At 59.1% G+C, this 57,671-nt stretch carries 50 protein-coding genes (2 of these 50 only partly in view); 19 read left to right on the top strand and 31 right to left on the bottom strand.

Annotated elements, in window-relative coordinates:
- Positions 1–1,500, top strand: the 3' portion of a protein-coding gene (locus tag AB1E33_RS06615; RefSeq protein WP_372576461.1) for a hypothetical protein. The gene continues 732 nt to the left of window position 1, outside the view; the window shows 1,500 of its 2,232 coding nt (coding positions 733–2,232); its start codon lies off the left edge, out of view; the stop codon is at positions 1,498–1,500.
- Positions 1,501–1,538: 38 nt separating this feature from the next.
- A complete protein-coding gene (locus tag AB1E33_RS06610; RefSeq protein ID WP_372576460.1) occupies positions 1,539–5,024 on the top strand; it encodes a DUF6519 domain-containing protein in 3,486 nt (1,161 codons plus the stop codon).
- 563 nt (positions 5,025–5,587) lie between these two features.
- Here the strand turns inward: AB1E33_RS06610 and AB1E33_RS06605 are convergent.
- The 4 genes from AB1E33_RS06605 to AB1E33_RS06590 form a co-directional block, all read right to left on the bottom strand.
- Complete coding sequence (locus AB1E33_RS06605) at positions 5,588–5,755, bottom strand: hypothetical protein (RefSeq protein WP_372576459.1); 168 nt, start codon at positions 5,753–5,755, stop codon at positions 5,588–5,590.
- 235 nt (positions 5,756–5,990) lie between these two features.
- Positions 5,991–6,548, bottom strand: coding sequence for a TRAP transporter small permease (locus AB1E33_RS06600; RefSeq protein WP_372576458.1), 558 nt, complete (start codon positions 6,546–6,548; stop codon positions 5,991–5,993).
- 70 nt (positions 6,549–6,618) lie between these two features.
- Positions 6,619–7,908: a TRAP transporter large permease gene (locus AB1E33_RS06595; RefSeq protein ID WP_372576457.1), complete on the bottom strand. Its 1,290-nt coding sequence runs from the start codon at positions 7,906–7,908 to the stop codon at positions 6,619–6,621.
- A gap of 105 nt (positions 7,909–8,013) precedes the next feature.
- The gene (locus AB1E33_RS06590; RefSeq protein ID WP_372576456.1) at positions 8,014–9,054 is read right to left on the bottom strand and encodes a TRAP transporter substrate-binding protein; all 1,041 of its coding nucleotides are present in this window, start codon (positions 9,052–9,054) and stop codon (positions 8,014–8,016) included.
- Between the two features lie 177 nt (positions 9,055–9,231).
- Between AB1E33_RS06590 and pdxR the strand changes: the two genes are divergently transcribed.
- The 5 genes from pdxR to AB1E33_RS06565 all read left to right on the top strand — a co-directional run bounded on the left by pdxR (position 9,232) and on the right by AB1E33_RS06565 (position 16,125).
- Positions 9,232–10,695: a MocR-like pyridoxine biosynthesis transcription factor PdxR gene (gene pdxR, locus AB1E33_RS06585; RefSeq protein WP_372576455.1), complete on the top strand. Its 1,464-nt coding sequence runs from the start codon at positions 9,232–9,234 to the stop codon at positions 10,693–10,695.
- Positions 10,696–10,933: 238 nt separating this feature from the next.
- The gene (locus AB1E33_RS06580) at positions 10,934–12,106 is read left to right on the top strand and encodes an epoxide hydrolase family protein (protein WP_372576454.1); all 1,173 of its coding nucleotides are present in this window, start codon (positions 10,934–10,936) and stop codon (positions 12,104–12,106) included.
- Between the two features lie 15 nt (positions 12,107–12,121).
- Positions 12,122–13,606 (top strand): aldehyde dehydrogenase, encoded by a 1,485-nt coding sequence (locus AB1E33_RS06575; RefSeq protein WP_372576453.1) that lies wholly within the window; start codon positions 12,122–12,124, stop codon positions 13,604–13,606.
- Between the two features lie 297 nt (positions 13,607–13,903).
- On the top strand, positions 13,904–15,193 hold the full coding sequence (locus tag AB1E33_RS06570; protein WP_372576452.1) for an aspartate aminotransferase family protein: 1,290 nt from the start codon (positions 13,904–13,906) through the stop codon (positions 15,191–15,193).
- Positions 15,190–16,125 (top strand): phosphotransferase enzyme family protein, encoded by a 936-nt coding sequence (locus AB1E33_RS06565; protein ID WP_372576451.1) that lies wholly within the window; start codon positions 15,190–15,192, stop codon positions 16,123–16,125. The genes AB1E33_RS06570 and AB1E33_RS06565 overlap by 4 nt, the downstream gene beginning before the upstream one ends.
- Positions 16,126–16,383: 258 nt before the next feature.
- Here AB1E33_RS06565 and AB1E33_RS06560 read toward each other — a convergent pair whose 3' ends face one another.
- The 5 genes from AB1E33_RS06560 to AB1E33_RS06540 form a co-directional block, all read right to left on the bottom strand.
- Positions 16,384–17,427, bottom strand: coding sequence for an L-idonate 5-dehydrogenase (locus AB1E33_RS06560; RefSeq protein ID WP_372576450.1), 1,044 nt, complete (start codon positions 17,425–17,427; stop codon positions 16,384–16,386).
- A gap of 8 nt (positions 17,428–17,435) precedes the next feature.
- Positions 17,436–18,713 carry a TRAP transporter large permease gene (locus AB1E33_RS06555; RefSeq protein WP_372576449.1) on the bottom strand — a complete coding sequence of 426 codons (1,278 nt, stop codon included), beginning with the start codon at positions 18,711–18,713 and terminating at the stop codon, positions 17,436–17,438.
- Positions 18,714–18,716: 3 nt separating this feature from the next.
- Entirely contained in the window at positions 18,717–19,223 is a 507-nt protein-coding gene (locus AB1E33_RS06550) for a TRAP transporter small permease (RefSeq protein ID WP_372576448.1), read from the bottom strand.
- A gap of 70 nt (positions 19,224–19,293) precedes the next feature.
- Entirely contained in the window at positions 19,294–20,265 is a 972-nt protein-coding gene (locus AB1E33_RS06545) for a TRAP transporter substrate-binding protein (RefSeq protein ID WP_372576447.1), read from the bottom strand.
- Positions 20,255–21,007 carry a GntR family transcriptional regulator gene (locus tag AB1E33_RS06540; RefSeq protein ID WP_372576446.1) on the bottom strand — a complete coding sequence of 251 codons (753 nt, stop codon included), beginning with the start codon at positions 21,005–21,007 and terminating at the stop codon, positions 20,255–20,257. The genes AB1E33_RS06545 and AB1E33_RS06540 overlap by 11 nt, the downstream gene beginning before the upstream one ends.
- Before the next feature lie 98 nt (positions 21,008–21,105).
- Here AB1E33_RS06540 and uxuA point away from each other — a divergent pair, with 98 nt between their 5' ends.
- Genes uxuA through AB1E33_RS06525 form a run of 3 tightly spaced genes read left to right on the top strand, consistent with a single transcriptional unit; the run spans position 21,106 to position 24,244 of the window.
- A complete protein-coding gene (uxuA, locus tag AB1E33_RS06535) occupies positions 21,106–22,317 on the top strand; it encodes a mannonate dehydratase (protein ID WP_372576445.1) in 1,212 nt (403 codons plus the stop codon).
- On the top strand, positions 22,314–23,783 hold the full coding sequence (locus tag AB1E33_RS06530; protein WP_372576444.1) for a mannitol dehydrogenase family protein: 1,470 nt from the start codon (positions 22,314–22,316) through the stop codon (positions 23,781–23,783). The genes uxuA and AB1E33_RS06530 overlap by 4 nt, the downstream gene beginning before the upstream one ends.
- Positions 23,784–23,830: 47 nt before the next feature.
- On the top strand, positions 23,831–24,244 hold the full coding sequence (locus AB1E33_RS06525) for a PLP-dependent aminotransferase family protein (RefSeq protein WP_372576443.1): 414 nt from the start codon (positions 23,831–23,833) through the stop codon (positions 24,242–24,244).
- A 324-nt stretch (positions 24,245–24,568) separates the two neighbouring features.
- Here AB1E33_RS06525 and AB1E33_RS06520 read toward each other — a convergent pair whose 3' ends face one another.
- The 9 genes from AB1E33_RS06520 to AB1E33_RS06480 form a co-directional block, all read right to left on the bottom strand.
- Positions 24,569–25,585 carry a proline racemase family protein gene (locus AB1E33_RS06520; RefSeq protein ID WP_372576442.1) on the bottom strand — a complete coding sequence of 339 codons (1,017 nt, stop codon included), beginning with the start codon at positions 25,583–25,585 and terminating at the stop codon, positions 24,569–24,571.
- A 169-nt stretch (positions 25,586–25,754) separates the two neighbouring features.
- Positions 25,755–27,008: an NAD(P)/FAD-dependent oxidoreductase gene (locus AB1E33_RS06515; protein WP_372576441.1), complete on the bottom strand. Its 1,254-nt coding sequence runs from the start codon at positions 27,006–27,008 to the stop codon at positions 25,755–25,757.
- A 69-nt stretch (positions 27,009–27,077) separates the two neighbouring features.
- Positions 27,078–27,968 (bottom strand): 4-hydroxy-tetrahydrodipicolinate synthase, encoded by an 891-nt coding sequence (dapA, locus tag AB1E33_RS06510; protein WP_372576440.1) that lies wholly within the window; start codon positions 27,966–27,968, stop codon positions 27,078–27,080.
- Positions 27,965–29,509, bottom strand: a complete 1,545-nt coding sequence (gene betC, locus AB1E33_RS06505) for a choline-sulfatase (RefSeq protein WP_372576439.1) — start codon at positions 29,507–29,509, stop codon at positions 27,965–27,967. Before betC ends, dapA begins: the two co-directional genes overlap by 4 nt.
- A complete protein-coding gene (locus AB1E33_RS06500; RefSeq protein ID WP_372576631.1) occupies positions 29,506–30,459 on the bottom strand; it encodes an aminotransferase class IV in 954 nt (317 codons plus the stop codon). Before AB1E33_RS06500 ends, betC begins: the two co-directional genes overlap by 4 nt.
- Before the next feature lie 26 nt (positions 30,460–30,485).
- On the bottom strand, positions 30,486–31,232 hold the full coding sequence (locus AB1E33_RS06495; protein ID WP_372576438.1) for an amino acid ABC transporter ATP-binding protein: 747 nt from the start codon (positions 31,230–31,232) through the stop codon (positions 30,486–30,488).
- Between the two features lie 6 nt (positions 31,233–31,238).
- Entirely contained in the window at positions 31,239–32,312 is a 1,074-nt protein-coding gene (locus tag AB1E33_RS06490; protein WP_372576437.1) for an amino acid ABC transporter permease, read from the bottom strand.
- Positions 32,313–32,315: 3 nt separating this feature from the next.
- Entirely contained in the window at positions 32,316–33,482 is a 1,167-nt protein-coding gene (locus AB1E33_RS06485) for an amino acid ABC transporter permease (RefSeq protein WP_372576436.1), read from the bottom strand.
- A gap of 69 nt (positions 33,483–33,551) precedes the next feature.
- Positions 33,552–34,595 carry a transporter substrate-binding domain-containing protein gene (locus AB1E33_RS06480; protein ID WP_372576435.1) on the bottom strand — a complete coding sequence of 348 codons (1,044 nt, stop codon included), beginning with the start codon at positions 34,593–34,595 and terminating at the stop codon, positions 33,552–33,554.
- A gap of 57 nt (positions 34,596–34,652) precedes the next feature.
- Here AB1E33_RS06480 and AB1E33_RS06475 point away from each other — a divergent pair, with 57 nt between their 5' ends.
- On the top strand, positions 34,653–35,462 hold the full coding sequence (locus tag AB1E33_RS06475) for a GntR family transcriptional regulator (protein WP_372576434.1): 810 nt from the start codon (positions 34,653–34,655) through the stop codon (positions 35,460–35,462).
- A 209-nt stretch (positions 35,463–35,671) separates the two neighbouring features.
- On the opposite strand, the gene AB1E33_RS06470 is transcribed toward AB1E33_RS06475, so the two are convergent.
- The 5 genes from AB1E33_RS06470 to AB1E33_RS06450 form a co-directional block, all read right to left on the bottom strand.
- Complete coding sequence (locus AB1E33_RS06470) at positions 35,672–38,071, bottom strand: trimethylamine N-oxide demethylase (RefSeq protein ID WP_372576433.1); 2,400 nt, start codon at positions 38,069–38,071, stop codon at positions 35,672–35,674.
- Positions 38,068–38,439: a cupin domain-containing protein gene (locus tag AB1E33_RS06465; protein ID WP_372576432.1), complete on the bottom strand. Its 372-nt coding sequence runs from the start codon at positions 38,437–38,439 to the stop codon at positions 38,068–38,070. The genes AB1E33_RS06470 and AB1E33_RS06465 overlap by 4 nt, the downstream gene beginning before the upstream one ends.
- A 1-nt stretch (position 38,440) precedes the next feature.
- Complete coding sequence (locus AB1E33_RS06460) at positions 38,441–40,423, bottom strand: ABC transporter permease (RefSeq protein WP_372576431.1); 1,983 nt, start codon at positions 40,421–40,423, stop codon at positions 38,441–38,443.
- Positions 40,423–41,451 (bottom strand): quaternary amine ABC transporter ATP-binding protein, encoded by a 1,029-nt coding sequence (locus AB1E33_RS06455; RefSeq protein WP_372576430.1) that lies wholly within the window; start codon positions 41,449–41,451, stop codon positions 40,423–40,425. Before AB1E33_RS06455 ends, AB1E33_RS06460 begins: the two co-directional genes overlap by 1 nt.
- Positions 41,452–41,531: 80 nt before the next feature.
- Positions 41,532–42,485: an ABC transporter substrate-binding protein gene (locus tag AB1E33_RS06450; protein WP_372576429.1), complete on the bottom strand. Its 954-nt coding sequence runs from the start codon at positions 42,483–42,485 to the stop codon at positions 41,532–41,534.
- A gap of 239 nt (positions 42,486–42,724) precedes the next feature.
- Here AB1E33_RS06450 and AB1E33_RS06445 point away from each other — a divergent pair, with 239 nt between their 5' ends.
- The 6 genes from AB1E33_RS06445 (at position 42,725) to AB1E33_RS06420 (ending at position 48,205) form a co-directional block, all read left to right on the top strand.
- Positions 42,725–43,660: a LysR substrate-binding domain-containing protein gene (locus AB1E33_RS06445; RefSeq protein WP_372576428.1), complete on the top strand. Its 936-nt coding sequence runs from the start codon at positions 42,725–42,727 to the stop codon at positions 43,658–43,660.
- Positions 43,661–43,849: 189 nt separating this feature from the next.
- Positions 43,850–45,526 carry a formate--tetrahydrofolate ligase gene (locus tag AB1E33_RS06440; RefSeq protein ID WP_372576427.1) on the top strand — a complete coding sequence of 559 codons (1,677 nt, stop codon included), beginning with the start codon at positions 43,850–43,852 and terminating at the stop codon, positions 45,524–45,526.
- A 58-nt stretch (positions 45,527–45,584) separates the two neighbouring features.
- A complete protein-coding gene (locus AB1E33_RS06435; protein ID WP_372576426.1) occupies positions 45,585–45,890 on the top strand; it encodes a chorismate mutase in 306 nt (101 codons plus the stop codon).
- A gap of 24 nt (positions 45,891–45,914) precedes the next feature.
- Entirely contained in the window at positions 45,915–46,808 is an 894-nt protein-coding gene (locus tag AB1E33_RS06430) for a bifunctional 5,10-methylenetetrahydrofolate dehydrogenase/5,10-methenyltetrahydrofolate cyclohydrolase (RefSeq protein ID WP_372576425.1), read from the top strand.
- Between the two features lie 15 nt (positions 46,809–46,823).
- Complete coding sequence (gene folD / locus AB1E33_RS06425; RefSeq protein WP_372576424.1) at positions 46,824–47,726, top strand: bifunctional methylenetetrahydrofolate dehydrogenase/methenyltetrahydrofolate cyclohydrolase FolD; 903 nt, start codon at positions 46,824–46,826, stop codon at positions 47,724–47,726.
- On the top strand, positions 47,723–48,205 hold the full coding sequence (locus AB1E33_RS06420) for a hypothetical protein (RefSeq protein ID WP_372576423.1): 483 nt from the start codon (positions 47,723–47,725) through the stop codon (positions 48,203–48,205). Before folD ends, AB1E33_RS06420 begins: the two co-directional genes overlap by 4 nt.
- Here the strand turns inward: AB1E33_RS06420 and AB1E33_RS06415 are convergent.
- A complete protein-coding gene (locus tag AB1E33_RS06415; RefSeq protein ID WP_372576422.1) occupies positions 48,190–49,035 on the bottom strand; it encodes an EamA family transporter in 846 nt (281 codons plus the stop codon). The genes AB1E33_RS06420 and AB1E33_RS06415 overlap by 16 nt on opposite strands.
- A gap of 139 nt (positions 49,036–49,174) precedes the next feature.
- Between AB1E33_RS06415 and AB1E33_RS06410 the strand changes: the two genes are divergently transcribed.
- Positions 49,175–49,606 (top strand): group II truncated hemoglobin, encoded by a 432-nt coding sequence (locus AB1E33_RS06410; protein ID WP_372576421.1) that lies wholly within the window; start codon positions 49,175–49,177, stop codon positions 49,604–49,606.
- Here the strand turns inward: AB1E33_RS06410 and AB1E33_RS06405 are convergent.
- From AB1E33_RS06405 to AB1E33_RS06375, 7 genes are all read right to left on the bottom strand, one after another.
- Positions 49,582–50,292, bottom strand: coding sequence for a type 1 glutamine amidotransferase (locus AB1E33_RS06405; RefSeq protein WP_372576420.1), 711 nt, complete (start codon positions 50,290–50,292; stop codon positions 49,582–49,584). The genes AB1E33_RS06410 and AB1E33_RS06405 overlap by 25 nt on opposite strands.
- 81 nt (positions 50,293–50,373) lie before the next feature.
- Positions 50,374–51,702, bottom strand: a complete 1,329-nt coding sequence (gene glnT, locus AB1E33_RS06400; protein WP_372576419.1) for a type III glutamate--ammonia ligase — start codon at positions 51,700–51,702, stop codon at positions 50,374–50,376.
- A gap of 78 nt (positions 51,703–51,780) precedes the next feature.
- A complete protein-coding gene (locus AB1E33_RS06395; RefSeq protein ID WP_372576630.1) occupies positions 51,781–53,109 on the bottom strand; it encodes an FMN-binding glutamate synthase family protein in 1,329 nt (442 codons plus the stop codon).
- A gap of 20 nt (positions 53,110–53,129) precedes the next feature.
- On the bottom strand, positions 53,130–53,813 hold the full coding sequence (locus AB1E33_RS06390) for a GltB/FmdC/FwdC-like GXGXG domain-containing protein (protein WP_372576418.1): 684 nt from the start codon (positions 53,811–53,813) through the stop codon (positions 53,130–53,132).
- 1 nt (position 53,814) lies between these two features.
- Entirely contained in the window at positions 53,815–54,744 is a 930-nt protein-coding gene (locus AB1E33_RS06385) for a class II glutamine amidotransferase (RefSeq protein WP_372576417.1), read from the bottom strand.
- Positions 54,745–54,889: 145 nt separating this feature from the next.
- Positions 54,890–55,105: a hypothetical protein gene (locus AB1E33_RS06380; protein ID WP_372576416.1), complete on the bottom strand. Its 216-nt coding sequence runs from the start codon at positions 55,103–55,105 to the stop codon at positions 54,890–54,892.
- A 12-nt stretch (positions 55,106–55,117) separates the two neighbouring features.
- Positions 55,118–56,491, bottom strand: a complete 1,374-nt coding sequence (locus tag AB1E33_RS06375; protein WP_372576415.1) for an ammonium transporter — start codon at positions 56,489–56,491, stop codon at positions 55,118–55,120.
- Positions 56,492–56,833: 342 nt separating this feature from the next.
- On the opposite strand from AB1E33_RS06375, the gene AB1E33_RS06370 reads away from it, so the two are divergent.
- Positions 56,834–57,671 carry the 5' portion of an aminomethyl transferase family protein gene (locus AB1E33_RS06370; RefSeq protein ID WP_372576414.1) on the top strand. The gene runs 308 nt beyond the window's last position, so 838 of the gene's 1,146 nt are visible here — the first part of the coding sequence; it begins with the start codon at positions 56,834–56,836; the stop codon falls past the right edge of the window.

Genomic DNA, 57,671 nt, shown 5'->3' with positions numbered 1-57,671 from the left:
TTGCGACCACTGCAGCTGTTCCTCGAGCTTGAAGCACGGCGGCAGGCGATTGCGGATGCACATCCCATGCCCACGCCGCAATTCTTCACCAACGAGCCGCCCTTCGAGGTGTGGATTGCTGACAACCCGGGCGACCCGCTCACGCTTGTGCCACCGGAAGAGGTCATGATTTGCCATTTGGGGGATCTGCCGGGTGATCCGACCGAGTGGCAGCGGCCACCCGCACTGGAAAGCTATGCGCCAGCTTCGGGCGGGGCAGATGCCGACCTTCCCATTCGCGTCGGAATTGACCCGTTGCGCGGGCGCGCGGCCTTACCGACGGGTCAGGATGTGGACGACCTGCGCGTGACCCATGCAATGCTTGCAATGGGAGATATAGGCGGCGGGCCCTATGACCGCACCGACACCATAGTCGAGGCCTTGGGTGAGCGGGCCATCGACTGGCAGGCGCTGGTGACGCTGCGCGAAGCTGCCGATGGGCTGCAAACCTTTGGAAGACTGCAAGATGCGATTGCAACCTGGAATGGGTTAGCTTCGGGGCAGGTGGGTCTGATCTGCGTGGGCGACAATGTGCCATTCATCGAGGATTTGACCGGCCCCAACCGCATCGAGATCGCCGAGGGCAGCCTTCTGATAATAGCCGCCGCTGACTGGCCAGCCTTGCCCGTGCCCGAGGGTGGCCCGGGTGAAACCGCGCGCAATGTGGGGCTTTACGATGCTTCCGGTCTGCGCCCGGCCCTGGTTGGCGACCTTACCGTGATCGGCACGCCACCTGCCGGCAGCGATCTGCCGGGCGGGCTGGTGATTGACGGGTTGGTCGTCGATGGTGAGATCGACGTCGCAAACTCACCTGGTGAGGGCTTGGGCCTGTTGCGCCTGGCGCATTTGACGCAACCGCCCGCTCAAGAGATCCGCGTGGGCACGGATAACGAGGCTCTGTTGCTGGATCTTTGTCGCGTACGGACCGGGGGGATCGGTGCGTTGGGTGACATCCTGCATCTTTGCGTCACGGAGAGCGTGATCGAGGGTAATCCGGCCATCCTGCTGCAAGGCGGCGAGGTCCTGATGGAACGGGCCACTCTGTTGGGGCCTGTAACAATCGAGAGCATCCACGCCAGCAACACGCTTTTTACCGAAGCCACTGTGGCGCGCCGTCTGCAGACGGGTTGCGTGCGCTTTTCCTTTGTGGCGAACGGATCGGATTTGCCGCGCCGCTATCGCTGTCAGCCCGACCTGGCCCTCGACGGTGCCGCGCCTGCCGACGTCCCGGGGATTCTCGCGGCCATGGTGCCCAGCTTCCAGTCGTTGAACCCGGACAGCTATGCTTATGCCCTGCTGGATTCGCGCGCCCCGGTCGAGATCCGCGAAGAAGCGGATGACGGCGCAGCCATGGGGGCCATGGGATTCCTGATGCAACCACAGCGCCGCGCCAATACGCGCGTGGCGCTTGATGAATACCTCCGCTTCGGGCTCGAGGCGGGGCTGATCGAGGTGACGTGAGATGTCAGCACTTAGCCTCAATGTGAAGGAGAGCCGCCATGCACGGTGATTTCAGCAGATGGACCTTTGATGCGTCCTCGGGCGACCGGGGGGTCTTGACCTTCCAGGGCCGGCTCGTTCTGGACCAGGACCTGAACAAGCAATGGGCGATCACTGATTATCTGCGCCAGCGCCGAACCACCCACATCGTCGGTCCCTGTGGCGCGCCCGAGGACGAGGCGGGTTTTGCCATAGCGCCCCTTGGGGCGGGGCTGGGTGCCGGTGCGGGTGCCTATTACGTGCATGGAGTCCTTTGCGAAAACAGCGAGGTCGTGTCGCTTGAGGCGCAGCCGCATATGCCCACCGATGCGCCTATTGTGCGACTGGCCAATGGGACGGATGTCACGCTGAATGCAGCGCCCGATGGGCTTTATATTGCTGTGCTCGACCGCTGGACGCGCCTTGTGACGCCCCTGCAGGAGCCCGAAATTCTTGAGCCCGCCCTTGGCGGCGCCGACACGACCGGTGTGACGCGGACCATCTGGCAAGTGCGGCTTGTTCAGGCCGGACCGCTCGGCGACGCTGTGCATTGTGAAAGCGAACCACAAGCTTGGTTGGATCTGACCGCCGAGTCCACAGGCACCTTCCGTGCGCGGGCGCAACCATCGCTCAATGCGGGTGGGCCCTGCGTGGTCGAGGCGGGCGCAGGCTATCGCCGCGTCACGAACCAGACCTATCGGGTTGAAATTCATCAGCCAGGTCCGGTGGGCACAGCCACATTCAAGTGGTCGCGCGAAAATGGTTCGGTGGCGACACGTTGGCTGTCGAGCAGCGGGGCCAACCTGACAGTAGACAGTATCGGGCGGGATCGCGCGCGGGGCTTTGGACCCGGAGATTGGGTCGAGCTGATCGACGATGACCGCGTCTTGCAGGGCCTGCCGGGCACGCTGGTGCAACTGGCCAACGCGCAGGACAATCTCTTGATCATCAATATCGCAACTGCAGACGGGCCGGTGGACATTGCGAGTTTCGGAGCCAACCCGATCATTCGCCGCTGGGACAGTGACGGAGCCCAGACGGTGACAGTGCCGGGCGGGAACCAGGGCTATCTCGTGCTTGAAGACGGGGTCGAGATCGGGTTCGAGGCCGGTACGGAATATGGCTTGGGCGACTACGTGATGATCCCTGCGCGATACGAGACAAACGACATTGAATGGCCGCGTGACCCGAATACGAACCAACCCCTGCGCTTGCCGGCCCAGGGCATCCATCACGCCTATTGCAAGCTAGCCGTAGTGCAGAATGACGGGGTCTGGTCGCTGGTTTCCGATTGCCGCCCGCAGTTTCCGCCGCTAACCGGCCTTGTCAGCATGGACATGCTGGGAGGCGACGGGCAGGAGGCCGCGCCCGACCCGAGCGATGCGACCAACCTCGTGCCGCTCGATCAGCCTTTGCGGGTTGGAGTTTCGCGCGGCTCAACCCCTCTGCCTGGGCGCCGCGTGCGCTTCACGGTGGTCGAGGGTAACGGGCAACTTTCGGGCGGTGCGACATCGCTTGTGGCCCTTACCGACGCCGCTGGCGTGGCCAGCGTCGACTGGCGTCTCGACGGAGCCACCCGCGCGCAGCGGGTCGAAGTGGATCTGCTCGATCCCGGCGGAGACAGGCGGCATCTGCCAATAAGTTTCAGTGCCACGCTCAGCACGGCGGACGAGGTCTCTTTTGATCCGGCGAATTGTCCGCCGTTGGCCGGTACGCAGAACGTGCAAGCGGCCATCGAATTGCTCTGTCAGATTCAGCAGGGGGGCTGCGCAACCTATATCGTGACGCCTGACATGGACTGGGTGGCCCTTTTAGAAGGCCTGCAGGCGGGCGAGGATGCGCATATCTGCTTCCAGCGCGGGCGTTACACGGCGAACCGGACGGTGGAATTGCGAGGCAACGGGCATATAGAGATCTCGGGCTGCGGAGCTGGCACGCAGATCGTCGTGACGCGTGCGGAACGGGCCATCGAGGCGATCGATTGCGACAGTTTCAGCCTGCGCGAACTGAGCGTGTCGACACCGGATGGGGGCGATGCGGTGGGCCATGTGCGCCATCTGGGCGGGACGGTTACGGTCACTGGTTGCCCAGATGTTCTGGTTGCCGATACGGCTCTATTTTGCGGTGCGAGTGCCGAGCGGGAACGGACCTGCCTCACTATACGCCCGCGCGATTTCGACCAGAACCGGCGGCCAACGCCCCTGCGCTCGGTCCGGGTGACGGGGAATCGGCTGACGACAGGATATGGGCAAGTGGGCATGCTGATCACCGATGCGGCCCGGCTGCGCATCCGGGACAATGATCTGGTGGTGGGTGCCCGCCCACGTGGCCTGACACTCGACCGGTTGCTTGCCAATCCGGTGCGGCGGGCGTCTCTGGTTGCGGAGCTTGTGGCGCAGCCCAATTTGGAGAGTCAGTCGCCGACAGTGGGCACGCGGACTCTGCGTTCCGGAGCTTTTACGGCCTTTATCCCCTCATCCGTGCCGCAGGGGGAATGGCAGGCGCTGATGGATGCGAACCCGCCGACCGAGGCGCAATCCTCGAACCCGGATGCATTCCAAAGCTATGTGATGCGTCTTGTGGGTGAAGCCACGCAGGATTCTTCGCGCCTGCCGAGTTATGAAGCGCAGTTAACCAGTCTACGCGAAGGGATCGGCGACAGCGCATTCCGGCGGCTTGAAACGCAGGTCATCACGAATCTGCTGATCCGGGCGCCGGTTACGGTGCAACGCTTTGACGCGGGCGACGACCAACGCAATACTTCTTTGGTGCAGGATAACCGACGGGTGACCTTTGACAGCCCTATAAGCGATCGGGACTGGCAGGCCATGGCGCGCGCGGCGCCACCGGGTCCGTTACGTACGGATCGAGATCTTTTGCTATATGCGCGTGCAACGGCGGACCGGATCATCCGGGACGCAACCTTCCGCAATCGCTTTGCCTCGGCGGCGACTTGGTTCACGGCGCTGGCGCAAAACGTGCAGCCAACGGCCTATCAAGGGATAGTGATCGGTGGGCGAACGCTGGGTTCAGCCGATATCTCGGGCAACCGGATCGAGGGCTGCGGAATCGGACTGCAGGTGGGGCTGAGCCACTCCGACGCAACACGGCAGAGCTTTGATACGGCGGGTTCGATCACGGTGCGGGACAACGAGATCTTCCTTCGTCGGCCGGTAGAGCAATTCGCAGGCGCTTTTGGGGTCTTCGTGGGCAATGCTGCGCGGTTGCGGTTTGACGGGAACCAGATCCGCTGGGCGAGCGGACGGGACGGGCGGGCGCGTTATTATGAGGGCGTGCGCCTTTACGGGCGGTTCGGGGATTTCGTGATGTTCAAAGACAATCTTGTCGACTTGAACGGTTCGACCACCTGCCTGCGCATGACACATACGGGGCCAACGGAAATGTCTTCGCAGGTGCAATGGCTTGCGGCGGACAATTGGTCGTTGGGGAGCAATCCAGGTATTGTAGCCCCGAGCGCTATGGTGCTGCGCAATAACAAGCGGTGAGACCGATGGCGGGATTGGATCGCTGGCGCGATGGGCCTCAGGGAGCGTTGCGCCAGTCCGCCTGCCGCCTCCTTTCCCTCCAGGTTTTCTATAACACCCGAACAAAAAATTGAGGAACCTGAGTAGCACTGTTTGCGATTGAGCCTTTCTGGTGAAAGGCCTCAAAAGCGTTTCAGGTATTTGGAAATGTTCCATGGGCAAATGGAAGGGGCGTCTGTGAAACAATCGCTGCGATCAGACGCGTAAGCGGGCGAAATGATCAGTTGGCGGGCTTGGCGCGAATCGCCTCTCATGCTAGAATTTCGAAGACTTTGACACGGATGCACGGTGCTTTTCTGTTAGGCTTTATCGGCTCTGTCGTTTGGTTTGCAGTTGAAGGGGTTCGAGTCCCCGTTGGAGTTTTGAAGCGAGGCGGATCACGGCTCGCTTCTTCATTTTAGGGTCTGAGGTTTCCAACCAGGCAGGTATGTTGAAGCGCGAGGAACTTGCGCTTTCGATCTGGTTTGATCCTGAGATGGTCTGGACCCCGCAGTCGACCGACAAACGCGCCCGGCGGCGGTGTTTCATCGATCCAAACTTGCCTGACCTTGGCATTGAAATTGTGTGGCACCTACAGCATCATCATCGGAAATGACCGCATCCAAAATCAGTGGTTCGGTGATCCCCGCAAATTCGCCCGCCGTCGTTTTTGATGGTGCGTTTTGCAATCTGAGTTCCGAATTTTCTGACATCTGGGCGGATCATTTGGTAGCCCAAGATGGGTCTCGTTCGACGAGCAGGTCCTCAACATCGCGTAGACCGAGCGCAACGCGAAGGTAGGACAGCATAGAGTGCGCCGCAAATTACTTGTGGCCGCAGAGCGATCTCAAAAACTATCACGCGGGCCAAGAGATCTGCCGAGAGGGCAAGCACCAACACTCGAGCCGAGGCAATTAAGTGGGGTTGATCATGCTGTTTCGCCTCTGCCTAAACTTCTGCTTCCTGGGCGCGCTCGTAGGTGCCCGCCTTCAGCCGCAAACTGACTTCCAGAACTGATGCCAGGGCTCCGATGCAAACGAGGAACCCCGATATCGGGACAATCGCGATTGCGTATTTCTTGGGCATGTAATTCGGCTTGAAGACCAACGTGCCGTCTTCCCAGGCAAAATACCACATCTCCCAGTATTTGCCGCCCATGGTGGAGACTGCCTCTATCCCATAGATGATCATCACGACGCCAAGCCCAAAAATGACCAGAGACCAGAACTGCTCAAGCGCGAAGGCCAAGCCAAGCGGAAGCCAAGAGTAGATCAGATGCAGCGCAATGTGATCCTTGTCCCGGACCGTCAGGGCCAGGGCGAGGAAAACCAGCCAGATATTGCTGAGAACCGTCAGAAGGTCGCCCCATACCGGCGGGTTTTCAAACACATAGCGCATCACGACCGAATACACTGTAAAAGCAACCATCAGCAGCAAAAGGACAGCACAGAATGCAGTCAGGATTTTGCTGACGGCAGTATCGATGAATTTGACAATTCCGATCATCTGAAAACTCTCCCATCTAGGACGGTTGCGCCGGCCAGAGCGTGTTGGCGGCGGTGAAACGAAGCCTTCGTCATTTCACGAACCCCAATACCTGGGGCAGGTACATCGTAAAGCCGGGTACGAGGATCAGCACGAATAGCAGGACAAACAGGGCGGCCAGATAGGGGACCATGGCCAGAGCGACTTTCTCCAGTCTGACATTTGCGATGGCGCCCGCGGTAAAGAAGGCAACGCCAACCGGTGGCGTGACAGAGCCGATCAGGAACCCGACAACCACAACCAATGCAGCCTGAACGTCCGCATAGCCCGCCTTCACCATGACATCGATCAGGACCGGACCGACAACAATGATGTTGGCCGCTGAATCCATTACCATTCCCAGCAGGAAGATGAAGAGCACCAGCACCAGTGCGAATAAAAGTGGATTGTAAGCGTAGCTCAGCAGCCATTGCTCAAGCTGGTTGATTGCCCCCATTGAGGTCAGAAGCCAGCCGAACGGACCCGCCGCTGCGATGATGATGAACACCATGGCCGAGTTCCGAAAGGCCCGGACGAAGGCGCCCTTGCAATTGTCCCAGTTGATGGTGCGATACACGAACAGCCCGACGAACAGCGCGATGGTGGCCGTCAATGCACCTGCTTCGACAACGCCGGCGATGCCAAACACGACCGAACCCACCAACACCGCCGGAATGAGCAGCGCGAAAGAAGATTTGTAGCCGACAATTGCAATGGCCTTCAGGCTGAAAGGTTCTTCGCTGCGCTCGAAATTGTTGCGCTTTGCGATGACGTGGTTGATCGCCATCAGCAGCCCACCGATCATGATGCCGGGTACGATGCCGCCGGCAAACAAGGCGCCGACCGAAATACCACCAGCATTTGCCAGCACGATCATCATGATCGATGGCGGGATAATCCCGCCGATGGTGGAACTGACTGCAGTGATCGCTGCGGCAAAGGCAGAAGGATAGCCCGCCCGCTTCATGGCGGGCACCAGCAACGACCCGACGGTTGCGGTGTCTGCAACGACCGATCCGTTCATTCCGGCAAAAAACATGCTGACCAGCACATTCGCCTGGGCCATGCTGCCGCGCATCCGGCCGATCAGGCGTTGGCTCAGTTCCACTAACCTGTCGGTGATGGTGGCGCTGGTCATAAGTTCTCCGGTCAGCATGAAAAACGGAATTGCCGTCAGTGGTACTGAGTCGATGGCGCTGAACATCTGGCTGGGGATCAGGATCATCGGGGCGGCATCGGTGATCAGGATGTAGACGACCGGAATCAGGATCAGTGTAAACCCAACCGGCGCACCCAGCATGATCAGCAGCACGAGGATGATCAGGAGAAGGATACTTTCCATGAGTGCTTTCCACTTACAGCTGGGAGAACGGGGTTCTTTAGGAGTATGTGGACGGCGCGGGATTGGAGTCCGCACCGCCCATCTTGTTCCGGTGCAATGCGTGGGTTACAGCGCACCGGCCTGTTTGAGCTGCTCGACGAAGTCGCTCATGCCCTGCTCTTCAAGCACGCGGGTTGCCGTTTCCGGATCGAAGGTACCTTTTGCGTTGATCCAGGCGTCGATTGCGCCAGCGCGCCATTGCGCCAGCTCTTCCTCGTTGGGTACGTACCATTCCTCGATCTCGGCCTTGATCGCTTCCTCACCATCCGCAACCCACTGACGATCAAGCTCTTGAACGCGCTGGCCAAAGGCATCGGCCGCCGCATGCAGCCATTCACGTTCCTGGTCGGTCAAAGCGTCATACTGGCGTTTGTCCATGGACAGCTGGTTGCCGGACCACGACCCACCGATCTGAGTGTAGTATTTTGCAACTTCGTGCAGCTTTGCGATCTCTTGCCAGGGGGTAGCAACATACTGTCCCGACACAACGCCTGTCTGCAGACCCTGATAAAGCTGGGTCCAGTCATAGGGAACCGGCACGGCACCCCAGTTTTTGATCAGGGTATATTCGATCGGGCTTTTGGTGACGCGCCACTTGATGCCTTCCATGTCCGAAGGAACATGGACCGGGCGAAGGGCGTTGCCGAGCTGGCGGAAACCACCGCTGGAATAAACTGTCAGGCAGACGTGGCCAGCCTCTTCGGCGGCAATTTCACATTGCTTTTTGCCCAGCCATTCCGAGGAGATGCGATCTGCATCCTCGATGCTCTTGAAGATATAAGGCAGGTCGAAAATCGACAGAGAGGTTCCGAAATTGCCAAAGTTCGCGGTGGAGCTGGTCCAGAGTTGCAACAGCCCCTGGTTGGCCTGTTCACCGCAGGTCTGCTCGCCACATAGCGAGCCACGATAGTGAGGCTCGATGCTCATCTCGCCACCGGACACTTCGGTGAGTGTCGGGATCAGCGCCTGGTCAATGGCATCGCCAATCGGCATGCCCAGACGGCCTACCGTGCCCAGTTTAAGAACCGTTTCAGCGTTTGCTGATTGCGCGAACAGCGCCGCGACAGACGCAATGCACAGCGCCTTCCCAATGGACGTGATCTTCATCGGATTGATCTCCCTTCGACATCATTTTGCTTGCCTCAATCATCGAAGCCGTCAGCATTCATGGAAAGTGACAGATCGGTTGAAAGGAGAGGACAGGCAGAAAACGGGCTGCGGAAAAAGGGCAAAACAGAGTAGCATTCACAGGTGGACAGAGATGCGAAAACGAAGGGGAACCAGTTGAGTACGGCCGCACCGCGTTTTGCCAAACTGCCCGAAAACTCCAATCTGAGCCTGCGCGATCAGATTTGTGAATCCGTCAGCGCGGCCATCACATCCCAATCTCTTGCGGTTGATCGTCCCTTGCCGTCCTGCCGTGAACTGGCCGAACAACTCGGGGTATCCCGCAATACCGTTTTCGCGGCGTATAACCGTCTTGTCGATCTGGAGCTTCTGGTTTCGCGTGATCGGTCAGGCTATTTCGTTAATCCGGAAATGGCCGCCCTGCAGCAAGCCGTCGAAAGCGAGGCCGTGACCGCAGCCAGCTCAGTCACTTGCCCCGTCAGTTTTCGGGAAAACGAGCTCATGCCAGTGGTCAATCCGCTGGATTGGCACACCTATCCCTATCCGTTCATCTACAACCAGATAGACCCCGATCTTTTCCCGGTCGATGGCTGGCGCGAATGCACACGTCAGGCGCTGGGGCGCAAGCATATGCCGGTCTGGGCTAGCGATTCCGTCGAAAGCGACAGCCGACAACTGGTGCAGCAACTGCGCCAGAGATTGCTGAACACCCGCGGCATATATGCGGAAGAAGACGAGATACTGATCACACTTGGCTCTCAGAATGCGCTGTTCATATTGGGCACGATATTCTCTCAGAACCGCAAACCCATCGCGTTAGAGGATCCCGGATTCTTTGGGGCGCGAAACGCGTTTCGTCTATCCGGCAACGAGCTTGTCGGAGTGCCGATCGACGATGACGGGCTGATACCGTCTGCCATTCCGACAGGCTGCAAGCTGGTGTTCACGACACCCAGCCACCAGTTTCCGACCATGGTGACAATGAGCCAGTTCAGACGCGAAGAGCTGATCGAGGTCGCCGAGGAAAAAGACTTTCTGATCATCGAAGACGACTACGAAGCGGAAATGAATTATGTCGCGAAATCCTCGCCGTCGCTGCATTCCATAGATGACAGAGCGCGGGTCATCTATGTCGGCAGTCTTTCAAAAACTGTCTCTCCCGGCATTCGCATCGGGTTTATCGTGGCGCATCGGGACATCATCCGCGAGGCGCGGGTTGCCCGTGGCGTGATGATGCGCCACCCGCCGACAATCGTACAGGAGATCGTCGCGCTGTTTTTTCAGTTGGGCCACTACGACGCCCACCTCCGCAACATCGAACGGCGCTACAAGAAACGCTGGCACGCGATGAATTCCGCATTGACCAGACATCTGGGGATGCTGCAGCACACTCAATCCGAAGGCGGCACCTCGTTCTGGCTGTCGGGGCCAGTAGGTTTCGACGCCACCGAGCTTGCCGGTCGCTTGCGCAGCAGGGGTGTTTTGGTGGATCGGGGGCAGGACTATTATTTGAACTACAACGACAGGCGAAGTTTCAGGCTTGGATTTGCGTATGTCCCGGTCGCCAACATGGATGCCGGGCTGCAAGTGATTGCCGAAGAAGTCCGGGCGATGATGTAACGTCCTTTCCAATTTGTCTGCCTATACCAGCCCGACGCGACAGGGGCCGGTCACTTGTGCAATTTCTGCCGCGCCTACAAGGGCAGACACGAGGTTTTGCGCGGACAAACAAAACAACTGTCCTTTCGAAAGCGCCAGCCTGTCTCTCGTCCAACGAAACCCAATCCAGTTATCAGTAGTACAAGATGCCCGGCTGTCTGCCTTGTCGCATCGCTATTCAGAACAAGGATTTGGCAAATTGACAGATCTCTCATTCCGCAGCCCGCTCGTGTCGCCCTACAGCTATCACGTCCCTGACGACATTCTCGAGAACATACGGGAACGGGTCGCAAATTACCCCTGGCACTATATGCCTGACGACGGCGGGTGGGACTATGGCGCCAACATCGATTACCTCAAAGAGCTTTGCACTTATTGGGTCGATGAATTCGACTGGCGCGCCCAGGAGGCGCGGATCAACAGTTTCACCAACTACAAGGCTCCGGTTGACGGTATCGACCTGCATTTCATCCATGAGCAGGGCAGTGGTGACAACCCGATGCCCCTGATGATCAGCCACGGCTGGCCAGGGTCCGTGGTGGAATTCCTTGACCTGATCGAGCCGCTGGCCCATCCCGAACGCTTTGGCGGAGATGTCAGAGACGCCTTTACCGTCGTGGCGCCATCGCTGCCGGGCTTCGGCTTCTCCGGCCGCCCTCCACGGCCATATGGTCCGCGGAGAATGGCCCGTGTCGTCAATACGCTGATGACCGACACGCTAGGGATCGACAGCTATCTTGCGCAGGGCGGGGACTGGGGCGGAGCGGTTTGCTCCTGGCTTGGTTTCGATCATGCGCCGGCTTGCTCGGCCATCCATATCAACGTGTTGACCATGCGCCACCCCGATGGTCCGCAGACCCCCGAAGAGGTCAATTGGGAAGCGCAGTTCGACAGTGACCAGATCATGCAGAACGGCTATCGCACCCAGCAGGCCACCCGCCCGCAGACGCTCAGCTATGCGATGATGGACAGTCCGGTCGGGATCGCCGCCTGGCTGGTCGAAAAGTTCCACGACTGGTCGGATGTCGAAACCGGAGACATCGAAAGTTCGCATTCCAAGGACGAGTTGCTGACCAACATCATGATCTATGTCACGACCCGAACCTTCAACTCGGCGTCGTGGATCTACTATGGCCGCCGTGAAGAAGGCGGGCGCGTTCTGTCGCCCGACGGTCACCGCGTAGAAGTGCCCACCGGCTGCGCCGTCTTCCCGGCGGAAATGCTGAACTGGCCACCAAGAACCTATGCCGACCGTATCTACAATATTCAGCATTGGACCGAGATGCCACGCGGTGGCCATTTCGCCGCGATGGAAGAGCCGGAATTGCTGCTCAACGACATTCGCAAGTTCGCACGTACCCTGCGTCGCTAGGACACGGAGACCCCGATGACATTTTCGCATGCAGAATTTCAGACCCTTGCCCATGGTCTGACCCCCACCGGGCAGGCCTTCATCGACGGCGCCTATCGAGACGCCCTGGATGATGAAACATTCGAAACCACCAACCCGGCAACGGGCGAGATTCTGGTGAATGTTGCACATTGCAAACTCGCCGATGTTGACCGCGCGGTTGCCGCTGCGCGCCGTGCCTTCAACGAAGGTTCCTGGTCGCGGGCGGAACCGGAACATCGCAAGGATGTCCTGCTGAAAGTCGCCGCGCTGGTGCGTGAGCATACCCATGAATTGGCGCTTCTCGAGAGTCTTGACACGGGTAAGACCATCACCGATTGCCTGCATGAAATCGGTACCGAAGTTCCGAATTTCTTCCAGTGGTATGCGGAACTGATCGACAAGACCTTCGGCAAGGTAGCAGCAACCGGACCCAGCGCACTTGGGCTGGTGGTGCAGGAACCTATTGGGGTTGCGGGGGCCATTCTACCGTGGAATTTTCCACTGCTGATGGCGGCCTTCAAGATCGCCCCGGCGCTGGCATCGGGGTGCTCGGCCGTCGTCAAACCGGCTGAACAGACCCCACTGTCTACCCTGCGCCTGGCCGAACTGATCCATCAGGCCGGGGTGCCCGATGGCGTGCTCAACGTGGTTCCCGGCTTTGGTCACACGGCAGGCCAGGCAATCGGTTTGCATGGCGACATCGATACGGTATCCTTCACCGGTTCTACCGAAGTGGGGCGGATGTTTCTGCGCTACGCCGGTGACAGCAATCTCAAGGCGGTTGGGTTGGAACTTGGCGGCAAGAGCCCCTTCATCGTATTGGACGATGCGGCGATCAATGACGAACTGATCGATCACGCAGCCATGGCAGCCTTCTGGAACGGAGGCCAGAACTGTTCGGCCAACATGCGGCAGTTGATTGCGGCGCCGCTGGTCGAAGAGTTCACCGGGCGGATCGTAGAGCGGGTGAAATCATTCAAGCTGGGTGACCCGCTGGACCCGGCCACCGAAATCGGATCGATGATTACCAAGGACCACAAAACGATGGTCATGGACTACATCCAGAGTGGGTTGGATGACGGGGCAAAGATGGTCATTGGCGGTAACAGTGACCTGCCCGGGTTTTTCATTGAGCCGACGGTCTTTCAGAACGTGACGCCCAACATGAAAATCGCCCGCGAAGAGATCTTTGGCCCTGTTCTGGGCATCATGCCCGTTCAATCCAGCGAAGAGGCGCTGGCCGTCGCCTGTGACACAGAATACGGCCTGCACGCCTCCGTCTTTACTCGCGACATTGATCGCGCGATCCACATGGCCCGTGCCTTGCCCTGCGGTACGGTATCGGTCAACGGCTACTCGGAAGGGGACATCAAGACACCGTTCGGCGGCTACAAGCAGTCCGGTTCCCTGGCCCGCGACATGGGCATCGAGGCGCTGTCGCAATATATGCAGACCAAGACGATCTGGATCTGTAGCTGAGCCTCGAAAGAACCGGCAGCACAGCAAACACGCCTTGATGTCTTCGGGTCAGAGTGATCTCAGGTGCCTTCGAAAAGCATGATCAATGCTGCCAGCCTAGTACCCTTCTTCTATTTTGCAGGCGATTTCCGAGAATTAACTTATGCGCGCGCCGACCTGCCGAACTGGACACATCTCTGCGATTGGCACCGCCCCCAACTGGCGCTAAAATGAAAAGCTCCGATCAGCAGATTGGGCCTGGATCGGAGCACGGTCTTGAGGGTCCAAATCTAGCCGACTCCGGATCAAGGAAAACAGATGAACCGAAACATCGCTCAGCTTGTGTCTGATCGCTCCCGCCTTCTGGGGCCAAATGTTTCCACCTTCTATGACGATCCCGTTCACGTCGTGAAAGGTGACGGTGTCTGGCTTTGGGACGCAGATGGGCGCAAATATCTGGATTGCTACAACAACGTTCCGCATGTGGGACATTGCAACGAGCGCGTGGTCGAGGCGATTTGCCGCCAGACCAAGACGCTCAATACGCACACCAGGTACCTGCATGACGGCATACTCGATTATGTGGAACGCCTGACCGGAACGATGGGTGTGTCACTGGACACTGCGATCATGACCTGTACCGGGTCCGAGGCCAACGACGTCGCGCTGCGCATGGCCGAAGCCGTTACCGGCAAGCGCGGTATCGTCGCTACCGACGCAACTTATCATGGAAACACCGCTCTGGTCAGCCAGTTGAGCCGGTCAAACATTCCTTCTGTCGGTTTCGGTCTCGACCGGTTCTTCCGCTTTGCCGAAGCACCGGATAGCTACCGCAAACCGGATCCCGACGGCACGAAATTCGCCGATGCGGTTGCCGAGCAGATCGAAGAGCACGAAAAGTCCGGAACCGGTTTCGCGGCTCTGGTAATCTGCCCGTTCTTACTGAACGAAGGGTTCCCGATCATGACCGACGACTGGCTGAAACCGGTCGCCGAGGTCGTTCGCAAAGCTGGCGGGTTGCTGATTTGCGATGAGGTGCAGTCGGGCTTTGGCCGGACCGGTACACATTTCTGGGCGCACCAGAAAATGGGCGTCGTCCCTGATATCGTGACTTTGGGCAAACCCATGGCCAACGGCCACCCTGTCGGAGGGCTTGTCACGAATGCAGACACAATGAAGGCGTTCCGGTCGGGGTTCAGCTATTTCAACACATTTGGTGGCAACCCGGTCTCTGCAGCGGCCGCCATGGCAGTTCTGGAAGAGATGGAAGACAAGAAACTGATGGCCAATGCCAAGGCCGTTGGTGATCACGCACGGGCACGTCTTGCGAAGATGAAAGACGATTATGACTTCATTGGCGACGTGCGCGGATCGGGCATGGTGTTCGGCGCCGAGTTGGTGCTGGACCGCGAATCCAAAGAGCCGGCAAGTGAATTCACCGATCGCGTAATCAACGCCATGCGCAAGCGGGGGATCCTCCATTCAAAGCTCGGTCGACACAAGAACACGTTGAAAATACGCCCGCCCATGCCGTTCACCATTGAAAACGCTGACCTGCTTTTCGATACGCTCGACGACGTTCTGGCGCAAACCCCGCTGGCACAATGAGCCGTTCCGTCGAAAAGGCCCTGGTTCTGTGGGGCATGGAAAACGCAGAGCATCATCTGATTGCAGCCCGCGAAAACCATGTCTTCCGCGTGGACCATGGTGGAAATGCCTTTGCCTTGCGCCTGCACCGACAAGGGTACCGTACCGACCGTGAAATCTGGTCCGAATTACAATGGATGAATGCCGCGGCCAATGGCGGATTGCATGTCCCAGCCCCGGTGAAGTCCAAGTCGCGTGCCTTTCTTCATGTCGTCGACGACATTCAGATCGACGTTTTGACCTGGCTGGCAGGCAATCCGGTTGGCCGAACCGGCGAACCCTTGGAAACCGGCGACCGTCGGGGGCTGTTCCACGCGATTGGCCGCGAGATGGCCAAGCTCCACAATATCTCTAGCGCCTGGGTCATTCCCAATGGTTTTGAACGCTGTAAGTGGGATCGCGAAGGGTTGCTTGGCGAAGCGCCAGTCTGGGGTCGCTTCTGGGACAATCCAACCCTGACAACCGAAGACCGGACGCTGTTCCTTGAGGTTCGCGCACAGGCCAATGAAATGTTGAAGCAGTTGGAAACCGAATTGGACTACGGATTGATCCACGCTGATCTTGTGCGGGAGAACGTCTTGGTGGATGGCGACAAGCTACAGCTGATCGATTTCGATGATTCAGGCTTCGGCTTCCGTCTCTTCGATCTTGCGACGACGCTCCTGAAGAACCAGCGGGAACCCGACTATCCCGATCTTCGAGCAGCCTTGCTCGAAGGGTATGCGAGTCAGCGTCCGCTTGGCTCCGACGCTCTGGACCTGTTCCTTATGCTGCGTTCGCTGACCTATGTGGGCTGGATCATCACCCGTTTGCATGAAGAGGGTTCCGACATCCGCAACGCGCGCTTTGTATCGAGTGCACGATCCTTGGCCGAGGGTTTTCTCAAGACCTGAACCGAAGAGGCCTCGCGTGCAATACGTGATCTTACAAAGAAACCGCCGGAGTCAAAATGCCGACTGGTTTCGCGATGCCTTGAAAGACAATGGCATACGCCCCTGCATCACTCAAATGTAGACGCCTAGATGGTGTCATATTCCCTCAAAGGCCTTTGTGCGGTGGCGTCGTCGCGTTCCGGTTCTCTTGTTCCTGAACGCTCGACAAACGATGCAAATCCAATCGTCAAGCTGCGTTCAGCGCATCCATAAAGCCGATCAGAGATCGAACTGCAGGTGCACCTTGACAGATCGTGACCGGTCGGACGCCGCTTCAAAGGCAGCCGCTGCGTCCTCCAGCGGGTAGCGGCCGGTGATGATCGGGCGGGGGTCGATCCGACCCGAGGTGATCGCCTCGACAGCCTGTGCGAATTCTTCGTGGAAGCGGTGCGTGCCCTGCACGCAGATCTCTTTGGCGACGAGGGCATTGAGCGGCATCGCAGTTTCGCCGGTAACGCCCACCTGCACCAGAACGCCCCGGGGTCGAAGCGCGGCAATGGCGGATTTTATCGCGGGAGCAGCGGCAGAGCACTCGAAAGCGAGATGAAAATATCCCTTCTCCTCGGCGTAGCGATCCATTTCGGCGCCGTCCGTTGAGACGTTGATCGTGCGGGTCGCGCCCATCCTGCGTGCCACCTCTAACACCGCGTCCTGCAAGTCGGTCACGACGACCTCTGCGGCGCCCGCCTCTGCCGCAGCTGCGGCGCAGAGGATACCGATGGGACCCGCACCGGTGACCAGCACGCGCTTGCCGGCGATCTCTCCAGCCATCTTCGCGGCATGCAGGCAGACCGCCAGCGGCTCGGCGCAGGCCACTGCACCCAGATCCGCGTTTTCGGGAAGTTTGACGCATTGCGCCTGCTGCACCACGATCCGGTCACGGAACAGGCCCTGTTCATGGGGCAGACGCATGGCGGAACCGTTGAAGCGCATGTTGAGGCAATGCATCACCAGACCCTCGGCGCAATACCGGCATTCCCCGCAGGGACGGCTGGGATTGATCGCCACCGCATCCCCCGTGGCCAGATCGGTCACGCCCTGGCCAACCGCCATGACCCAGCCAGAGGCTTCGTGACCGAGAATGATTGGTTCGCGCACCCGGATCGTGCCGATGCCGCCATCCGTTAGGTAGTGCATATCCGACCCGCAGATACCACCCGAGGCAATGGCCAGCAGAACCTCGCCCGCACCAGGGGAAGGCAGCTCGTCAGTTTCGATGCGAAGGTCGTTTTGACCATACAGGCGACAGACTCGGGTTTTCATGCGGGACCTCACTTGGTCAGAAGGGACGGCAGCCAGGTCGCCAGCGCAGGGATATAGGACACCAGAAGCAGCACCACGATATTGGTCAGCAGGAAAGGCAGGATAGCAACCACCACGGGCGCCAGAGGAAGACGGGCGATCCCAGCGCAGACAAACAGGCAGACGCCGACCGGAGGAGTGGTGAGCCCGATCATCAGGTTGAGCACCGCAAAGGTGGCGAAATGCAGCGGCTCGATCCCGACCGCCTGCGCCAATGACAGGAGCGGCACAAAAAGGATGATCAGCGCGGCGATCGTCTCCATGAACATGCCGACAAAGAGCAGCAGCAGGTTGATCAGCAGGATCACCAGAATGCGGTTGTCGGTCAGGGACAGCACGCCATCGGCAATCGCCTGCGGAATCCGCTCGGAGACGAGAATCCAGCCGAAAACGTTGGCGAAACCCACCAGCGCAAGAATGCCTGCAGCCGAGGTCGCGCTCTCCACGAGAATGCCGGGCAGCTTGGCAATGGGGAGTTCGCGATAGATGAAGGCACCGACGAGAAACGCGTAGACCGAGGCGACGACAGCGGTTTCGGTGGGCGTGGCAAGGCCGGACAGCAGGCCGTAGATGATCAAAAAGGTCATTGCCAGTGCCCAGAACGCGCCGCCGAAAGACCGGGCAACCTCACCAAAACCCTGCCATTCCTGACGGGGGAAGTTCCTTCGGGTTGAGATCAGGTAGGCCGTGACCATCATCGCCACCCCCATCAGGATGCCGGGAATGGCCCCGGCCAGGAACATCTGCCCGACGGAAATACCCGAAAGCGCGCCTACGATGATCATTGGCACCGAGGGTGGAATGATAGGCCCGACAGTAGAGGAAGCCGCAGTGATGGCGGCAGAGAAATCGGCCGGATAACCCGCCTTTTTCATTCCCGGGATCATCACACCGCCGATGGATGCCGCGTCGGCCACCGCCGTGCCGGTGATCCCACCAAAGAGCATGGAGGCGGCAATGTTGGTCAGGCCCAGCCCGCCCTTGATCCAGCCCACCAGCGAATTGGCGAAGCGGATGATGCGATTGGTGATGCCACCGCGGTTCATCAGGTTTCCGGCAAGTATGAAGCCGGGAATGGACAGCAGGACAAAGACATCCATGCCAGCATACATCTTTTGCGGCATGACCACCGGCGGCAATCCTGCGAGCAAAAGATAAGACAGCGAAGACAGGCCCAGCGTGACGGCAACCGGAATGCCAAGGACAAGCCCGCCGACGAAGACAAGAAAGAGGACGGTGACTTCCATGGCTCAGATATCCTCATCCGTTTTGACCGGCTTGCCGTCCTCGGCGCCGGTCACCATGCCAAGCACACGCAAGGCGGCGAAGATCGCCATAAAGACCAGCATCAGCCAGACCGTCGCGTGGATGAAATCCATGCGGACACCCAGCGCAGGGGAGGTCTGCATCTTGCCAATGGATACATACCGCCAAGCATGGGGCAGCAGATAGAGCGCCAGCCCCGCGCTGGCGATGGCTGAGATCAATCGCAGGACCCATGGCGCCCGGCCCGGCAGGGATTCGCAGACCACATCGACATTCACCAGATCGCCGGACCGAAAGGCCAACCCTGCGCCGAAGGCCACCGTGAACAGCAGCGCATAGCGGGTCAGTTCCTCGGTCCAGACGGGTGCCAGGCCGGTCAGACGGCCTGCCACCTGTAGCAGCACCGCCGCGATCAGCAGGGCAAAGGAAAGCCCGGTGCCCCATTGGGCCAGACGGGTGATCAGGTGGATGATCCTGTCTGCGTGTTTCACTTGGGACCTCGGCGGTGAAGAAGGTCCGGCCCCGCAAGGAGGCGGAGCCGGAATATGCATGTGTCCCGGATTATTCCGAGAACAGGCCTTCGACGATCGGCTTGATCTCGTCATTGACGTTCATCAGCACCGCGTCCTTGGCTGCAGCTTGAAATGCAGCACCGTCGACCTCGACGAAGGTCATGCCCTTTTCTTCCAGAAAGGCACGGTCGGCTGCGATGGACTCGTCAAAGAGTTCACGCTCATAAGCCTGAGCAAGCGCAGCGGCCTCCAGAACAGCGGCCTGATCCTCTTCGCTGAGCTTATTCCAGGTGGATTCCGCGATCGTCAGATAGATCCAGGACCGTACATGTTCGGTCATGTTCACGTGGCTTTGCACTTCAAAGAAGCTGGCCGAACGGATCAGGGCAAGTGGGTTTTCCTGGCTTTCGATGGTGCCGTTCTGAAGTGAGGTGAAAACCTCGGAAAACGCCATCGGACCGGGATTCGCACCGAGTGCCTGCCAGGTGTCTACGAAGAGGGGAACATTGGGCACCCGCATTTTCAGACCGTCTAAGTCATCAGGGCTGGCGATTGCACGGTTCGAGGTCAGGTTGCGCGGGCCACGCGCAAAGTGGGCAATCGGCCGGATCTGGGCCTTTTCGATGATCTGGGCCTTGATCTGGTCGCCAACCTCGCCCGATGCAACCTCATCCATGTGGTCGATGGACTTATAGGCATAAGGCACAGCCAGAAGCGCGGCCATCGGGGCCCAGTTTTGCAGGCTTTCGCCAGTGATGGTCATGTCGACCGTCCCCAGTTGCATGCCATTGATCAGGTCGATTTCCTTTCCGAGCGACTCGTTGGGAAAAACCTCGACGACGATGCGGCCATCGGTCAGTGCCGCAAGCTCTTCTCCGAACTTGACCGAGGCAAGGTGCCACGGATTGTCCTCGTTCGCGAGGTGGCCCAGCTTCAGGGTCATCTCCTGCGCCAGTGCCGGTGCGGCGGTCATCGCTGCAACGGTTGCGGCGGCAACTGTGTTTTTCCAGTTAAACGTCATTTTCCACTCCTCCTTGGAAAGGTGCATTGACCGGTTCCGGGATGTCCCCGTCCGGTATGTCGAAAAAGTCTGGATTGGCCCCGAGGATCTGCGGCAGGTCGCTCAGGATCTCGCGCAGATGACCTCGGATGGCCGCGTTGGCCCCATGCGGGTCACCAATCTCAACGCGATCTACGACCGCGCTATGTTGTTTGATGAGTTTCTTGACCGGAAATTGGGTCAGCGACAGAAAGCGCACCCGGTCCATCTGCGACTTCAGCCCCTCTATAAGGCGCCATGCACCGCGCTTGCCGGCAGCATCGGCCAGGGTCCGGTGAAACCGCTCGTCCAGTTCAATGAATTTACGAGGTTCGGTTCGGGTCACGGCAGCCTGGGCTTTGATCTGATCGCGCAATTCGCGGATCACGGCCGTATCGGGATATGCGGCAAGGATGCTGACTATATCAGCTTCGATCGCCTCGCGCAGGAAACGCGCATCCAGAACGGCGGTATAGTTGATCTTGGATATTATGGTGCCGCGCTGGGGCAGGATGGCAAGCAGACCTTCACCGGCAAGCTTGATAAAGGCCTCGCGAACCGGTTGGCGGCTGACGTTGCAGGCGCGGGCAATCTCGCTTTCGGAAATCCGGTCGCCAGGGGCAAAACGGTTGCGGATGATGGCATCGCGCAGGCGCGTGTATATCTGCGGAGAGATCGCCGCGGACGGGTCGAGATCGCTGGAAAATACGTCGTGCGCTGTCATGATTCGGTTTCCTCGCTACATTCATCTACCATACTTCCATACTAGTCAGCAAAATCTTTTAATGGTAAAAGGAACCAAGCGACTCGGGAGGATACCGGATGAGGCAGACTTGGCGATGGTTCGGACCCAGAGATATGGTGTCTATCGACGACACGTTGCAGGCCGGTGTCGAGGGGATCGTCTCGGCATTGCACCATCTGCCCACCGGTGCAGTCTGGACGGCTGAGGAGATCGAAAAGCGTCAACGCGAGATTGGCAGTTTGAGGGATGGCAGCCCGTCGGGACTGGCCTGGGACGTGGCGGAGAGTCTGCCGGTCTCGGAAGACATCAAGAAGCAGCAGGGGAACTGGCGCGCACATATCGAGGCATACAAGGAGAGCTTGCGCAATCTCGCTGGCGCCGGGATCGAAGTGGTCTGTTACAACTTCATGCCGGTGCTGGACTGGACGCGCACCGATCTTTCTTGGCGGCGCCCCTCGGGCGCGACCTGCATGCGCTTTGACCTGACGGATTTTGCTGCTTTTGACCTGCACATCCTCGCGCGCCCCGGCGCAGAGGACGATTTCGACGAGGCCCTGCGTGACGCCGCCACCGAGCGATTTTCGGGGATGAGCGATGCCCGGCGCGCGCAACTGGCCAAGAACGTGGTTTTTGGCCTGCCCGGCGCGGCCGAGAATTTCAGTCTTGAGGATGTCATGCAGCACATTGCCGAATACGCCCAGATCAGTGAGGACCGGCTGCGCGCCCATCTGGTTGACTTCCTGTCAGAAGTGGTCCCGGTCGCCGAAGTGCTTGGCCTGCGGTTGTGTTGTCACCCGGATGATCCGCCCGTGCCTCTTCTGGGGTTGCCCCGGATCATGTCGACCGAGGCACACTATACCAGCGTCATGCAGGCCGTCGACCGAACGGCCAATGGCATCACCCTGTGTTCCGGTTCGCTTGGCGCGCGACCCGACAACGATTTGCCCGGCATGATGGGTCGGCTGGGTGACCGGGTGCATTTCCTGCACCTGCGCAACGTAACCCGCGAAACATCCGATATTCGGGGTTCTTTCTTTGAGGACGAACATCTCGGCGGTGATACCGACATGGTGGCGCTGATTGCCGCGTGCCTGCGCGAAGAGAACCGCCGCCGTTCCAATGGCAGGTCCGATTGCTCGATCCCCTTCCGCCCCGACCACGGGCAGGACATTCTCGATGACCTAGGTCGTAAGGCGCAGCCCGGCTACCCGTCGATCGGACGCCTCAAGGGCCTGGCAGAGTTGCGCGGTGTCATCGCCGGGTTGCAGCACGGCGCCACCGCGCAATGACCAGCAGACTGACCACGTTTGAAGGGTTGCAGGACAGCGTACAGCGCCCTGCCTATGGGCGCGACGCCCAAGGCCCGGGCATTGTCCATATCGGCCTTGGCGCGTTTCATAAAGCGCACCAAGCGGTGTATACCGATGATGCGTTAGCGGCACAGGGGGGTGACTGGCGCATCGTCGGTGTCAGTCTCCGCAGCGAAGCGCCCGCCGCGGAACTGGTCCCGCAGGACGGGCTCTACACCGTTATCGAGCGCAGTACCACAGGCAGCCGGGCCCGCGTGATCGGCGCACTTGCCGGGGTGCATTGTCTCAAAACCGACCGTGACACGGTGCTGAATGCGCTAACCGCCCCCGAGACCCGGATCGTCTCGATCACCGTCACCGAAAAAGGTTATGGGATCAACCGGGCGACTGGTGGCATTGATCACACGCATCCGGCGATAACCGCAGACTTGGCGGACCCGGACGCGCCGCAGGGCCTTGTCGGTCTGCTGGTCTGGGCCCTGGGCAAACGGCGCGCGGCTGGCATTGCACCTTTCACGGTGCTCTCCTGCGACAACCTGCCGGAAAACGGCCCGTTGTTGCGCGGTCTGTTGGTGGACTACGCGCGACATACCGCGTCGGATCTGACCGACCATATCGCCCGCGATGTGGCGTTTCCCGCCACCATGGTCGACAGGATCACCCCAGCGCGCACCAAAGAAACGTTGACGCTGGCCGAAGAATTGATCGGTCGGTGCGACGAAGCAGCGATCGAGACCGAAGCCTTTCGCCAATGGGTCATCGAGGATCACTTTCCAACCGGGCGCCCGAACTGGGAAGCAGGCGGCGCGATCTTTGTGCCAGATGTGCGACCTTACGAGGACATGAAGCTTCGCATGTTGAACGGAACCCATTCGATGCTGGCCTATGCCGGTTTCCTCGCTGGACACCGGTATGTCCGCGACGTGATGGCGGATGCGGATCTTGCAACGCTCGTACGCGAGCATTTGCTGGCCGCCTCTGCCACGCTCGATCCCTTACCCGGCGTAGATTTCACCAGCTACGCCGCCGAGTTGGAGGACCGTTTTCGCAACCCGCACCTAGCGCACGAAACCTATCTGATTGCCATGGACGGGTCCGAGAAGATGCCGCAGCGCATCTTCGCACCTGCCGCCGACGCCCTGGAGAAAGGTCAACCGATAGACGCCTTCGCTTTCGCGACGGCGGCCTGGATCCGCTACACGTTTGGGGCCACCGACGGCGGCGAAACCTATGACCTCCGTGATCCCAGAGCGGCTGAACTACCGCGGCCTGCAATTGGCGATGATCCGTCGATCGTCGTACAAAGCCGATTGGTTCTGCCTGGACTTTTTCCTGCCGCGCTCAGCAACAGCCCGGCCTGGCAACACGCGGTCGCGGCCCATCTGTCTAACCTCATGCAAGTCGGTGTCAAAGGCACGATCCACAAGATGACCGCAGGGAATTAATTGGTGTTCTGTTTCCTCTCTGAACGGATCGCGAAATTGGAGTGCCATTGATCGCAAAACTCATGCTGACTGGCTCCAATGCGAAGTGTTCAGAAGTTCGAAAGAATGTACGCTACCATATATCTTTCAGCTCCAGCACAGTCGGAGAGGCGATTGCCATCCAGGTTCTGGAACGTCAGGAAGAGTTTATCGAGCGGGCGAGAACCATCACCGAAACGAACCGTGCAATTGCGAAAAACTGGGCTCACAACGACTCTCACGTCGAATGGGTTCCTCCTTCCGCGGGTATCAATGCCTTTCCTCGTATTAAGAAAGACAACGGCGTTGATCTCGCGGCCATTTTCCGGCGTCTGGTTAAGCAATATAAAACCTTTGTGGTTGATGCGAGCATGATGGAACATGACCCATTCCATTTCCGGCTTGGTTTTGATCCGACCAGAAGGAGCTTTCCGCGGGGCTGAATATGATAGACCGCGCTATTGAAGGTGTTCGTTAATAGGGTTCTGACCCTGGGAAAATTGGCACCGAAAGGGCTTTGTTTCTCTAGTCGGTTGAGCCATATCCTGATAAATCCATCAAGATGGCCGGAGTTCATGAAAAGTTGGGCCGCTGTCAGGGACAAGACCGCGAACCGATCCGCTTGCAATGAGGCATTGAAGTGGCGCAGGTCGCTGAAATATCGATGCGAAATCGATAGAGTAGGTCAATTGCTTCCAATCAATAGACAAGACCGGAAACCAAGACACACTAACGCCCCAACCACCCGAAATTCTTTCTCAGATCTTTCATCCGCCCCATGTGTCAGACAGAGAAAACCCACGCGGAAACGGGTCAGTCGGGTCAAGACCGGTTTGACTGATGCCGTAAATCCAGCATTGCCCCGAAATTCTGTTCTGGGTGGCCACATGGCGACCAATCATGGTTTCCGACACAAACTCGGTTACGAACTCACCGCCGATAATTGATCTGGAAGTAACCGGTTGGCCGGGTTTCGCGCGGCCGTCTGCGTGTCGCAGGGCCATATTGGCGTTGGAGCCCGTACCGCAGGGCGATCGGTCCACACGGCCCGGGCGCAATGTAGTACAGGTCCGGATCGCTCCATCGGGGTTTTCGCTGTGGAACATGACATAGGCCAGACCATCAAGCGCCGACGTGGTCGGGTGCTTCACCTCTATCTGTTGCGCAATCAGGTCGCGCAGGGCTACGCCACGTGTGGCGAGCGCTCGGGCGTATTCGGGGACGATGGCAAGACCTATTTCGCCGACTTCTACCAAAGCATAGAACACCCCGCCAAAGCAGATGTCATAGGTTACCCGGCCCCAATCCGGTGTGTTGATCTCAGCCGCTTTTGTCAGGACAAATGCGGGTGGCATTTCCAACCGAACCTGCGTGACCTTCCCTGCGTCGCAGGACGCCACTGCCCGCACCAGCCCCGCCGCTGTGTCTAGCACAATCTCGGTTGTAGGCTCGACCATTGGTTTCATCCCGGTTTCGAGGATCGCCGTGACGGCACACATGGCATTGGAGCCGGACATGGCATGAGCCTGGTCGGCTTGCAGAACAATAAAGCCGGTATCCGCCTCCGGTTTGGTTGCTGGCACCAATAGCACGACAGAGCCCGCCGGACCGGAGCGCGGTTCGAAACACAGCAGACGCCGCAGGCTGTCATCAACCTTGTTGATGTGATCCAGCTTGTCGGCCATGGTTGCGCCGGGAATATCCAGGAGGCCACCGGTTACCACGCGGCCAATCTCTCCGGCGCAATGTACGTCGACCAATTGCAGCGTTCGCGTCCAGCGCATGGGCTTCTCCTTTCATGCAAATTTCATGCAAAGACTTCGACGTCGGTGATCTCTAGCACGGATCGCCGGATGTGGCCCGCCACTGCCGAGGATTGGGACCAATGTCGAAGGCAACGCGCGTGCCTCTTCCGGCAACGGGGTTGAACCTTTGGACATATTTTCATCCGCGTCAAAACCGCGTGACGCTGTAAGCGTTCATGTCGATTGCTGACGTCGCACCGCATATGAGATCTGCCATCAGGTGCGCGTTGGTGGCGGCGTGGGTCAGGCCAAGATGGCCGTGGCCGGTGGAATAGAACACTCCGGATATCTTGGCCGAGGCTGACATGACCGGAATCGTGTCGGGAAAGGACGGGCGATGGCCCATCCATTCAGAGGTATTGGCCAGCCTCAGATTTGGCAATGCCTCGCGCGCCCGTTTAGCAGTGATTTCGGCGCGACGAAAATCCGGGGCGGCGTTCAGTCCCGCCATTTCGACGGTCCCGCCAACCCGAATCCCGCCTGCTGTCGGACTGACCATGAAAGCCTTCGCTGGCCAGATGAGCGAATGGTTGAGAGCAATCCCCGGCGCCATGATTTGTGTGTGATAGCCACGCTCGGTCTCGAGCGGCATAGGTTCACCCAGAATACTGGACAGGCGCGCGGAGAAGGCACCAGCACTGATTACGAGGCTTTTCGCCGTCACGCCGGAACCGTTGGCGAGCCGTACAGTCGGCTCTTCACCGCTGACGTCGAACCCGATGACCTCGTCCCGCATAATCTTCCCGCCCCGCGCGGTGATGATTTCGGCAAGCCGGGTCACGATATCCAACGGGTTCCTCACGGTGCGATTGTCGGGCAACAACACCGCCTTGCTGATCACGGGCGCGATTTCCGGCTCGAGGTCGCGCAGCCGGTTGCGGTCAATGACGTCGTAATCAAAGCCAAACCGGTCGAGCATCTCCAGCCTTTCGCGATCGGCTTCGAATTCCTGCGCGTTTGCGTAGAGCGAGAGGCATCCTGTCTCGCTGATATCGTCGGCCAGACCGATCTCGGCCATCAGCGCCTGCATATCCGCCAATGCGCGCTGACACAAAACGGCACCGTCGGCCTGCAATTGCCGCAACTTTGCTGGCCAACCCGCCCTGAAAAAGCGCAGAAACCACGGAATGAGCCGCGGAGCATAGTTCGGGGCGACGCGAATGGGCCCCTGCGGGTCCAAAAGCCAACGGGGGGTCTGAAACCAGACCGAGGGGCGCGATATCGGCATGAATTCGGTCACGGCAATGGACGCCATGTTGCCAAATGAGGCCCCATGGCCGGGCATATCCCGATCGATCAGCACAACCCGGTGGCCGCGTTTCTGAAGCTCATAGCCAAGCGCGGCGCCGATGATGCCGGCGCCAACGATGGCTGTATCAAACTGTTGGACGGTCTGGGGCATCGCCAGTCGCGGGTTCCATTGTCAGCCATGCGCGGCAAGCCATTCGGAGCACCGTGCGCAGGAAAGGGATTACCAGTTCAGGATCGGCTCCATCGCCTCTTGCATGGCGGCCTTTTCTTCGGCGGCCAGGGGCCCCAGGGGCGCGCGGCACACGCCCATCTGAAGGCCCTGCAACTCGCAGCCATATTTGATTTTTTGAACGAACTTGCCGGATTCCAAGATATTCATGGCACGGTAGAGCTTCTTCATCATCTCGCGAGCCTTTCCCAACTCGCCCGCCCTGTAGGTACGGTCAAGATCACAGCAGGCGCGAGCCATGCAATTCGACGGCCCGCAGATCCAGCTGTCCGCCCCCCAGAACATAAAGTCGAGCGCGATGTCGTCCGAGCCCGAAACCAGTTGAATCCTGCCTTCGTAGCGGCTGGAAATGTCGACCGCGCGTTGCAGCACGCCCGAGCTTTCCTTGATGCCGATAACGCGCGGGTTGTCCGCGAAATGGTCCATCAATTCAAAGCTGATATCGGCACCATCCTTGGCCGGGTAGCTGTAGAGCACCAGGTTGACATCGACCTCGGACAGAACCGTTTCATAGTGCCTGATCAACTCTTCCTGGGTCGGTCGGGTATAGAAGGGTGGTGCCAGCAGCACAGTGTCATAGCCGATTTCCTTGGCCATGGCGGTTTGTTCGATCACCTCGCGCGTTGCCGGGGCGTTGGTGCCTGCAATCAGGATTTCGTCTTCATTGGCAAAGTCCTTCACGAACTTAAGCACCGCGCGGCGTTCCTCGGTCGTCTGCGAGAAGTACTCCCCGGTCGAGCCGTTCGGCACCCAGCCCGTGACGCCCGCGTCGCGAAAATGCGTCAGCAGCTTCTCGAAGGCCCCGAAGTCGATCTTGTTGTCCGCATCAAACGGCGTGACCAGCGCGGGCATGATGCCGGACAGTTTCACATTGTAGCTCATTGGTCTGATCCTTGCGATGTCTTGTAATGGAGGTACCCGCGCCGCTCGACGGTCGGAAATGCGTCGCCTCGTCGGACGTAGTTCGTGTTCTGGGTGAGGGGACGGGGTGTGAAATCCCAGATTTCCTCGCGTCCGGTGGACAACGCGTTGTCAATCAGCTTGCGCGCGACCTGGCTCGCGACGACATCGTCCAACAAGCTGTCCAGAGGCCATGTTTCCTCGGCCAGTTGCGCCAGGCGGGCCTCGTCAGGGTCGCCCTGACCCGCAACGTTGTCCTGTTCAAGGGGATCTTTGTTCAGGTCATAGAATTGCGGCGGATAGGCGCGTGAAATCACCAGCTTCTTGTCCCCGTCCCGCACGCAAACACGCGGAGCAGAGGTTCCGCCATCAATATGCTCGGAAAAGACCGGCCCTTTCGCGGGCGCGCCCTTCATGGCGGGCAACAGGCTGCGACCATCCAGGGGCGTTCTGACCGCCTTAGGGTCGACGCCACCAATGTCGAGCAGCGTCGGAAAAATGTCCAACAGGGACGCTGGTACAGATACCCGACCGGGGGCATGTTCGGGATGGGCGATGATCAGGGGCACCTGAATGGCGGGGTCGAACAGGGTCTTCTTGAACCACATGCCGCGCTCTCCGATCATGTCACCGTGATCGGAGGCAAAAATGACGACTGTATCGTCGGCATACCCACTGTCCTTGAGCGCCTTCATGAGGCGCCCGAACAGGTCATCGACATAAGATATCATGCCATAATACCCGCGCCGTGCGCGCCGGTAGTCGGCGTCGCTCAGCGCGCACTTGTCCTGACCATAGTGATAATACAGCGACTGGCTGTGCGCGTCGCGCTGTTCGAGCGGAATATGCGGCACACGCGGCGCGTCGATCCCGGCATCCTCATACATGTCCCAATACTTGCGCGTGATCACGTAGGGGTCATGCGGATGTGTCAGCGAAACTGTCATCATGAAAGGGCGGTCGTCATCGCTGCGTGCCCGTGTGTAGAGCTCGCGCACCGCGTGATGGATGACGTCTTCGTCATAGTCGATCTGCATCGACCGGGCGACGGGGCCGGCATCGCGTACCGTGTCTATTGTGGAAACGCCGAACGTGTAGGCCCGCTCCTCGTCTTTGTTGTAGTCGCGGAAATCGGCGTCTGGGGTCCAGGACATGTCGGCCGGGTAGATCTCGGTGGTCAGACGCTCTTCGAACCCGTGGTATTGGTCGGGACCCACGAAATGCATCTTGCCAGAGATACAGGTGTAATACCCGTTCAGGCGCAGATAATGCGCGAATGTCGGCGTGGACGCCGCAAATTCGGCCCCATTGTCATACGCGCCGATCTGCGAGGGCAAACGCCCTGCCATCATGCCGAAGCGGGACGGCGCACAAAGCGGATAGGCACAATACGCGGTCTCGAATACGGTGCCCCGCGCGGCGAGAGCGTCGATATTGGGCGTTTTGCAAACCGATCCCCCATAGGCGTTCAACACGAAGGAGGTTAGCTGATCGACCATGAAAAGGATGATGTTGGGTTTCATGTTTTCTGCCCGCGCACGGATCTCTGGCGCGCGACGGTCTCAGTCACCAGTTCCTTGTAAAGCTCTCGAATACGGCGGGTCACGGGACCCGCGCCACCTTCGGCCCCGATGGTCTTGCCATCGATTGAGGCAACGGGGGTCTGCGCCCCGAACGTACCGGTCAGGAAGGCCTCATCTGCCCCATAGGCCTCATAAAGCGAGAAATTTCTCTCAAAGACCGGAATGCCGTTCTGGCGGCAAAGTTCAATCACCTTGGCCCGTGTAACGCCGTTCATGCAGTAGTCTCCGGTCGAGGTCCAAACCTCATCACGCCGCACGATGAAGAAATTACAGGCATTTGTCGTGTTCACGAAGCCATGCGGATCCAGCATCAATCCTTCATCCGCGCCGGCCTGTTCTGCCTGCAGGCAAGCGATCACGCAGTTGAGTTTTGAATGGCTGTTGAATTTCGGGTCCTGACTCGTGGGCAACCCCCGAACCTGCGGTACGGTTGCCAGTTGAATGCCACGCGACTGCAGGCCTTCGGCAGGCTTCGAATGCTCAACGATGGCGACAATGGTCGGGCCATACCTGCTGAGACCGGGATGCTGAAACGGCTTTGCCTTGCGACCGCGTGTAATCATCAGGCGGCAATGGGCATCAGACACCATGTCATTGGCTGCAGCCGTTTGGTCGAGAATGTTCCGAACATCTTCAGGCCCCATCCCGATATCGATCGAAATCGATTTCAGCGAATTGAACAAGCGGTCCATATGTTCGTCAAAAAACGCCCATTCGCCGTCATACAGACGCAGGCCCTCCCACATGCCGTCTCCCAGCATGAAGCCGCTGTCATAGACCGAGATCTTGGCCTCGGCTTTGGGCACAAGTTCGCCGTTCACGTAGATCAGCAACGACTCGTTACGGGCGTCCGCTTCCGCGTCGTGGGTTGAAATTTCGTGGGAATCCATTGCCATCTTTGTTTCTTGTTTCCTGATCAATGTCCCAGGACCTGGCCCAGGAATGTCTTTGTCCGCTCGCTACTGGGGTTGTCGAAAAACTCACCCGGTGGAGCCTGTTCGATGATCTCCCCGTCGGCCATGAAGATCACCCGATCTGCCACCTGCCGCGCAAAGCCCATTTCATGCGTCACGCAAACCATGGTCATGCCTTCTTCGGCAAGTCCAACCATCACGTCCAGCACCTCGGAAATCATTTCGGGATCCAGCGCCGATGTCGGTTCGTCGAACAGCATGATCTCGGGGGCCATGCACAACGCGCGCGCGATGGCCACGCGTTGTTGCTGACCGCCTGACAACTCGCCGGGGTATTTGTGGGCCTGCTCGGGGATCTTGACCCGCTCAAGGTAGGACATGGCGATCGCCTCAGCCTCTTCGCGGGTCTGTTTCCGCACGAGCCTTGGAGCCAATGTGCAGTTCTCAAGTATGGTCATGTGGGGGAACAGATTGAAATTCTGAAACACCATCCCGGCCTCGCGGCGGATTTCGTCGATATTGTCGACATTGTCGTCCAGCGGAATGCCGTTTACAGCGATAGTGCCGGCTTGGTGTTCCTCCAACCGGTTGATGCAACGGATCAGTGTCGATTTGCCGGACCCGGAGGGGCCGCAAATCACCACTTTCTCACCGTGGGCCACGTCAAGGTCGATGTCCTTGAGCGCATGGAATCCCCCATAATACTTGTTCATCGACCGGATTGAGATGGCTTGGTCAGACATGTGCATTTCTCCTTAACGGCTGCCAACGCTCATGCGGCGTTCCAGGTAGGCGCCGTAGCGGGACAGTGAGAAAACGAAGACAAAGAAGAGAAGCCCGACGAAAACGTACATTTCGATCGTCGCAAAGCTCCAGTCGGCAGTACCCGCCGCAGCACGGCCCGAGGCGAGGATGTCAAAGAAACCGATGATGGTGACCAACGAGGTTTCCTTGAACGTGATGACGAACTGGTTGATTGTCGGTGGCAAGGCATTTCGGAACGCTTGCGGCAGTACGATGTAGCCGATCCGGTGCCAATACCCCATGCCTAGGGCTTTGGCTGCCTCTTCCTGGCCGACCGGGATGGCCTGCATCCCGCCGCGAATGATCTCGGCCTGATAGCAGGCAAAGAAGATCGCGTAGCCGACGATCACACGGTAGAGCTTGTCACCGATTGCCCAGTCCGGCAGCACAAAGGGAAGGACAATGGCAAAGGTGAACATGATCGACAACAGCGGCAGCGACCGGATGACGTCTATCAACAGCGCCATGGTTCTGGCGATCCACGGCAATTCGGACCTGCGGAGCAGCGCAAACAGGATCGACAATGGCATACCCAGCAAGCAGACGGCCGCAAAGATAAACACCGTCAGGGAAAGCCCGCCCCAGTCGCGTTCGACCACGGTGGTTAGGCCAAAGAACCCACCGCGCATCAGGATGTAGAACGTCACGAACCCAACCACCCAGAGCAGCGGCAAACGCTTGGCGCTCCAGAATACCGGGACACAGGACAGGACTGCGACGATCAGCATCACGATGCAGGCCAATGCGGAACGCCACTGCTCCTCGAAGGGGTAAAGGCCGAACAGGACGATGCGCCAGCGGGTCGCGACAAAGGACCAGCATGCCCCGTGCTCATGGGCGCGGCATTCCTCATTCTTGCCGTAGCCCCAGATCGCATCAAGGAAGGCCCAGTTGAACAGGCTCCACAAAACCCAGGCTGTGAACGCGGCCAGCAGGACGGTGATCGTACTGTTCAGCGGGGTCGCGAAATAGTGCTTCTTGATCTTGCTGAGGGCAGGGGCGCTCTGAATTGCCAGATCGGTCATCGCTCAGATCCTCAGCTGCGTGCCCTTGAGTTTGATCGCGTCGTTCACGCGGTTCAGAACCCAGGCCATGGAGTAGTTAATGATCAGGAAGCCACCCATCAGGATCGCGATCAGTTCCAGTGTCTGACCCGACTGGTTGATTGCCGTGCTGATCACCATGAAGAAGTCGGTAAAGCTGATGGCGATGCCAATCGTGGTTGCCTTGAACAGCCACACATACTGGTTGATGAGCGTTGGCATGACGATACGGATGGCCAGCGGCAGACGAATGCGGCTGAAAATATACCAGGGCGACAGGCCAAGTGCACGCGCGGCCTCGGACTGACCCTTGGGGATGGCATTGAAGCCTGCGCGCACGATCTCGGCAATATAGGCGGCACCGTAGATCGCGATGGCAATGAGACAAGCCATCAGCTCTGGTGAGATACGGATGCCTCCCCGATAGTTCAGCCCGGCTGCTTCTGGCACGCTGACCAGTTGTGTCTCGGGAATGCGACCAATCCACATCGCGATGATGGCAGCCAGTACGGCAAGCGCCCAGAGAAGCTTTCGTTCCCGGCTGGTGCGCTGCAAATGTATGTCCGGCCAGCGCCTTGCGCCCAGCCACAAGGCCAGGGCAAATGCCGCAACCATGATCAGGACCGCCACAAAAACCGAAGCGCCGGTGACGTTGATGCCGGGGATATAGATGCCGCGTCCTGTCAAGGCGATCCCGCCCAGAACAGGCTCGGCATTGCGCGGGCTGGGCAGACCCAACAACAGAGTATACCAGAACAAAAGCTGCAGGATCAGGGGGGCGTTGCGAAACAGCTCGACAAAGGTGGTGCCGACCAATTCAGCCATTCCGTTGCCCGAGGTGCGCATCACGCCCACCGCAACACCGATGATCGTCGCGATCGGCAGGGCGATGGCGCCAAGAAACAGCGAATTGAGGATCCCGACCAGAATTGCGCGGGCATAGGTGGAGTTGGTGCTGTAATCGATCAGCGAGAAACTGATGCGCCAGCCTGTGGCGCGTTCAAGGAACCCAAGTCCAGAAGTCATTCCTTGCGCTTCAAGATTGGCACGACCGACCAGCACCATGATAATCACCATCGCCGCGATCCCGCCAACAAAGGCGAATTGCAATCCGGCCTCCCTGACCCGTCTGCTTTTGATGAGCGACTGCATCAGCTTCTCCACAGCATTGGTTCAGAACCGGGCGCGATCAAAGGATCACGCCCGTTCGGCATCGACAATTCAGTCGATGATCATCGGATAAAAGACACCGCCGGCATTGTAGAGATTGTTGATCCCACGCGGCAGATTGTAGGGAGATCCAGATCCGATGTTGCGATCGTAGATTTCGGCGAAGTTTCCGACCTCTTTGATCATGTTGTAGGCCCAGTCATCCGGCAGACCGAGGCGCGCGCCATAGCCCGGGTTCACACCCAGAAACGTTCCAACGGTGGATGACGGCGGATTGGCCTTTATCTCGTCAACATTTTCCGATGTGATGCCTTCCATTTCAGCGAACCACAGCGAGGACAGCATCCAGTTCTGCACATCCAGCCAGTCCGGGTCGCCTTCGGGGACAATGATGCCTTCCGCTTCAAGTGCGATGACGTCGGGCAGAATGACATGCGCATCCGCGCCATCAGGTGCATCGACACGTCCTGCGGCGAGGCTGGGCGCCCATTCGACAAGGCCATCACACCGGCCCTCATAATAGGAATTGCGTAGCTCATCGCCGTTTTCAAAGGTCAGCATCTCGGCATCGATCTGATGCGTATCGAGATAGGTTGCCGTCGCCCGTTCCGTCGAGGTCCCGGCGGCAACACAGATCGTGCCACCCGCCAGATCCGCCAAGGCTTCAGCGCCGAGATCTGTGCGCGTCATGGCCTGGAAGGCGCCGATGAAATATGGTCGGCTATAGGCGAGGTTCAATTCGGTATCCCGGCTCTGGGTCCAGCCGGACACCTTGATCACGACGTCGATATCGCCGGACTGGAGTGAGGGCCAACGCTGTGCCCAGCTGATCGGCACGATCTCCAAATTGCCTTCGGACGAACCGAACAGGCCGGCAGCAAGCGCCTTGCAAAGATCGATGTCCACACCCTGCCAGTTACCCTGATCGTCGACCTCGGCAAAGCCTAGGAAAGAGCCATTGTGCCCACTGCACAGAAGCGAGCCGCGTTCCTGGACGGTGTTCAGGCGGCTGCCTTCCGCTACCTGAGCATGTGCCATCTGAGCAGCCGCAACGAAAGCCATTGATGCTGACGCAATTGTCTTGGCGATTTTCATTTGTTCCTCCCTGTGTCGACATTTTGTCTGCAAGATTTTTGTCGACACCGTATCGACATGTCAATAAAAACTTGGATAAGCTCGGGCTTTCGTCGCCGAGCCTTGTGTCGAGGAATGAGAAACATGGTTGAATCACAGCGACTTCAGCAAAAGCATGCCAAGGGTCGCGGTGCGAGGTTTGTCTATGACGAACTTAAGCGAGAGATTCTGACACTTGCCCTCAAACCGGGATCTCCGCTGGACGAGACTAGCCTGTCCGGTCGATTCGCAATGTCGCGCTCACCAGTGCGCGAGGCCCTTGTCCGGTTGTCCGCCGAAGGTCTTGTCGTCATGCTGTCGAACCGCTCGACACTTGTTGCACCGATCGATTTTGCGGGCTTCCCCCGATATGTTGAGGCGCTGGACTTTCTGCAGCGGATCAATACACGCCTTGCGGCGCAAAACCGGACTGACGGCGAGATTCAAACGATGTCCAGGATGGCCAATGCCTTTGACAACGCCTGCAGTGAAAATGATTATCTTGCCATGTCGGCGACCAATTATGATTTTCACATGGCAATCGCTGCCGCCGGCAGAAACCCATACCTTGAGCGTGCCTACGGTCAACTTCTTGCCGAAGGACGCCGCATCCTGCACATGCATTTTGAGTATCTGGCGGCCTCGGCGACCGAACACCTCCTGAGCCCCGACCACTACGATATGATCGATGCCATTCGCGCACGGGATGTGTTGACGGCCGATAAGCTTGCTCACAACCATACAAGGCATTTCCATGACCGGTTCGTGAGGTTCATGAGTGCCAATTACAGTGAGGATTTCGACTTCGATCTGTCAACGCGCGAAAGGGCAATCAATACAGACACCTGAAAAGGTTGGATCGCAAGTTTCAGGCAGCGTTGGGTGCGTCTAATATTTCTCGACCGTCAACGGTGATATGCTCTGACCGGCAGGGCAGTGAATCGCAATGTTACGAAAGGAAACGAAGTAATCGTCCTGCAATGTGCCGAAAATTAATTCGCCGATTCTGTCGGCATCAGCCGATAGTGACTAAGTATGTGAATCGTTGCGAATGGATCTCACTCGGCTGCATCAGGGATATTTGTATCGGGGTAAATACCTTTCACACGATCTTTCTTCGGATCAAAATGCGGAAAGGCTACGATCCTGGCTTTTAGCCGTTTTTGCTGACCATCCAGCTGGCCAACCTCTATTTCTGCACCCAAATCGGCATGCTTGGTGGCCACTCGACCCAATGCAATGACCTTGCCCAAAGTTGGCGACTTCATCGCGCTGGTCACTTCACCTACTTGAGCCTTGCCGACGCGGATGCAATCGCCGGGGGATGGTACCGTCCCACCCTCTATCTCAAAGCCGACCAGTTTGCGGTGCGGATGCGCCTTGCGTTCTTCAATTGCTTCACGGCCAATGAAATCATCGGTTTTTGATTTCAGCGGAACTGTGAAGCCAATGCCGGCCTCATAGGGATCAGTCTGATCATCGAATTCGGACCCGGCAAAGATCAATCCGCCTTCGATCCGCAGCATGTCGAGCGCCGCCAGTCCCAGCGGCGCAATGCCGTAATCCTCTCCGACCTCCCACACCCGGTCAAATATCTCGACCGCATCCTTGGGATGGCAGAATATCTCATAGCCCAATTCGCCCGAATACCCGGTCCGAGAAATCACCACCGACGTGCCCCGCACATCGCCAACCCGAGCGACAGACAGCCGAAACCAAGGCAGTTCCTCGATGGTTGGCTGTTGTGGCGGCGTCCAGAAGATGCGGCTGAGGATCTCGCGGCTGTAGCGGCCCTGAACCGCGATGTTATGCAGCTGATCGGTCGAGTTGCGCACCCAGACATTCATGTTGCGCTTGTGGGCCTGCTCTTGCAGCCACAATCCGCTGTTGTCATTACCGCCGATCCAGCGGAAGTTCGTCTCACCCAGTCGGTAGACGGTGCCGTCATCAATCATGCCGCCATGCTCGTAGCACATGGCCGTATAGACCACCTGTCCGACGCTCAGCTTCTTCATGTTGCGGGTCACGCAGAGCTGCATCAACTCTTCGGCGTCCGGGCCAACGACCTCATATTTGCGCAAGGGGCTGAGATCCATGACAGCGACCTTGTCCCGGCACGCCCAATACTCGGCGATTGCGCCGTGATTGGTCATCGTGTTGGGCAGCCAATAGCCGTTATATTCGATGAAATCACGGGTATGCCGTGCAAAGCAGTCGTGAAACGCTGTTTTCTTGGTGTCTTCCACATCCGCCTCCGCAGATTTTCTATATCCGTACGACCGTTTGAAGTCTTCGGTCGCCTTGTAGGTGCGCACTTGAATGTCGGTCGGGTTCCAGCCATTGGCCGGATCGACATCACAGGGGCAGCCGGTGCTGACACAGACCAGATCGGTCAGCGCGCGGAGTAGGACGAAATCGCCGGGGCGCGACCACGGGTCGTCCATCGAAATCGCATTGGTGTCATCCAGCATGGTGTTGAAGAAGAAGTTGATCGCGTGCCAGCCGCCACGGGGTCTGATGCCGTACTGCCCAAGATCCTTGTTGATATTGTCCGAGCAGTTCACATGGCCGGGATAGCCCAGATCTTCATAATATCGCGCCGTGCAGGCCAGGCCGAACGTGTCATGCCGCCCGCAAGTATCCTGCACGATCTCGATCAGCGGCTCCTGATCCACCGACCAATATTTCGAAAAGATACCCGGCTGCGGATAGAGGCTGCCCATCAGGCTGCGTGTGGTGGTCGGATCAATCTCGCGTTCGATGCCCTGATCCAGAGCGCGGCGGCTGAAGGCCTGAAAATCCGAACACTCGCGGCCCTTGATGTCGAGGATCTGAATGAACTCTCCAGCCTTCACCTCATAAGAATGGGCGTTGCCGGGATGGATATTGATGTCATGTAGCGGGTCGGCCAGTGGGTCCGGCGGACCGATATCGGGCTTTTGCAATCCGGGTGCGGCGCGCTGGACATAAAGGATGATCTCGGTCGGCGGGTTTTGCTCTTCGGGACGCATCGCCTCGCCGGGTGCCGCCACGATCAGCAAGCCATCGCTTTCGGCCACGAAATGCGCCATGTCGCCGGGCCGCGATCCATCGCTGAACGCCTGCACCGCATCGCCTTGCACGATATCGAAGCCAGCAACCTCCAAAGCGCGCAGCACCTTGCAGCCCGAAGGCGCGCCGTTTGCCAGTGTCGCGATTACCCCATCGGGACGGCCATTGCCCTGCGTCCCCAACATCGCTGCATCAGAACTGCGGTCAGGCGCAAAGAAAACCATCTCGGCTGGTTGCATGCCATCGCGGTCCAGCAGAGTGATCGTGTCGCCCTTGGTGATCTGTACCGCCCGCGACCCGGCACCGGGCACCGGGTGGCGTTCGGTGCCATGCGGCAGGATCGGCAGGCCCGGGGCCAGCACTCCGCGACGCTCAAAGGGCGCTTCAAATTGAGGTTTTACGTTCACAATGCGCTTTCCTGAATGGATTGGGTTGCGCCGCGGTGGGTGACCACCAAAAGACATCCCGCCTCTGTGCTGGAGCAATGGGCGGACCCCGCAGCAAGGCTGACAAAATCACCACAGCGATATGAAAATCCGTCGTGATCGGTCAGATTGCCTTCGAGCACAAAGAACTCTTCCGGGCCGTTGTGGATATGGGGATTTGACCGAGCGCCCGGCGCCATTTTCATCAGATAGCTGCCATGCCCGGTTTTCTCGTCAAAGCTGATATTTTTCCACCAGACCTGTTCATTGGGCAGACCGTCCATCTGCATCCTGACAAATCCCTTGTCGTCGAAACGGGTCACAATGCGCTCGCCTTGCTGCAATGCCATGTTACTCTAGCCCCAGTTTCTTTTTGCGCTCTTCCGTCCAGCTGCTGATCGCCATGTCAAAGGTCAGTGCCATCAGTGACACGTTCATGCCCAGAACAAAGTTCTTGCCCAACTCGGTCCCGGCCAGCGTGCGCTGCAGCTCCTGACCAAGATCCTGCGTGCCGATAAAGGCCGCGATGATCACCATGAAGAAGGCAAACATGATCGCCTGGTTGAATCCGACCGCCATCGTCGGTAGGGCCAGCGGAAACTGAACCGACATCAGCTTTTGCCTTCGGGTTGAGCCCGACATGTCTGCCGCTTCTGTCATCTCGGGCGGCACGTTGCTGAGCCCGATGATCGTGTAGCGGATCAGCGGCACGGCGGCGAAGATCAGGATCGAGAAGACCACCGCCACATCGTTCACCCCAAACAGCATGATCGCCGGGATCAGGTAGATGAAGCTGGGGAAAGTTTGTGCCGTGTCGCAGGCCAGCAGGATGCTCTTGGACCACCGCGCCGACCGGGCTGCGACGACACCCAGAGGGATGCCGATCAGCGTGGCGAGTGCCACTGCCGAGATCACGGTATAGAGCGTGATCACCGACCGGTCCCACCAGCCCGAAAAGGCGACGATTGTGAAAAATATCGCGGCATAGATGCCCGATCGGCGCCCACCCACCCAATAAGCGAAAGAGACCACCAGCAGAATGAAGGCCGGCGTCGGGATGGCCAGCAGCGTGTTGCGGAACGGGATCAGAACCTTGACATTCAGGAACCAGCGCAACCATTCGGTTGTGGACTTGATGACGTCGATGGCAAGGAACGATTTGATGATAGTGTCGATTTCCTTGCCCTGGCTCAAGTGTTGCTTTCGGCCAATCTCGGCCAGGATCGGGAAAAGCTGCGACAGCAGGATGAAGAACACAAACAGCCCCAGCGCGGACAGTGGCATCCTGTGCCGTTTCCACCAGGGGGTGCCGCGTTCGAAATGCACCGGCTGCTTGACAACCCAGGCCTTGGACATCCGGTCCAGCGTCACCGCCAGCAGCACGATGGTCACGCCAATCTCGAACGAGCGGCCCAGTTTGAAGCTGCCCATCATCGCCAGCAGTTTGGCGCCCAAACCGGGCATGCCGATGAAGGCGGTCAGAACCACCATGGCCAGACACAGCATGATCACCTGATTGACGCCAACTAGAATCTCGGTCCGGGCGGCAGGGAGGTAGACATGCCGCAGCATCTGCCACCGGGTGCAACCCGACATCTGCCCTGCCTCGATCACCTCGGGGCTGACCTTTTTCAGGCCCAGCGTGGTCATCAGGACCATCGGCGGGATCGCGAACGTGATCGTCGCAACCGCACCTGCTGTCGGGCCAACTTTGAAAAAGATCACCGCCGGTAGCAGATAGGTAAAAAAGGGCAGGGTTTGCAGAACCGCCAGCATCGGCTTCAGCACCCGTTCCACCCAACGGTATTTCCATGCGCCGATGCCCAGAACCAGCCCCAGCAAAAAGGCCAGTGGGGCGGCGACAGCAATGACCGACATGGTCTGCATGGCCATCTTCCACTGTCCGATCAGGGCGGTCCAGATAAAGGTGCCAGCACCCAGCAGAGCCAGACGCCAGCCTCCCACGGCATAGCCGACCACAGCGGCGACCGCGGCTACGGCTGACCAGGGGATCGGCCCCAGATTGGGCCAGCGGCGCTTGCCTTCCAGAAGGTTGGCCGAGGTATCCAGCAGGAATTCCAGCGGCCCTTCGGCGATGAAACGGGTCACATAGATCAGGCCCAGATCGTTCTGGATAAAGTCAAAGATGACGTCCAGCACCTGCGCGGTGGGCGGGATCGCTGCCTCGGGGATGCGATTCAGCCACGCGGGCAGAATGCCCGCCGCCTTTGCCAGGATCAGCGCCAACGCCGTGAGAAGCAGGGTTGCCAGAACCTTCACCCGCCCGGATGTCTTTTCTGACGTGCCTGGCAGATCAGTGGAAAGCGTCGCCATCAATCGGCTCCGAGCAGGACATTCAGCGCGGCGTCACGCTCCAGCACACCGGTCACTTTGCCCATGTCATCGGCCACAGGCAGCAGGATGCGCTTGTCATTGACCAGCACACGGGCCAGTTCATGAATGGTGGAACCACCATTGATGGGCGCGCCTTCCAGCGCATGCCTGTTGACCGGCTTGGCCAATCCGCGGGCATGGACCACACGGGCCTTGTCGATCTCTTCGGTGAATTTCGCGACATATTCGGTGGCCGGGTTCATGACGATCTTGTCCGGTGTGTCACATTGTTCAACTGCGCCGTTGCGCATGATGGCGATCCGATCGGCCAGCCTCAGCGCCTCGTCGAAATCGTGAGTGATAAAGACGATGGTCTTGCCCAACATTTCCTGCAGGCGCAGGAACTCATCCTGCATCTCGCGCCGGATCAGCGGGTCGAGCGCTGAGAACGGTTCGTCCAGAAACCAAATATCCGGCTCGATCGCCAGGGACCGGGCAATGCCCACGCGTTGCTGCTGGCCGCCGCTCAGTTCACGGGGGAAGTATTCTTCGCGGCCTTCCAAGCCGACGAGCTTGATGACCTCAAGCGCGCGTTCGCGGCGGTCGTGGCGGTCCTGTCCGCGCATTTCCAGCGGGAAGGCGATATTGTCTAAGACGGTGCGATGCGGCAGCAGACCAAAGGACTGGAACACCATGCCCATCTTGTTGCGGCGCAGCTCGATCAGGTCGCGCTCGCTCAGGCTCATGATGTCCTGACCTTCAACCTCGATGGTGCCGCCGGTAATGTCATGCAGGCGCGAGAAACAGCGCACCAGCGTGGATTTGCCCGAACCCGACAGCCCCATGATGACCAACATCTCGCCTTTGCTGACCTCAATCGAGACGTCCTTGACCCCGGCGATATAACCGTCTGCCCGAATCTCGTCGAAACTGCGCCCAGCAGGCAGTGATTGCAGGTAGCGCTGCGGCGATGGGCCGAAGAGCTTCCAGACATTTTTGGCTGAAATCACAGGCGCTGCGTCGGACATGGCTGCCTTCTTTCTTGTGGGGCGCGGCCCTGAGCCACTAGGGCAATCAAGGCCGCGCCTGTTTCAGTTTTCGTCAAGTCTCAGCTGTTGCAGGCACTGATCCAGGGATCGACAACGTCGCGGTTGGCATCCAGCCACTCTTCAGCGGCCTCTTCGGGTTCCAACTCATCGGTATCGACCAACTTGGCCATTTCCGCGATCTGCGGGTTGGTGAAGGAGATGTTAGCGAGCGCGCAATAGGCGGCCGGCCATTTGTCCTTCATGCCGTCCCATGCGGCCTTTTTCAGATAGCCCGACGCCGGGTTGCCGCAGTCATAGAGTGCGTCCGCGTTCGGCCCCTTGGCCGGGTCCTTGTCACAGCCATCTTCCCAGGCCGGGAACTCAACAAACTCGCCGGGCCAGACGGCTTCGGCAAAATTGGGCGTCCAGTTGAACACCAGAACCGGCTTCTTGTCCGCCTCGGCGGCGCCGATCTCAGCCCAGAGCGCTGCTGCGGAGCCCGCGTTGATCACGGTAAAGTTCAAATCCAGCGCCTCGGCGCGTTCCTTGCCGTGCTTCAGCCAGTCGACAGGGCCATCCAGATACCGGCCCTTGTCGCCGGTCTCAGCCGTGGCGAACAAATGGGCGCAATCATTGAGAGCTTGCCAATCGGGCAGGCCGGGGCAGGCGTCTTTGGTCCACATCGGGTACCACCAATCTTCGCGCGTAACCGCGTCATGATCGCCGGCATCATGCAGACCGCCCTTTTCCAGCGCCGTCCGGTAGGATGCACCAAACGCGCCTTCCCAGACTTCCATCTCGAGCGCGACATCTCCCAGTCGCACAGATTCATAAACCGCCTGGCTGTCGGTTGTAACATATTCGACGTTGTTGCCCATTTCTTCGAAGATCAGGCCAACGACGTTAGACATCACGATTTGACTGGACCAATTGTGGATCGGGATGACGATCGGGTCGCTGCTGTCCTCTGCAATCGCCCCGGTTCCCACTACGGCTGACAAGGTTGCAGCGGCAAGGAAGGTTGTAAGTTTCATGTTTTCTCCCTGAGTCACATTTGTTTTGTTCGCTTGGGGACTTTTCCGGTCCCGAATTTCAGCATTCTGCCCATAACTGCCTGCATTGCAGAACAGAGATTTGAGGGGCCTTGCCCATCAAATCTTGAGGCTAGCTCTGGTTTTCATTAAGTTAACAAACAGTTGCCCGTCAGGATACCTGACGATGCGGGTACAAAATTTTGATTGCATTCACGTCCAAATCAAGGTTCCGGCCGCCAATGCCTAAAAAACTGCCAGTCACAGGAAAAGTTCTGCCACCGCTGGACTATCTCCTGGCGTTCGAGGCTGCTGCCAAGGCGCAGAGCTTTGCTCAGGCGAGCAAGGTCATAAATATCTCTGAAACCGCGATCAGCCGAAAGGTACGCCTGCTGGAACAGCACTATGATGTGCCGTTGTTCGTGCGTGGGCACCGGTCGGTTACGCTGACGCAACAGGGGGCGATTCTGTTGACGACGGTCGAGCAATCGCTCGACCTGCTACGCGATGTCAGCCGCGACATGCTGGCCAAGCATCAGGCCAATTCGGTCACGCTGGCGGCCACCAATTCGGTGGCCTCCCTGTGGCTGATGCCGCAACTGCGCAAGTTCAACAAATCCAACGGGCGCCTCCGCATTTCGCTTGTCTCCTCGGACAGCGATGCCGAATGCCTGTCCGAGGCGATGGATCTGACGATCCTGCGTGGCGATGGGTCCTGGCCGGGCTACGAGGCACGGCTGCTGTTCGGTGAAACCGTGTTCCCGGTCTGCAGCCCGGAATACCTGAAACGAAATCCTGCGGCGGCTGACCTGGCAGCGCTACCGCAGTTCGACCTGATCGAAGTGACCAGCAGCCATGCCGAGTGGATGACATGGCGCAGTTGGTTGAACCAGAACGGCATCGCCGCCAGCCCGATGGAACGAGCGGTGGCCTTCAACACTTATCCGCTTTCCGTACAGGCGGCGGTCGATGGTCTGGGCATTGCTTTGGGATGGGCCCATCTTGTCGATCCGCTGCTCGAAACCGGGGCATTGGTGCGACCTGCGGGAGATGTTTCGGTTCGCACGCGGTCGGGATATTACTTGCTCAAGAACCCGACACAAAAGACCTTTCCGGAACAACGCATCGTTGAAGACTGGCTGCTGGGGCTTAGTGCGGGTCGCAAACGCTATGTCTGATTTTAGTGTCTTGAATGTCTCATGGCCGGTCCTTTCCGAGGTTTTCTCCTTCATCGCACGCAAATCACGCATTGACCACAAGGAATATTTATTTACTTTAAAGAAAATAATCGACGATTCTGTGTTCGTGCGAGCTGTCACTTTTCACCGGACATGGTCAGTCAAGGTATGCAGGGAGTCAGAGGTCCAATGAGCTACAAGTCCGATATTGAGATTGCCCGTGAGGCAACGAAGAAACCCATTCTGGAGATTGGCGAGAGGCTTGGAATTTCCAGCGATGATCTGCTGCCTTATGGCCATGACAAGGCGAAGGTGAGCCAGGATTTCATCAACTCGGTGCAAGGCCGCGAGGATGGCAAGCTGATCCTGGTGACGGCGATCAACCCGACGCCTGCGGGCGAGGGCAAGACGACCACCACCGTGGGTCTGGGCGACGGGTTGAACCGGATCGGCAAGAACGCGATGATCTGCATCCGTGAGGCCTCGCTGGGCCCGAACTTCGGTATGAAGGGCGGCGCTGCGGGTGGTGGTTATGCGCAGGTGGTTCCGATGGAGGAGATGAACCTGCATTTCACCGGTGATTTCCACGCCATCACCAGCGCGCACAGCCTGTTGTCTGCGATGATCGACAACCATATCTATTGGGGCAACGCCGCCGAGATCGACGTGCGCCGGGTGGCTTGGCGCCGCGTGGTTGACATGAACGACCGCGCCCTGCGCCAGATCACGGCGTCCCTGGGCGGTGTCAGCAACGGCTTCCCGCGCGAGACCGGGTTCGACATCACCGTGGCCTCGGAAGTGATGGCGATCCTGTGCCTTGCCAATGACCTGAAGGACCTGGAAAAGCGTTTGGGCGACATCATCGTGGCCTATCGCCGCGACAAGACCGCGGTTTACTGCCGCGACATCAAGGCCGAAGGCGCGATGACCGTGCTACTGAAGGACGCGATGCAGCCGAACCTGGTGCAGACGCTGGAAAACAACCCCGCCTTTGTGCATGGCGGCCCGTTCGCCAACATCGCCCATGGCTGCAACTCGGTGATCGCCACCAAGACCGCGCTGAAGGTCTGCGACTATGTGGTGACCGAAGCGGGGTTCGGGGCCGATCTGGGCGCCGAGAAGTTCATGAACATCAAGTGCCGCAAGGCGGGCATTGCGCCCTCGGCGGTGGTGCTGGTGGCCACGGTACGCGCGATGAAGATGAATGGCGGCGTGGCCAAGGCCGATCTGGGCGCGGAAAACGTGGATGCGGTCAAATCGGGCTGTGCCAACCTTGGCCGCCATATCGAGAACGTCAAATCCTTCGGCGTGCCGGTTGTGGTGGGGATCAACCACTTCGTCACCGACACCGAGGCGGAAGTGCAGGCGGTGAAAGACTACTGTGCCGAGCATGGGGTCGAGGCGGTGCTGTCGCGGCACTGGGAGCTGGGCTCGGAAGGCTCGGCGCCGCTGGCCGAAAAGGTGGTGGAAATTGTCGAGGGCGGCAGCGCGAACTTTGCGCCGATCTATCCCGACGAGATGCCGCTGTTCGAAAAGATCGAAACCATCGCCAAGCGGATCTACCGCGCCGATGAGGTTTTGGCCGACAACAAGATCCGCAACCAGCTGCGCGAATGGGAAGAGGCGGGCTATGGCAACCTGCCGGTCTGCATGGCCAAGACGCAGTATTCCTTCTCGACCGACCCCAGCTTGCGCGGCGCACCCACCGGCCATTCGGTTCCGGTGCGCGAGGTACGGCTCAGTGCCGGTGCCGGCTTTATCGTGGTGGTCTGCGGCGAGATCATGACGATGCCCGGTCTGCCGCGCACACCGGCGGCCGAAAGCATCAGACTTAACGACGCAGGCCAGATCGAGGGCTTGTTCTAAGCCGCCAAATAAGACATCCCGTGGCCCGGAAGACCGTTCCGGGCCGCAGGAGACTTTGATGCCCCCTCTGAAAGCGCCGCAGGACTGCGAGACGATGCAGGATGTGCGGGTCCAGATCGACAGGCTTGACCAGCATCTCGTGGAATTGCTGCGGACACGCGCGCGCTACATCGACCGCGCCTCGCAGCTGAAACCGGGCGAAGGTCTGCCCGCCCGTATCCCCGAGCGCGTCGAAGAGGTGGTCGCCAATGTCCGTGCCAGGGCAGGCGGGGCGGGGCTGGACCCCGATCTGGCCGAACGGCTCTGGCGCATCCTGATTGACTGGTCGATCACCCGCGAGGAGCAGGTGCTCGGCCCCGACTGAAACGCGCCAGAAAGCGGAGCACCGATGCGGGCAGCACTGATCGACGGCAAGGCCATTGGCGCCCGAATGCGGAGCGAGGTCGCGGCGGAGGCGGTCGAGCTTGCCGAGGCCGGATGGCACCCCCGGCTGGTCTCGGTCAGCGTCGGCGACACGGCGGCGGCGGCGCTTTACGTGCGCAACCAGCAGCGCAGCGCCGAAAGCGCCGGTGTGCAGTTCGAGGCCCGCACCTATCCGAGTGAAACCTCGCTGGAGCAACTGACCGGCATCCTGCAGGGGCTGAACGCCGATCCGCGGGTGAACGGGATCATCATCCAGCGCCCGCTGCCCGCGCATATCCCGGTGAAGGTGCTGCAGAAGGCGGTGCACCCGCTCAAGGATGTCGAGGGGATGCACCCGGCCTCGATCGGCAATATCGTCTATAACGATCTGGCGCTGGGGCCCTGCACGGCGGTGGCCGCGGTCGAGATCCTCAAGACCCTGCCGCTGAAGCTGGAAGGGCTGGACGTCACGGTGATCGGCCATTCCGAGATTGTCGGCAAGCCGATCGCCTTCCTGCTGATGGGGCTGGGCGCGACGGTGACCGTGTGTCATCACATGACCCGCTCGGTTGCGATGCACAGCCGCGCCGCGGATGCGGTCTTTGTGGCGGTGGGCAAGCCCGGCCTGGTGAGTGGTGAGATGCTCAAGCCCGGCGCGGCGCTGATCGATATCGGCATCAACCGGGTCGAGACGTCGGACGGGCCCAAAACCGTGGGCGATGCCGATTTTGACAGCTGCGCCGAGGTGGCGGGCTGGATCACCCCGGTGCCGGGGGGCGTGGGGCCGGTGACGGTTGCCACGCTGATGAAGAACGCCGTGTTTGCGACGCGAATGCAGATGAACCACTACCGGGACAGCTATGCCCGGACCGATATCTAGGAAGGAACTGAGGGAATGGGTGCGCAGATCATCGACGGAAAGGCCTTTGCCGCCAAGGTGCGCGGGCAGGTGGCCGACCATGTGGCCAGGTTGAAGGAGAGCCACGGGATCACTCCCGGTCTGGCGGTTGTGCTGGTGGGCGAGGACCCGGCCAGCCAGGTCTATGTCCGTTCCAAGGGCAAGATGACCGTCGAGGTCGGCATGAACTCCTATGAACACAAGCTCGATGCGGACACTGCCGAGGCGGACCTGCTGGCGCTGATCGATCAGCTCAACAAGGACCCGGCGGTGCATGGCATCCTGGTGCAGCTGCCGCTGCCCGGCCATCTGAACGAGGATCTGGTGATCAATTCGATCGACCCGGCCAAGGATGTGGACGGGTTCCATATCTCGAATGTGGGCCTGTTGGGCACCGGGCAGAAATCGATGGTGCCGTGCACGCCGCTGGGCTGCCTGATGATGCTGCGCGACCATCACGGCTCGCTCTCGGGTCTGGACGCGGTGGTTGTGGGCCGCTCCAACATCGTCGGCAAGCCGATGGCGCAGCTTTTGCTTGGCGACAGCTGTACCGTGACCATCGCGCATTCGCGCACCAAGGACCTGCCGGATGTGGTCCGCCGCGCCGATATCGTGGTCGCCGCGGTGGGTCGTCCCGAAATGGTTCCGGGCGACTGGATCAAGCCCGGCGCTACGGTGATCGACGTCGGCATCAACCGCATCGACGCGCCCGAAAAGGGAGAGGGTAAAACCCGCCTCGTCGGCGACGTCCACTACCCCAGCGCGGCAGAGGTTGCCGGCGCCATAACCCCCGTCCCGGGAGGCGTAGGCCCCATGACAATCGCCTGCCTCCTCGCAAACACACTCACAGCAGCATCCCGCGCAAATGACCTGCAAGAACCAGAAGGCCTAACGGCTTGAGACTGGCAAACGCCGCTTTGCAAGAAGGCGAGAACAATGGCCGAATTCTGGCGCAACGCTATCGGCGTCGCACCGGTCGGTGCGCCCGGCTGGTGACCGTCTCGATTGGTCTCTCGACCTCGGATTCAGTTCGCGTTCGTGCCTTGGTGGCATTTGCCTCCGGAATAGGGATGCCTCTGGATCAACAGCTCTGTGGTCAGAATATGCCGCAGGAGGGGTGTCGCGATCTGGTGCAACAGTTGAACAGGTCGGAGGATGTTTTTGCCGTTCTGCTGCTACCGGATGTGCCGGATCATATCGATACACGCGCCCTGCGCGCAGACCTGTGCGCCTACAAGGATCTCACGCGTCTGGGCGCCTGGCATCACGCGGGCCCGGTAAGACCGGGTGAGATCGACGGTCTGGCAGAAAGTGCGATAGCCTCGCATCAGGCGCATTTGGCGGCGATGTCACCGGCGCAAACTCAGAGCGCGAGATAGCCAATTCCCGCAAAGGCCAACAGACAGCCGAGCCATTGGCGCTGGCGCATCCGCTCATTCAGGATCGCCCAGGCCAGCACTACCGTTAGCAATCCAAAGACGGATGCCGTGACCGAAGCGTATGCCGCATTGGGCAACCCTCCCGCCGCAACCACGCTGAGAATGGCAATGGCATCCAACAGGCCCATCACACAAAGCAGGGGCAGGGCGCGCAGACCGGGCCACAGCGCCTTGCCGCTTGTCAGCGCAACCACGCTCAGAGCAGCAATCGCGGTCAATCGTGCGATCAGCGAGATCGCGTATTCATCGCTGAGCTCGGTGGCGTACTGACCCAGTGCAAACGCCCCGGCAAACCCCACGGCCGCAAGCAGCGACAAGATTGCGGTCGGCCCGCGAGGTGGGTCAACAGAGTCTTCCTGCTTAGACTGCGCGGCAACGATGGACACGCCAACGCCAATTGCGATTACTGCCAACCAGTGCCAAAGATCAACCGACGCGCCACGCCAGATCGCCATTACAACGGACAGGATCGGATAGCTGGCGACAAGCGGGGCCACCAGTCGTACCGGGCCGCGCTGGAAAGCGGCATACATGCTGAGACCCGCCAGCAGATAAAAGCCCCCCGACGCGATTGCGTAGAAAATCGCCGTGCCGGGCACCGAAGTGAGTCCACCCGATGTTGCCAGCAATCCGGCCTGCAGCACCGCGCCTGAGATCAAGACGGTCATCAACGACGCGATCACGCTCACCGACTGGCTGATATGTCGCACCGCAAGGTCGTGAAAGCCCCAGCAGACCGCCGCCAGCAACCCAAGGGCCAGCGCGTTCATTTGAACACCAGGAGGGCCTGTTGCGTCACGGTGTGCTCATATCCATCAATGCGTCCTATCGCGTCAATCCGTCACTGTTGTTAAACATATTTTCCTGATATGCAACAATTGGGCGCATTGGGTTTTGGAGACTCTGCTGATGGCATCCGCACTGGATCAGATGGGTGGCGAGGCGCAGTTGCGCGCTTTGGTCGAGCGTTTTTATGATCGTATGGAGACGGACCCGGCGGTACATTCCCTGCACCGGCTGCATTTTCGAGGCCATGGGCTGAACCACACAAGGCAGGCACAGTTTGAATTTTTGAGCGGGTTTCTGGGTGGGCGGGCCTATTACCGGGAGCGCTTGGGCCATATGGACCTGCGCAACATACATGCCCATATTCCCATTCGGGAGGCGGACGCGGAGCTCTGGCTGGCGACCTTTGATGCAGCGCTGGCCGATTGTGACATGTCCGGCCCGGTTGTAGACAAGGTGCGTGCGACCCTGCGTCGAGCAGCCCTGATGCTGGTCAATGATGTTCCGGACTGGCGTATCGACGGGGACACTCAGAGTTTGCGTAGTGCCGAATAGATTTCAGCGGTCATCCTGAACTGATCCGCTGCGATCTCATTGCTTTGCCGGATCATGTGCTGCACTGCTTCGACCGTGCCCAGCCATTCTACGGCACATTGATGGTTTTCCGGATCGCCCATCCACGCCTCGATTGTTCCCTGGATTACTTCGTGGTGAAACTGCACGCCCCAGGCTTTGTCCAAAACACGCACGGCCTGAACGGCACATCCCGAGGAATGGGCCAGGACCTCGCACCCGTCTGGCAAGTCACTAGCGGCGACGCCGTGCCATTGAACGACGGGGAAGTGATGCGGCAGGTTCGAGAATACCGGATCCGTATGCGCGCTGTCAGTGAGTTCTACCGGCAAGACGCCGATTTCGGGCACCTCCATCGGCGCGCAGCGCCCGCCAAGCGCGTCGATCAAAAGCTGGTGGCCCAGACAGATACCCAAATAGGGTCGACCAAGTTCCCTGACCCATCGCTCTATCGCGCGTTTTTCGGGGGTCAACCACGGGTTGGACACGGTTTCCCAGACGTCCATCGGGCCGCCCATGACCAGCAGTAGGTCAAACCGCTCAAGCGCGGGAATGTCCTGCCCGTCATAGAGATGCACGATCTGCGCGCTGTCGCCGTGATCGGCGATATGATCCAGAAACGCGCCTGGGTTTTCCCCTTTTGTATGTTGAAATACGAGAATTCTCATGTCCCGCCCATTTGGTTTTGCATGAAACACACAGGGCCGCAGCACATGCCACGGCCCCGCTTGAAACGCGTCCCAACTGTGTCAGATATCCAACGTGTTTTCTTTCTCCCAGCGCGAGAAATGGCTGACGAAGGAATCCCATTCCTGCCGCTTCATCTTCAGGAACGCGGCCGAAAACTCTTCACCCATCATGGATTTCAACTCCTTGTCGGCGTCGTAGTCGCGAAGCGCGTCCAGCATGTTCAGTGGCAGCTTTGGCGCGTCTTTGACGGTGTGGCCTTCTGCATACATGTCGATGTCGTAGCGTGGGCCGGGATCGGCCTTGCTGCGAATGCCAGACAAGCCTGCCGCGATGATGACGGATTGCAGCAGATACGGGTTGGTCGCCCCGTCCGGCAGGCGAAGTTCGAACCGGCCCGGGCCAGGAACGCGAACCATGTGCGTGCGGTTGTTGCCCGTCCATGTCACCGTGTTCGGTGCCCAGGTCGCGCCCGACATGGTGCGCGGCGCGTTGATCCGTTTGTAGGAGTTGACCGTCGGGTTGGTGATCGCCGCCAGCGCGCTGGCATGTTTCATGATGCCGCCCAGAAAATGCTTGCCCTGTTCGCCAAGGCCCACCTCACCGGTGGGACCGTCGCCTTCGCCAGCGAACACATTGGTTTTGGCGGCATCACCCGGCGCATCCCAGACCGAGATATGGGCATGACACCCATTGCCGGTTAGACCCTTGATGGGCTTGGGCATGAATGTGGCGCGCAGGCCATGTTTCTCGGCCACGGATTTAGCCATGAACTTGAAGAAGGAATGCTTGTCAGCGGTCTTCAGCGCGTCGTCGAACTCCCAGTTCATCTCGAACTGGCCATTGGCGTCTTCGTGGTCGTTCTGATAGGGTCCCCAGCCCAGCTCCAGCATGTAATCACAGATTTCGCGCACCACATCATAGCGGCGCATTACAGCCTGCTGATCATAGCACGGCTTTTCGGCGGTATCGAAAGGATCGGAAATCTGATCACCATCCGGTGTCAGCAGAAAGAACTCGGCCTCGATACCCGTTTTCACGTGCAGACCTTCATCCGCAGCCTCGCCGATCAGGCGCCGCAGCACGTTGCGAGGGGCCTGGGCGACGTCCTTGCCCTCCATCACGCAATTGCCCGCGACCCAGGCGACCTCGGGCTTCCATGGCAGTTGAATGACCGAAGAGGGGTCCGGTACTGCCAGCATGTCCGGATGCGCCGGTGTCATGTCCAGCCAGGTGGCGAACCCGGCAAAGCCCGCGCCATCTTCCTGCATGTCGGCAATGGCCTGTGCTGGCACCAGTTTGGCCCGCTGTCCACCGAACAGGTCGGTGAATGAGATCATGAAGTACTTGACGCCTTTTTCTTTTGCGAAAGCTGCGAGATCTGTCGTCACGATACGCTTTCCTTTCCCTGTTGGTTTTCTTTGAATGTAAAAAACGCGGCACCCATCCGAGAGCCGCGCGGTATTCGTTCAGAACCCCTCTTTTCCCGGGTACCAGGTGGTTCCGGCCAGCGGGACACGCGCCATCGCTGCGGCCTCCATGGTCAGGGCGCAGAGGTCTTCAGGTTCCAGGTTGTGTAGGTGATTGTGACCGCAGGCGCGGGCGATGGTCTGCGCCTCCAGCGTCATCACCTTCAGGTAATTGCGCAACCGCCGTCCGGCCTCAACCGGGTCGAGACGCGCGGCAAGGTCCGGGTCCTGCGTGGTGATACCCGCCGGGTCCTGGCCTTCGTGCCAATCATCATAAGCACCGGTGGTGGTGCCCAGCTTCTGGTATTCGGATTCCCATTTCGGGTCGTTATCCCCCAGCGCCACCAGCGCGGCGGTACCGATCGCCACCGCATCCGCGCCAAGTGCCATCGCCTTGGCAACATCGGCCCCGGTGCGGATCCCGCCCGAGATCACAAGCTGCACCTCGCGATGCACGCCCAGATCCTGCAGCGCCTGCACGGCCGGGCGAATGCACGACAATGTCGGCAAGCCCACATGTTCGATGAACACATCCTGTGTGGCGGCGGTGCCACCCTGCATGCCGTCCATGACAACCACATCTGCCCCAGCCTTCACCGCCAGCGCTGTGTCGTAATAGGGTCGCGTCGCGCCAACCTTGACGTAGATAGGCACTTGCCAACCGGTGATTTCACGCAGTTCTAGTATCTTGATTTCCAGATCATCCGGCCCGGTCCAGTCCGGGTGGCGACAGGCCGAGCGCTGGTCAATGCCCTTGGGCAGGGTCCGCATCTCAGCCACGCGGTCGCTGATCTTCTGCCCCAGAAGCATGCCGCCGCCGCCTGGCTTTGCGCCCTGACCGACCACAATTTCAATCGCATCTGCCTTGCGCAGATCGTTCGGGTTCATGCCATAGCGCGAGGGCAGGTACTGATAGACCAGCTTAGTTGAATGACCGCGTTCTTCGGGCGTCATGCCGCCGTCGCCGGTGGTGGTCGAAGTTCCGGCAGCGGATGCGCCCCGTCCCAGAGCCTCTTTTGCGGGTCCGGACAGTGCGCCAAAGCTCATGCCGGCAATGGTCACAGGTATATCCAGCTGGATCGGTTTCTTGGCAAAGCGGGTGCCCAGTGTTACCGACGTGTCACAACGCTCGCGATAGCCTTCCAGCGGATAGCGCGACACTGATGCGCCCAGAAACAGCAGATCGTCGAAATGCGGCACCCGCCGTTTGGCACCGCCACCGCGAATGTCGTAGATGCCCGTGGCGGCTGCGCGGCGAATCTCGGCATTGATCGGATTCGTGAATGTCGCCGACTGGATCGGCAGGGTGCGGGGGATCTGATCGTCCATATCTTTCATACCCATTATCCTCAGTAGGCGGCCGACTTGTCGACGTCAAAATTATAGAGTTGGCGAGCCGAGCCGTAGCGTTTGAACTCTTCAGGCTTGGCATCATTGCCCGAACGCATCAGTAGGTCCCTGAGGATCTCCAGATGCTCGGGGCGCATCTCCTTCTCGATACAATCCGCACCGAGGCTCTTGACTGAACCGCGCACGAAAAGGCGCGCCTCATAGAGCGAGTCCCCCAGCGCGTCGCCCGCATCGCCGCAAACCACCAAGTTTCCAGCCTGCGCCATGAAGGCCGACATATGACCGATGTTGCCGTGGACCACGATGTCGATACCCTTCATCGAGATGCCGCAGCGCGAACTGGCGTTGCCCTTGATCACCAGCAAACCGCCATGGCCGGTGGCCCCGGCATACTGGCTGGCATCGCCATCGACGATTACCTGACCGGACATCATGTTTTCCGCCACACCGGGCCCGGCCGAGCCTTCGACCCGGACCGTTGCCTGCTGGTTCATGCCGCCGCAGTAATACCCGGTCGAGCCTTTGACAGTCACCTCAATCGGCGAGTCCAGACCAACGGCAATCGCATGGCTGCCCTTTGGGTTCACAACCTCCCAGTTGGTCTGGTTGGATTCGGCGCTTTGAGCCTGCAGGGCCGCGTTCAACCCGCGTAGGCCGTTTGCTTCTAGATCATAGGTCTGCATGTCAGGCGGCCTTCTCGTGGGTCGTGGGGCTGTCATTGTGGGACCAGAAATAAACTGTTGACGGTTCCGGTTCCCAAACGCGGGCCTCTTCGATGCCGGGCAAGTTCACCAACGCCCGGTACTCGCTGCCAAAGGCTACATATTGATCGGTTTCCGCCATCACCGCCGGCTTGCAGGCAATCGGGTCACGGACGACGCCAAAGCCGTCCTTGGTGCCAACCAAAAAAGTAAAAAAACCGTCCAGATCATCGAGACTGGATTGCAGCGCCTCGCCCAGCGTCGCGCCGTTCATCATCTTCCAGGTCAGATAGGCGGCACCGACCTCGGTGTCATTCTCGGTCTGGATGGTCACCCCTTCGCGGCGCAGCTTGCGGCGCAGCGAGTTGTGGTTCGATAGCGAGCCGTTATGGACCAGACACTGATCCGGGCCGGTGTTGAACGGGTGGGCACCCATCGTAGTTACCGCGGATTCGGTCGCCATCCGTGTGTGGCCGATCCCGTGTGTGCCGCTCATGTCGCTGAGGTTGAAACGCGCCGCCACATCCTTGGGCAGGCCGACCTCTTTGTAGATCTCCAGGGTCTCACCACGGCTCATGAGCCGGATTGATGGCCGGATCTCGGCCAGCGCAGTACGCGCGGCCTCGAACTGATCGTCCGGAATGTCCAGAACCGCATGGGTGTCGATGATCGACCGCGTCACTGTCACACCCAGACTCTGGCCAAGATCCTCGGCCAGTCCGGCGAAATCCTCTTCCGGGTTCGGCGATTGAACCGTCAGTTTGGTTTTACCTTGAGTTTCATTGCCGTAGATCGCAATTCCGGCACTGTCGGGGCCGCGATCTGTCATCGTGATCAGCATATCTGTCAGCATGTCGCCCAGCTTGGGCGCAAGTGACTGGTCTTTAAGGAATAGTCCGACAATTCCGCACATGGCAGGCAGCTCTCCTTGTGAGTTTCATTGTGATTCGACGCTATCAACAATGGTGTGGAACATCAATAATCTTAGGAAAGTTTTTTTCCTAGTAGGCAATGGGCGGGATACCTTATCGCGCCCATTGCCAATGCTCAGAGCCGGATCAATATCGTTCCAGCTGTGCCTTTACCTTCTCTTCGTCTCCGGTATGGCGCGCCTTTTCCAGATGCTCGCCTTCGCGGACGAACTGGATGCGATGCCAGCCAATCCAGAAGATCACGCCGATGATGACCATCGGAACCTCGAAGCCCTGAAAGGGATAGATTGCCCCGACATCAGCAAGATCGACGGCCCAGCTTGTATATCCGTTAGTAGACATAGGTGTTCTCCCTTACTTTGCCGCTACGCCGCGGGCTTCCAGTTCTTCCTTGTCAGCTGCGATGATCGCTGCCTTGGCATCTTCGTAGGCATGGTGTTCCGCATAATCGAGACCCTGCAGTTCAACCTCTTCCGGAATGCGCAATACGCCCGCTGCGGCTTGCATCTTGGCCAAGATAAAGCCGGGCAAGAAGCCGAGGACAAAGAACATGATGACCGCACCGGTGATCTGCCCGATCGGGTTGATCGTGGCATAGCCTTCATATGGCGAAGACGGGACGCCCCACAGAACGAATCCTGCGAGGATCAGACCAACGACCCCAGCATAGCCATGCACGGCAACGGCGCCGACCGCATCGTCCAGCTTGAACTTGCGTTCGACCCAGTAATGCAGGTTGTAGACGATCACGACGCCAATCGCTGCAATGATCATCGCCTGAATCGGGTGATACAGATCGTTACCGGCTGATGCGGTGATCACACCGGCCAAACCGCCTGAGAAGGTCCAGAACGCATCGCCCTTGGACACCACATAGGCCGCCATCAGACCGCCCGATAGCGACATCAGGAAGTTGAAGGTGATCGCCGACAGCGTGGTCGGAGCCAGATAGATGTTGGTTGCAGTCCAGGTTACACCGGTGATCTGACCGTCGATGCCCTCGGGTGAGATCACAGGCACGTTGCACGCGGCATAAAAGCCCCAGAAGCCGGTATAGATCAGGAAAATCCCGATGGTCAGCAGCCATGGGTTATGCGGCGGGATATCTCGCGGCGTGCCATCCTTGGCAAACTTGCCCAGACGCGGGCCAAGAACCATGATGACACCCAGCGCGTAACCACCTGCAATGGCGTGGATAACGCCCGATGCATAAGCATCGTGGTACCCTAGGATACGCACCATCCACCCACCGTAGTGCCAGCCCCAGGCTGCGTCGATGATCCACCAGACCGAGCCGATCATGACCGCGTGGACCCATAGGGCCGAGGATCTTATCCGTTCAATCACTGATCCCGATACGATTGAGGCTGCCGTCCACGAAAACAGCAGGAATGCGGCCCAGAACACACCGGTGATTCTGTCGCTCGCATTAGTGCCCATGGTGTCCGCCCAGGGAAGATTCGCGGCACCGGCTTCGGTGTCGAGCCCGCCCCAGAACGGAAAGTTCGGGAAGGCCCAGTAAATCCACCATCCGAAGAAGAAGAAAGTGACCGTTACCAAAGGAATGATCATGATGTTTTTCATCAATGTGTGCATATGGTTACGGGCACGGCTTGCGCCGACTTCGTACATGCAAAAGCCCACATGGATGAGGAACATGAACACGACCGTTACCCAGTAATAAAACTCGGTAAATATGGTCGTGAGTGCATTTAGATTGCCGTCCACTTCGTAGTCTCCCTATTGTTGCAGCAGGATGGTTACTCTGCGGTACTTTCCTGCGAGGAAATTTTATCTACTCAAGGGACAATCTCAGCCTTCGCCTGTCAATAGATATATGGGGCAAGCATCTTTACCGGACGCGCCAGACTGGGATGAATCGACCGCGATCTTTAGTCTAAGTGCATGTAAAAAAATCGATTTATGTGGGTTATCTGGAGAGCGGTCAGGGTGCACAAATTGTAGGCAAATATTCCCGCCAGGAAAATAATCTGCACACAGGTGTTGATTTTGAATCAAACATCGGCCTCAATATGGCCAACAAAAAGCAAACAACGGGAGACCTGAACCATGGCCATTCTTTGGAGGACGTCCGCCCTTGCGCAGCGTCACGCCGAGATCGGTGGCGAACTTGAGGACTGGAACGGCATGGGAACTGCATGGTTCTATGACCACAGCCCGGAACGCGCCAAGACAGATTACGAAGCGATCCGCACCAAGGCGGGGCTGATGGATGTCTCGGGCCTGAAAAAGGTCCATGTCGTGGGCGAGGACGCCGCTTATGTCATTGATCGCGTCACAACCCGGAACGTCGAAAAGATCATGCCGGGCCGGTCGACCTATGCCTCGATCCTCAATCCCGATGGTAAGTTCATCGACGATTGCATCATCTATCGTCTGTCAGTGAATACATGGCTGGTGGTGCATGGCACCGGGACCGGCATGGAGCAGTTGACTTCGGTGGCGGCGGGCAAGAACTGTTCGGTGATCTTCGACGATGACATGCATGACATGTCGCTGCAGGGGCCGGTGGCCGTTGATTTCCTGGCCAAACACGTGCCCGGCATCCGCGATCTGGCCTATTTCGGCATCATGCAGACCAAGCTCTATGGCTGCCCCGTTATGATCTCGCGCACCGGCTATACCGGCGAACGCGGGTACGAGATTTTCTGTCAGGCCAAGCACGCGGTGCATCTGTGGGACAGCATTCTGGCCGAGGGCAAGGAGATGGGCATACAGCCGGTGCAGTTCTCGACACTCGATCTGCTGCGCACCGAAAGCTATCTGCTGTTCTATCCCGGCGACAACTCTGAAACCTATCCGTTCGACGACGACACCTGCGGCGACACGCTGTGGGAACTGGGTCTGGAGTTCACCGTCTCACCCGGCAAGATCGGCTTTATCGGTG

The organism is Ruegeria hyattellae (assembly GCF_041537925.1).
In the GTDB taxonomy this organism is placed as follows: domain Bacteria; phylum Pseudomonadota; class Alphaproteobacteria; order Rhodobacterales; family Rhodobacteraceae; genus Ruegeria_C.
The sequence above is the reverse complement of the archived record's forward strand: the minus strand, read 5'-3'. Positions and strand labels throughout refer to the sequence as shown.

Coding starts and splice junctions, on each gene's coding strand:
- AB1E33_RS06450 (WP_372576429.1), bottom strand. CDS start 42,485: ATGAAACTTACAACCTTCCTTGCCGCTGCAACCTTGTCAGCCGTAGTG.
- AB1E33_RS06435 (WP_372576426.1), top strand. CDS start 45,585: ATGCCCCCTCTGAAAGCGCCGCAGGACTGCGAGACGATGCAGGATGTG.
- AB1E33_RS06545 (WP_372576447.1), bottom strand. CDS start 20,265: ATGACGTTTAACTGGAAAAACACAGTTGCCGCCGCAACCGTTGCAGCG.
- AB1E33_RS06500 (WP_372576631.1), bottom strand. CDS start 30,459: ATGGATTCCCACGAAATTTCAACCCACGACGCGGAAGCGGACGCCCGT.
- AB1E33_RS06445 (WP_372576428.1), top strand. CDS start 42,725: ATGCCTAAAAAACTGCCAGTCACAGGAAAAGTTCTGCCACCGCTGGAC.
- AB1E33_RS06610 (WP_372576460.1), top strand. CDS start 1,539: ATGCACGGTGATTTCAGCAGATGGACCTTTGATGCGTCCTCGGGCGAC.
- AB1E33_RS06380 (WP_372576416.1), bottom strand. CDS start 55,105: ATGTCTACTAACGGATATACAAGCTGGGCCGTCGATCTTGCTGATGTC.
- AB1E33_RS06595 (WP_372576457.1), bottom strand. CDS start 7,908: ATGGAAAGTATCCTTCTCCTGATCATCCTCGTGCTGCTGATCATGCTG.
- folD (WP_372576424.1), top strand. CDS start 46,824: ATGGGTGCGCAGATCATCGACGGAAAGGCCTTTGCCGCCAAGGTGCGC.
- AB1E33_RS06605 (WP_372576459.1), bottom strand. CDS start 5,755: ATGTCAGAAAATTCGGAACTCAGATTGCAAAACGCACCATCAAAAACG.
- AB1E33_RS06385 (WP_372576417.1), bottom strand. CDS start 54,744: ATGTGCGGAATTGTCGGACTATTCCTTAAAGACCAGTCACTTGCGCCC.
- AB1E33_RS06390 (WP_372576418.1), bottom strand. CDS start 53,813: ATGCAGACCTATGATCTAGAAGCAAACGGCCTACGCGGGTTGAACGCG.
- AB1E33_RS06530 (WP_372576444.1), top strand. CDS start 22,314: ATGACCAGCAGACTGACCACGTTTGAAGGGTTGCAGGACAGCGTACAG.
- AB1E33_RS06485 (WP_372576436.1), bottom strand. CDS start 33,482: ATGCAGTCGCTCATCAAAAGCAGACGGGTCAGGGAGGCCGGATTGCAA.
- AB1E33_RS06520 (WP_372576442.1), bottom strand. CDS start 25,585: ATGCGCTGGACGCGAACGCTGCAATTGGTCGACGTACATTGCGCCGGA.
- AB1E33_RS06480 (WP_372576435.1), bottom strand. CDS start 34,595: ATGAAAATCGCCAAGACAATTGCGTCAGCATCAATGGCTTTCGTTGCG.
- AB1E33_RS06540 (WP_372576446.1), bottom strand. CDS start 21,007: ATGACAGCGCACGACGTATTTTCCAGCGATCTCGACCCGTCCGCGGCG.
- AB1E33_RS06410 (WP_372576421.1), top strand. CDS start 49,175: ATGGCATCCGCACTGGATCAGATGGGTGGCGAGGCGCAGTTGCGCGCT.
- AB1E33_RS06490 (WP_372576437.1), bottom strand. CDS start 32,312: ATGACCGATCTGGCAATTCAGAGCGCCCCTGCCCTCAGCAAGATCAAG.
- AB1E33_RS06405 (WP_372576420.1), bottom strand. CDS start 50,292: ATGAGAATTCTCGTATTTCAACATACAAAAGGGGAAAACCCAGGCGCG.
- AB1E33_RS06440 (WP_372576427.1), top strand. CDS start 43,850: ATGAGCTACAAGTCCGATATTGAGATTGCCCGTGAGGCAACGAAGAAA.
- AB1E33_RS06455 (WP_372576430.1), bottom strand. CDS start 41,451: ATGTCCGACGCAGCGCCTGTGATTTCAGCCAAAAATGTCTGGAAGCTC.
- AB1E33_RS06430 (WP_372576425.1), top strand. CDS start 45,915: ATGCGGGCAGCACTGATCGACGGCAAGGCCATTGGCGCCCGAATGCGG.
- AB1E33_RS06415 (WP_372576422.1), bottom strand. CDS start 49,035: ATGAACGCGCTGGCCCTTGGGTTGCTGGCGGCGGTCTGCTGGGGCTTT.
- AB1E33_RS06555 (WP_372576449.1), bottom strand. CDS start 18,713: ATGGAAGTCACCGTCCTCTTTCTTGTCTTCGTCGGCGGGCTTGTCCTT.
- AB1E33_RS06495 (WP_372576438.1), bottom strand. CDS start 31,232: ATGCACATGTCTGACCAAGCCATCTCAATCCGGTCGATGAACAAGTAT.
- uxuA (WP_372576445.1), top strand. CDS start 21,106: ATGAGGCAGACTTGGCGATGGTTCGGACCCAGAGATATGGTGTCTATC.
- AB1E33_RS06565 (WP_372576451.1), top strand. CDS start 15,190: ATGAGCCGTTCCGTCGAAAAGGCCCTGGTTCTGTGGGGCATGGAAAAC.
- AB1E33_RS06465 (WP_372576432.1), bottom strand. CDS start 38,439: ATGGCATTGCAGCAAGGCGAGCGCATTGTGACCCGTTTCGACGACAAG.
- AB1E33_RS06560 (WP_372576450.1), bottom strand. CDS start 17,427: ATGAAAACCCGAGTCTGTCGCCTGTATGGTCAAAACGACCTTCGCATC.
- AB1E33_RS06600 (WP_372576458.1), bottom strand. CDS start 6,548: ATGATCGGAATTGTCAAATTCATCGATACTGCCGTCAGCAAAATCCTG.
- AB1E33_RS06460 (WP_372576431.1), bottom strand. CDS start 40,423: ATGGCGACGCTTTCCACTGATCTGCCAGGCACGTCAGAAAAGACATCC.
- betC (WP_372576439.1), bottom strand. CDS start 29,509: ATGAAACCCAACATCATCCTTTTCATGGTCGATCAGCTAACCTCCTTC.
- AB1E33_RS06395 (WP_372576630.1), bottom strand. CDS start 53,109: ATGGACGATCAGATCCCCCGCACCCTGCCGATCCAGTCGGCGACATTC.
- AB1E33_RS06475 (WP_372576434.1), top strand. CDS start 34,653: ATGTCAATAAAAACTTGGATAAGCTCGGGCTTTCGTCGCCGAGCCTTG.
- AB1E33_RS06515 (WP_372576441.1), bottom strand. CDS start 27,008: ATGCCCCAGACCGTCCAACAGTTTGATACAGCCATCGTTGGCGCCGGC.
- AB1E33_RS06575 (WP_372576453.1), top strand. CDS start 12,122: ATGACATTTTCGCATGCAGAATTTCAGACCCTTGCCCATGGTCTGACC.
- AB1E33_RS06590 (WP_372576456.1), bottom strand. CDS start 9,054: ATGAAGATCACGTCCATTGGGAAGGCGCTGTGCATTGCGTCTGTCGCG.
- AB1E33_RS06570 (WP_372576452.1), top strand. CDS start 13,904: ATGAACCGAAACATCGCTCAGCTTGTGTCTGATCGCTCCCGCCTTCTG.
- dapA (WP_372576440.1), bottom strand. CDS start 27,968: ATGAGCTACAATGTGAAACTGTCCGGCATCATGCCCGCGCTGGTCACG.